Source organism: Thermocatellispora tengchongensis (assembly GCF_014202315.1).
In the GTDB taxonomy this organism is placed as follows: domain Bacteria; phylum Actinomycetota; class Actinomycetes; order Streptosporangiales; family Streptosporangiaceae; genus Thermocatellispora; species Thermocatellispora tengchongensis.
Genome location: NZ_JACHGN010000017.1, coordinates 1 through 57671, shown reverse-complemented (window position 1 = coordinate 57671; position 57671 = coordinate 1). Strand labels below are relative to the sequence as shown.

General features: G+C 69.4%; 42 protein-coding genes and 8 pseudogenes (1 of these 50 running past the window's edge). 26 read left to right on the top strand and 24 right to left on the bottom strand.

Features of this window, described 5'->3' with window-relative positions:
• The 6 genes from pglZ to HNP84_RS34070 all read right to left on the bottom strand — a co-directional run.
• A protein-coding gene (gene pglZ, locus HNP84_RS34095; RefSeq protein WP_185054173.1) for a BREX-2 system phosphatase PglZ crosses the window boundary here: on the bottom strand, positions 1 to 2142 show its 5' portion. 744 nt of this gene lie to the left of the window's left edge; 2142 of the gene's 2886 nt are visible here — the first part of the coding sequence; its start codon is at positions 2140 to 2142; its stop codon lies beyond the left edge, outside the window.
• Complete coding sequence (pglY, locus tag HNP84_RS34090) at positions 2139 to 6038, bottom strand: BREX-2 system ATPase PglY (protein WP_185054172.1); 3900 nt, start codon at positions 6036 to 6038, stop codon at positions 2139 to 2141. Before pglY ends, pglZ begins: the two co-directional genes overlap by 4 nt.
• A 70-nt stretch (positions 6039 to 6108) precedes the next feature.
• On the bottom strand, positions 6109 to 9726 hold the full coding sequence (gene pglX / locus HNP84_RS34085) for a BREX-2 system adenine-specific DNA-methyltransferase PglX (RefSeq protein WP_185054171.1): 3618 nt from the start codon (positions 9724 to 9726) through the stop codon (positions 6109 to 6111).
• A complete protein-coding gene (gene pglW, locus HNP84_RS34080) occupies positions 9723 to 14354 on the bottom strand; it encodes a BREX system serine/threonine kinase PglW (protein ID WP_185054170.1) in 4632 nt (1543 codons plus the stop codon). Before pglW ends, pglX begins: the two co-directional genes overlap by 4 nt.
• A 516-nt stretch (positions 14355 to 14870) precedes the next feature.
• On the bottom strand, positions 14871 to 15281 hold the full coding sequence (locus tag HNP84_RS34075) for a hypothetical protein (protein WP_221337127.1): 411 nt from the start codon (positions 15279 to 15281) through the stop codon (positions 14871 to 14873).
• 274 nt (positions 15282 to 15555) lie between these two features.
• Positions 15556 to 15858 carry a hypothetical protein gene (locus HNP84_RS34070; RefSeq protein ID WP_185054169.1) on the bottom strand — a complete coding sequence of 101 codons (303 nt, stop codon included), beginning with the start codon at positions 15856 to 15858 and terminating at the stop codon, positions 15556 to 15558.
• Positions 15859 to 16326: 468 nt separating this feature from the next.
• Between HNP84_RS34070 and HNP84_RS34065 the strand changes: the two genes are divergently transcribed.
• The 7 genes and pseudogenes from HNP84_RS34065 to HNP84_RS34035 all read left to right on the top strand — a co-directional run bounded on the left by HNP84_RS34065 (position 16327) and on the right by HNP84_RS34035 (position 20988).
• Entirely contained in the window at positions 16327 to 16638 is a 312-nt protein-coding gene (locus tag HNP84_RS34065; RefSeq protein WP_185054168.1) for a polymorphic toxin-type HINT domain-containing protein, read from the top strand.
• A gap of 397 nt (positions 16639 to 17035) precedes the next feature.
• Positions 17036 to 17512, top strand: coding sequence for a hypothetical protein (locus tag HNP84_RS34060; RefSeq protein ID WP_185054167.1), 477 nt, complete (start codon positions 17036 to 17038; stop codon positions 17510 to 17512).
• 759 nt (positions 17513 to 18271) lie between these two features.
• Positions 18272 to 18331, top strand: a pseudogene (locus HNP84_RS56880) (hypothetical protein); the annotation flags it as partial.
• A gap of 164 nt (positions 18332 to 18495) precedes the next feature.
• On the top strand, positions 18496 to 18876 hold the full coding sequence (locus HNP84_RS51485) for a polymorphic toxin-type HINT domain-containing protein (RefSeq protein ID WP_281396374.1): 381 nt from the start codon (positions 18496 to 18498) through the stop codon (positions 18874 to 18876).
• 582 nt (positions 18877 to 19458) lie between these two features.
• Positions 19459 to 19746, top strand: coding sequence for a hypothetical protein (locus tag HNP84_RS34045; RefSeq protein WP_185054165.1), 288 nt, complete (start codon positions 19459 to 19461; stop codon positions 19744 to 19746).
• Positions 19747 to 19963: 217 nt separating this feature from the next.
• Entirely contained in the window at positions 19964 to 20521 is a 558-nt protein-coding gene (locus tag HNP84_RS34040; RefSeq protein ID WP_185054164.1) for a hypothetical protein, read from the top strand.
• On the top strand, positions 20479 to 20988 hold the full coding sequence (locus HNP84_RS34035) for a hypothetical protein (RefSeq protein WP_185054163.1): 510 nt from the start codon (positions 20479 to 20481) through the stop codon (positions 20986 to 20988). Before HNP84_RS34040 ends, HNP84_RS34035 begins: the two co-directional genes overlap by 43 nt.
• An 821-nt stretch (positions 20989 to 21809) precedes the next feature.
• Here HNP84_RS34035 and HNP84_RS34030 read toward each other — a convergent pair.
• The 3 genes and pseudogenes from HNP84_RS34030 to HNP84_RS57130 form a co-directional block, all read right to left on the bottom strand.
• Positions 21810 to 22058, bottom strand: a pseudogene (locus HNP84_RS34030) (ISAzo13-like element transposase-related protein); the annotation flags it as partial.
• 94 nt (positions 22059 to 22152) lie between these two features.
• Positions 22153 to 22524, bottom strand: coding sequence for a helix-turn-helix domain-containing protein (locus HNP84_RS57135; protein WP_512700966.1), 372 nt, complete (start codon positions 22522 to 22524; stop codon positions 22153 to 22155).
• Positions 22525 to 22665: 141 nt separating this feature from the next.
• Positions 22666 to 23121: pseudogene (locus tag HNP84_RS57130) on the bottom strand (hypothetical protein); the annotation flags it as partial.
• A gap of 154 nt (positions 23122 to 23275) precedes the next feature.
• Between HNP84_RS57130 and HNP84_RS55435 the strand changes: the two are divergent.
• From HNP84_RS55435 to HNP84_RS33985, 9 genes and pseudogenes are all read left to right on the top strand, one after another.
• Positions 23276 to 23521: an FAD-dependent monooxygenase gene (locus HNP84_RS55435; RefSeq protein WP_221337125.1), complete on the top strand. Its 246-nt coding sequence runs from the start codon at positions 23276 to 23278 to the stop codon at positions 23519 to 23521.
• Positions 23413 to 24273 (top strand): annotated as a pseudogene (locus tag HNP84_RS56360) (FAD-dependent monooxygenase); the annotation flags it as partial. The gene HNP84_RS55435 and the pseudogene HNP84_RS56360, both read left to right, overlap by 109 nt.
• 184 nt (positions 24274 to 24457) lie before the next feature.
• Positions 24458 to 24910, top strand: a complete 453-nt coding sequence (locus HNP84_RS53850) for an aromatic-ring hydroxylase C-terminal domain-containing protein (protein WP_246519130.1) — start codon at positions 24458 to 24460, stop codon at positions 24908 to 24910.
• A gap of 35 nt (positions 24911 to 24945) precedes the next feature.
• Complete coding sequence (locus HNP84_RS53845) at positions 24946 to 25389, top strand: RidA family protein (protein ID WP_185054161.1); 444 nt, start codon at positions 24946 to 24948, stop codon at positions 25387 to 25389.
• Positions 25383 to 27728 carry an MFS transporter gene (locus HNP84_RS51475; protein ID WP_221337123.1) on the top strand — a complete coding sequence of 782 codons (2346 nt, stop codon included), beginning with the start codon at positions 25383 to 25385 and terminating at the stop codon, positions 27726 to 27728. Before HNP84_RS53845 ends, HNP84_RS51475 begins: the two co-directional genes overlap by 7 nt.
• A 20-nt stretch (positions 27729 to 27748) precedes the next feature.
• Entirely contained in the window at positions 27749 to 28294 is a 546-nt protein-coding gene (locus HNP84_RS34000; protein WP_185054159.1) for a YbhB/YbcL family Raf kinase inhibitor-like protein, read from the top strand.
• Entirely contained in the window at positions 28291 to 28971 is a 681-nt protein-coding gene (locus tag HNP84_RS33995) for a nitroreductase (protein ID WP_185054158.1), read from the top strand. Before HNP84_RS34000 ends, HNP84_RS33995 begins: the two co-directional genes overlap by 4 nt.
• Positions 28972 to 29160: 189 nt before the next feature.
• Positions 29161 to 29463: pseudogene (locus HNP84_RS33990) on the top strand (transposase family protein); the annotation flags it as partial.
• 454 nt (positions 29464 to 29917) lie between these two features.
• Positions 29918 to 30151, top strand: a complete 234-nt coding sequence (locus HNP84_RS33985; protein ID WP_246518833.1) for a Flp family type IVb pilin — start codon at positions 29918 to 29920, stop codon at positions 30149 to 30151.
• A 71-nt stretch (positions 30152 to 30222) separates the two neighbouring features.
• On the opposite strand, the gene HNP84_RS33980 is transcribed toward HNP84_RS33985, so the two are convergent.
• Positions 30223 to 30597, bottom strand: coding sequence for a hypothetical protein (locus HNP84_RS33980; RefSeq protein ID WP_185054157.1), 375 nt, complete (start codon positions 30595 to 30597; stop codon positions 30223 to 30225).
• A gap of 322 nt (positions 30598 to 30919) precedes the next feature.
• On the opposite strand from HNP84_RS33980, the gene HNP84_RS55425 reads away from it, so the two are divergent.
• The gene (locus tag HNP84_RS55425) at positions 30920 to 32419 is read left to right on the top strand and encodes an LLM class flavin-dependent oxidoreductase (protein WP_185054156.1); all 1500 of its coding nucleotides are present in this window, start codon (positions 30920 to 30922) and stop codon (positions 32417 to 32419) included.
• Between the two features lie 185 nt (positions 32420 to 32604).
• Here HNP84_RS55425 and HNP84_RS33970 read toward each other — a convergent pair whose 3' ends face one another.
• The 11 genes and pseudogenes from HNP84_RS33970 to HNP84_RS33920 all read right to left on the bottom strand — a co-directional run bounded on the left by HNP84_RS33970 (position 32605) and on the right by HNP84_RS33920 (position 42638).
• Positions 32605 to 33564 (bottom strand): hypothetical protein, encoded by a 960-nt coding sequence (locus HNP84_RS33970; RefSeq protein ID WP_185054155.1) that lies wholly within the window; start codon positions 33562 to 33564, stop codon positions 32605 to 32607.
• Between the two features lie 334 nt (positions 33565 to 33898).
• Entirely contained in the window at positions 33899 to 35269 is a 1371-nt protein-coding gene (locus tag HNP84_RS33965; protein WP_185054154.1) for an alkaline phosphatase family protein, read from the bottom strand.
• A complete protein-coding gene (eboE, locus tag HNP84_RS33960) occupies positions 35266 to 36393 on the bottom strand; it encodes a metabolite traffic protein EboE (RefSeq protein WP_185054153.1) in 1128 nt (375 codons plus the stop codon). The genes HNP84_RS33965 and eboE overlap by 4 nt, the downstream gene beginning before the upstream one ends.
• Positions 36393 to 37244, bottom strand: coding sequence for a TatD family hydrolase (locus tag HNP84_RS33955; RefSeq protein WP_185054152.1), 852 nt, complete (start codon positions 37242 to 37244; stop codon positions 36393 to 36395). The genes eboE and HNP84_RS33955 overlap by 1 nt, the downstream gene beginning before the upstream one ends.
• Positions 37244 to 37849, bottom strand: a complete 606-nt coding sequence (locus HNP84_RS33950) for an EboA domain-containing protein (protein ID WP_185054151.1) — start codon at positions 37847 to 37849, stop codon at positions 37244 to 37246. The genes HNP84_RS33955 and HNP84_RS33950 overlap by 1 nt, the downstream gene beginning before the upstream one ends.
• Before the next feature lie 18 nt (positions 37850 to 37867).
• The gene (locus tag HNP84_RS33945) at positions 37868 to 38707 is read right to left on the bottom strand and encodes a sugar phosphate isomerase/epimerase family protein (RefSeq protein WP_185054150.1); all 840 of its coding nucleotides are present in this window, start codon (positions 38705 to 38707) and stop codon (positions 37868 to 37870) included.
• The gene (locus HNP84_RS33940) at positions 38704 to 39570 is read right to left on the bottom strand and encodes an SCO3242 family prenyltransferase (protein ID WP_185054149.1); all 867 of its coding nucleotides are present in this window, start codon (positions 39568 to 39570) and stop codon (positions 38704 to 38706) included. The genes HNP84_RS33945 and HNP84_RS33940 overlap by 4 nt, the downstream gene beginning before the upstream one ends.
• Positions 39567 to 40718, bottom strand: a complete 1152-nt coding sequence (locus tag HNP84_RS33935) for an inositol-3-phosphate synthase (RefSeq protein ID WP_185054148.1) — start codon at positions 40716 to 40718, stop codon at positions 39567 to 39569. Before HNP84_RS33935 ends, HNP84_RS33940 begins: the two co-directional genes overlap by 4 nt.
• A 72-nt stretch (positions 40719 to 40790) precedes the next feature.
• Positions 40791 to 40949 (bottom strand): annotated as a pseudogene (locus HNP84_RS33930) (sugar phosphate isomerase/epimerase); the annotation flags it as partial.
• 130 nt (positions 40950 to 41079) lie between these two features.
• Entirely contained in the window at positions 41080 to 41349 is a 270-nt protein-coding gene (locus tag HNP84_RS33925; protein WP_185054380.1) for a hypothetical protein, read from the bottom strand.
• A 131-nt stretch (positions 41350 to 41480) separates the two neighbouring features.
• Positions 41481 to 42638: an ROK family transcriptional regulator gene (locus HNP84_RS33920; protein WP_246519086.1), complete on the bottom strand. Its 1158-nt coding sequence runs from the start codon at positions 42636 to 42638 to the stop codon at positions 41481 to 41483.
• Between the two features lie 219 nt (positions 42639 to 42857).
• Between HNP84_RS33920 and HNP84_RS33915 the strand changes: the two genes are divergently transcribed.
• The 6 genes from HNP84_RS33915 (at position 42858) to HNP84_RS33890 (ending at position 53110) form a co-directional block, all read left to right on the top strand.
• Complete coding sequence (locus HNP84_RS33915) at positions 42858 to 44300, top strand: sugar ABC transporter ATP-binding protein (protein WP_185054146.1); 1443 nt, start codon at positions 42858 to 42860, stop codon at positions 44298 to 44300.
• Positions 44297 to 45289 (top strand): ABC transporter permease, encoded by a 993-nt coding sequence (locus HNP84_RS33910; protein WP_185054145.1) that lies wholly within the window; start codon positions 44297 to 44299, stop codon positions 45287 to 45289. The genes HNP84_RS33915 and HNP84_RS33910 overlap by 4 nt, the downstream gene beginning before the upstream one ends.
• Positions 45286 to 46227 carry an ABC transporter permease gene (locus HNP84_RS33905; protein ID WP_185054144.1) on the top strand — a complete coding sequence of 314 codons (942 nt, stop codon included), beginning with the start codon at positions 45286 to 45288 and terminating at the stop codon, positions 46225 to 46227. The genes HNP84_RS33910 and HNP84_RS33905 overlap by 4 nt, the downstream gene beginning before the upstream one ends.
• On the top strand, positions 46214 to 47425 hold the full coding sequence (locus tag HNP84_RS33900) for an ABC transporter substrate-binding protein (RefSeq protein WP_185054143.1): 1212 nt from the start codon (positions 46214 to 46216) through the stop codon (positions 47423 to 47425). The genes HNP84_RS33905 and HNP84_RS33900 overlap by 14 nt, the downstream gene beginning before the upstream one ends.
• Positions 47422 to 48261, top strand: coding sequence for a sugar phosphate isomerase/epimerase family protein (locus HNP84_RS33895; RefSeq protein WP_185054142.1), 840 nt, complete (start codon positions 47422 to 47424; stop codon positions 48259 to 48261). Before HNP84_RS33900 ends, HNP84_RS33895 begins: the two co-directional genes overlap by 4 nt.
• Positions 48262 to 48517: 256 nt before the next feature.
• Entirely contained in the window at positions 48518 to 53110 is a 4593-nt protein-coding gene (locus tag HNP84_RS33890) for a ThuA domain-containing protein (RefSeq protein ID WP_185054141.1), read from the top strand.
• 399 nt (positions 53111 to 53509) lie between these two features.
• Here the strand turns inward: HNP84_RS33890 and HNP84_RS56875 are convergent.
• Positions 53510 to 53759 (bottom strand): annotated as a pseudogene (locus tag HNP84_RS56875) (IS5/IS1182 family transposase); the annotation flags it as partial.
• 300 nt (positions 53760 to 54059) lie between these two features.
• Here HNP84_RS56875 and HNP84_RS33885 point away from each other — a divergent pair.
• Complete coding sequence (locus HNP84_RS33885) at positions 54060 to 55226, top strand: DUF1684 domain-containing protein (protein WP_185054140.1); 1167 nt, start codon at positions 54060 to 54062, stop codon at positions 55224 to 55226.
• A 93-nt stretch (positions 55227 to 55319) separates the two neighbouring features.
• Positions 55320 to 55739: a hypothetical protein gene (locus HNP84_RS33880; protein ID WP_185054139.1), complete on the top strand. Its 420-nt coding sequence runs from the start codon at positions 55320 to 55322 to the stop codon at positions 55737 to 55739.
• Between the two features lie 71 nt (positions 55740 to 55810).
• Here the strand turns inward: HNP84_RS33880 and HNP84_RS33875 are convergent, their stop codons facing one another.
• Both HNP84_RS33875 and HNP84_RS33870 read right to left on the bottom strand, forming a co-directional pair.
• Complete coding sequence (locus HNP84_RS33875; protein WP_312926394.1) at positions 55811 to 56620, bottom strand: SDR family NAD(P)-dependent oxidoreductase; 810 nt, start codon at positions 56618 to 56620, stop codon at positions 55811 to 55813.
• Positions 56621 to 56720: 100 nt separating this feature from the next.
• Positions 56721 to 56906: a hypothetical protein gene (locus HNP84_RS33870; RefSeq protein WP_185054137.1), complete on the bottom strand. Its 186-nt coding sequence runs from the start codon at positions 56904 to 56906 to the stop codon at positions 56721 to 56723.
• Between the two features lie 581 nt (positions 56907 to 57487).
• Here HNP84_RS33870 and HNP84_RS53830 point away from each other — a divergent pair.
• A pseudogene (locus HNP84_RS53830) lies at positions 57488 to 57671 on the top strand (hypothetical protein); the annotation flags it as partial.

Genomic DNA, 57671 nt, shown 5'->3' with positions numbered 1-57671 from the left:
GGCGATGCCGTCGCCGTCGATCTTCACTCCGTGGCGGTCCACGACGTGCCCGTGGTCGCTGGTGAGGATCACCGCCATGCCCTGGGCCGCGGCCACACGCAGCAGCTCTCGCAGTTTGCCGATCTGGTCGAGCCGCCAGGCGCCGTCGCCGAGCTTCTGCTCCTTGGCGAGCCGGTCGTCGATGGTGTTCAGCACGACCGCTACGTGCGTCCGCTCGTCGGCGAGGGCTTCGCTCAACTCTGGCCCGAACGGGTCGCCGACGCTCTCGCCCCGCAGATCGTCTTTGTGGAAGACAGCGGCCGGGGCCCCGCCCCAGAACCGGTGCGTGGGGAAGAGCCGCTTCTCGTCGACCTGCGTGCCCTTCATCAGCTTCCCGGCGAACAGCGACGTCCGTGAGATCGCGGTCAGCGTCGGCAGGGCGGCCGCCATGGCTCGCCGCCGCGGAGGCCGGTCCGCCAGGTCCACCACCGGGTCGTACTCGGCCCAATGCCGGCGGAGCTCCTCGCCCAGCTCGCCGGCGATCGCCGCACTCATCCCGTCCAGGACCAGCAGCAGCACCCGCCGCCCCGTCTTGGCCGTCACGACGGGCTTCACAACCCGGGTGAGGAAGGACTCCACAGTGAGCATCGAACCCGGGTCGGTGCCCGCCGCCGTCCAGGTGGCGAGCGACCTGGCGAAGGCCCGGTCGATCTCGCGTCGCCGCTTACGTACGCGGGTGCCCAGCATGTCGTAGGCGGCTTTCAGCTCGGGACCGGGGTCGCCTCCTGCCTCGATGTGCTCCAGCGCTTGGTCCACCCAGCCGGTCTCGGCGATGTGGCGCTCGATCGCCGCCGCCACCGTGTCCGTGGACGTGACCGGGTCGGTGGCGAGCCACCGCGCGAGCCGCTGCCCCATGCGGGCCCGCTCGATCCGTACCCGCACGTCCGGATCGCGGGCCATGTGATGCTCGTCCAGGACCCGTATCGCCTGCTCGACGGCGCGCGGCTCATCGGCGGCGAGCGCCCGCCCGACCCGCGCGAAGCGTGCCTCCAGCCCGGCCACCAACACCGGGCTGGCTTCAACGGCGTCCTCGGCCCCGAACTGCCGGGCCAGGGAGGCGGCACGGTCCAGCACTGGGCCGGCGATCCGGCGCGCCTCGCGCGCCGTCTCCTCGTCCCCGCCGGTACGGCCCACCTCCAGCAGCGTGGTCACGAACTCCTCACAGGAGCGCCCGAATGTCGCCACGAGGGTGTCCAGAGCGTCACCGGCCGCGGGCGGTTTCTCTCCGAACCACCGCTCGGCCCGTCCCCGCAACCGGTACGTCTGCGTGTCCGCCTCAGCATGCAGCCACAAGGCCGCGCACACCAGTCCGAATGGCACCGCGTCCGCTCCGTGCTCGGCTTCCACCAGCGCGAGCAGCGCCCGCCCGGCGAGTCCGCCCTGGTCCTCTTCGCCGAGGAATGTCACCAATCCGGCACGCTCCGGGCCGCGCAGTGCCAGCAGTCGCTCCGGCCCACCGGGGGTGAGCGACCACCGCAGGAGAGTGTGGGTGTCGAGGCCGTCACCGCTCTGCGCCAGGCCGGTCGTCGCTTTCCCATCGGTGTCGTAGCGGCCGAGGCGCAGGCGGCGCAGCGCAAGCGCCGACAGGGCGGTACGGCGCGACAGAAGCCCTCCGGCCAGCGGCGGCCAACCCCCCGGCGGGGTGGCGTCGAGGAGCGCTTCAGCGGCCCAACCGTCAGCCCTGAGCCGCGGGTCGACCTGCTCGGCACCGAAGGCCTCCCGCACGACGTTCCAGCCGTCGACGGTCTCGATGCGCTGCTTGTGCGTACGGGCGAGGATCGCCGGGTCGAGTTCGTTCTGCTCCCTGTCGGTCAGCACCACCAGCACCTGGGGGCCCGTCGTCTGCGCCGACAGATGGTCGAGCACCAGTTCGTGCACGGCCAGCGGCGATGGGGCCGCCGCGATCCGGGCGCGCCGTCCCTCGCCCCAGGTCAGTTCCCCAGGTCCGTCCCACTGGGGCGCCGATCTCAGCAGCACGACCCGCCGCCGCCCGGTCCCGGTGAGGGAGTCCTTCAGCGATGACTGGGAGGACAGGAACTGGGTCACGGTCGCGGTGGTCAACCGCATCGCACCCGTGCTTCCGGTGGTGACCGCCGTGCTCATCGATCCACGACCTGCCAAGTGATCTCGATGGCGGCGTTCGGGTCTCGGGCCGCCAGCTCCGCCAGTTCCGCCTCCAATGCAGCGACTGCCTTGGCCGCCGTCGTGCGCCTGCTGCCCGAACGACGCACCCGGGTGCTCGCCCCGCCTTCCTTATCCTCTGGGACGCGCGGATCACTGGTAGGCGTGGTCAGGTCCACGTCCCCCGCACCCCGGACCGGCGTTGGAGAGGGCGAGATGGGCGGCGTCGGGGTCGGCGTGACGGGCCGGGGCTGGTTGCGCTTGATCAGGGCGGTGACCTCGCGGCGGGTGTGTTCCAGGGCGCCGATGAGGTCGGTTGTCATCTGATCGGCCCGGGCCGCACCGCGCAGGGACTGCAGCAGCGCCTGTCCATCGGGCCCCTGCCCCTCGGCCAGTTCCAATGTGTCCCAGGCCGCCACCACCAGCGCCTGCGCGACGTCGTGCGCCCGCTTGATGCAGGTCCCGTACCGTTCGGGGCTCACCTGTCCGAGGTCGAACCGGGCCAGCGTCTCGACGGTCTTCTTCGCCCCGCTCGCACCTGCCGCCCCCTGTGCCATGGGAGCCAGCTTCTGCAGTAGGTCGCGCGAGCGTCGGGCGAGCGCGAGCCGCCCCTTCTCCTCGGTTTCGTCCAGGTCGAGGAACGTGGCGTGCGTCTCCAGTTGCCGGACCAATTCCGCCGTCGGTTCCTGGTAGCTGCGGGCGCTCTCGACGATCTGCCTGGCGAACTGGTTCACCATCCGCCCGCGCCGCAGCATCGGCGGCTTCTTCCCGAAGATGGTCTCGTACCGGAGCCTGGCCTCGTTCCAGTCATCCTCGCCCGGCAGCGGCTGGCTGCGCAGCGCATCGCCCGGCTTGATCTGCGACAGCTCGGGTGCCGGGTCGATCGGGACTCCACCGCGTACCCACACCCGATCGTCCATCTCGGCGAACGCGGCGACCACGAGGGTGGCGAGGAAGGGCTCCAGCCCACGCTTCTCCGGTCTGTCCGTCCAGCCGACGAGGGTGATCAGGCTCAGGTCCCCGGTGACGCCCTCCGTCTGCGCCATCCGCCGGAAATGGTCGGCCCAGCGGGTGGACAGCGCGAAGTACGCCTCCTTCTGCTGCCCAAGGCCGAGCGGCTCGGCAACGCGGAGCATCAGCTTGCGGTCCTTCTCCGGCACCTCGACCCGCCGGTCCCGGGACTCCGCCGCAGTCCGGACGTGCGCCAGGATCGTTCTTGCGTCCGCCGGCTTCACCGCGACGCCCATGCCGCCCGGATCGAGGTCTGGGTGCGCGGGGAACTGGAAGGCGAGCAGCTTGCCGGCGATGTCCCTGATGGCCTCGCGCATCGGCTTGGCGAACGAGATGGTCAGCCCGCCGACGTCGGGCAGCGCCACGAGGTGGTCGTCGAAGCCCAGCTCGACATCGGATGCCTTCTTGTCCGCCAGGCCGTACGCCTGCTTGAAGGCCCCCTTCACCTGCTTGAGCAGGGCTCCACGCTGAGTCTCCAGCAGCCCTTTGGCACGTGCCCGGTTGTCGGCGTTGAGATGGGCCGCGTACTGCGTGGCGAACCGGTTGTCGTCGGCGAGCGCCTTATCGATGACGAGGAGCCTGCGGAAGTCCGCGAACCGCTGGGCGGACAGGTGCGCCGGCACCCACGCCACCGTGAGCGCGGGCTCGCCCTGCCGCTCCCGCAGACCACGCATCCGGTTGACGTCATCGACCGGACCGTACGCGCCCTCGTCGAAGGGCAGGTCGACGACGATCCGCCACCGTCCCTCGATCTGCGGCTGCAACTCGTGGTCGGGCAGATCGTCCTCATCGGCGATGTTGCCGAAGATCACCTCTACCGACCGGTTGGAGCCTCTCCACACCAGGTTCAGGTCGTCCGCGCCGAGCCTGCCGTCGGAGCGGTCCACACCCAGCTCCTCGGCGAGCAACCGCTTGGCGAGCGCCATCCGGTTGCCGGGGTTGTCGTTGACGGCTGCGTTGGCGATAGCGGAGTCGACGTCGACGCCGGTCAACTCCAGCCGTACGCCCGCGTTGGCGCCGGTGCCGGTCTCCTTGATCTCGGGGAAGCGGGCGGCCCACTCCGCGACCTTGTTTTTGATGATGCCGACCTCGCTGCCCGGGATCGGCGCGGTCACCGAGCCGTGATTGAGTGCGCCGAGACGGCGGTTCGTAAGGTCGCTCAGGGCGGGCACGCTCGGCGCGAGCGCCGACAGCAGCAGCGTGCAGATCAGGCGGTTGTCACCGACGAATGACCTGCAACGCTGCGCCAGCCCGGGATCGGTGATGCTTTCACGACGATGCAGGTACCGCTCCACATCGTCCTCGGTAACGTCATAGGAGGTTAGCAGATACGGCCGGAGCTTGGTTTTGTACAGCTTGTCGGCCGCCTCGAACACCACTTTCAGGCTGTCGACGAACGGCTTGTCACCACCGTCGGCGATCACCGGGTACAGATCGCCCAGCGGGACCAGATCCCCAAGCCGCAGGTCATCCCGGTGCGCGGCGAGCAATTGTCCCATCAGCTTCAGACCCGTGCGGGAGCGCTGCAACGCGGAGGAGATGTGCACCAGGGTGTCCATGAAGGCCGGCGAGAAGGGATAGGTGAGCCGGAACGACTCCTCATCCGCCCCGGTCGTCCCCTTGTCGGAGCCGAGCAGCGTGTCCCACACCTGCGGGCCGACCTTCTTTGTGCGCTCGAACGCCGCGTCGATCAGTGCCTGCTTGCCCTCCTTGGGCCTCAGGAGGCGGGCGTTCGCGATCTGCGGGAGGTTGCGGTCCTCCAGCGTGATCTTGTCGAACCGCCCCGAGGCGAGGTTCAGCGTGTCCTGGATGGACGCCTCCGCCGCGCCCGACACCTCCTCGCCGACCAACTCGCGCAGGTCGCGCTGGCGGGCGATGAACGAGACGATGGGGATCGCCCGCCGGGCGTCCCCGCCCTCCACGAAGTTCGTGATTTTACTGGCCTCGCGGGCCACGAACTTCTGGTCGTGGATGAGCGTCGCCAGCCACAGGATCAGCTCGTCCATGAACAGGATCAGGCCGTCGTAGCCCAGCGACTTCGCGTGCTCGGCGATTACCGACAGGCCAGCGTCCAGAGAGATGAAGCCGTGCTCGTCCTCAGCGGCGTTCTTCGCGAACCCGGGCAGCAGATTGGTGCTCGCGTCCTGCACGAGTTTGGCCCGCAGCTCGGTCGGCGTGGTCGGATGGACCAGGTCCAGCGGTACGCCGCTGTCGTGCGTCTCCTCAGCCGAAAGCGCCGTGTCGAGCAGCTCGGAGGTCCAGGCGAACGACTCACCCCACTCGTCGTCCTCGTCGGCCGCCCCGCCCCCAGAGCCGAGCCCCGCGATCACCGCGGCGTCCCCCATCCGCGCCCGCATGGCCCGGATGTCGGTGAACAGCGCATCGGTTCGGTACACCTGGGGCGTCGGCGCGTCCGGGTGCAGCTTCTTGACGTGGCTGACATAGCCGCCCAGTACGCGCTGCTCCAGGGCCTTGGCACCGAGCATGTGGTACGGCACCAGCAGGAACCGCTTGCCGTCGGTGTCCAGCCATTCGTGCTTGGTCAGCACGGGGTCGAACTCACTGCGGGCGCGGGCCGCTGGGTCGCCGCTGAGCAGCGCGTACAGCACCGCCATGAAGTGTGACTTACCGGAACCGAACGAACCGTGCAGGTAAGCGGCCTTCGACGTGTGCCCGTCCAGAGCCGATTTGATCAGCCCGAGCGCCTCGTCGAAGTTCTCCAGCAGCCGCTCCGTGACGACGTAGTCCTTGAGGGCGTGCTCAGCCCCCTCGGGCGTCACCGCCTCGGCAAGGCTCAGCACGAAGTCCGAGGTGGAGATGGACTCCTTGATGTCGATGACATCCTTCAGGAGGGGCTGCTCTGCCATGGACCTTCTCGCTCTCCTTCGCTACCGCCTGTGCCTTGCCTCTGCCTGCCTATGCCGTTCGCCTGCCTGGCTACTCCCTTTTCGCGGCACGGCGTCCGCGCACGGGGGCGGCCGGCCGCCAGTTTCGCAGGGCGTCGTCGGTCAGGCCGTACTCGCCCTGAATCTGCTGGCGGTAGCCGGCGAAGAAGTCGGCCGGGGAACCGCTGTACATGGGGTCGAACTCGTTGTGCCACTGATATAGCCATGGCTGCAGTTCCAGCAGGCCCGCGAGGAACGGGGTGATCTCCTCGGTGGACAGGGCGTGGTTGGTGAAGTACGTGGCCAGCGCCTGAGCCTGTTCGCGATGGTCCCAGCCCGCCCAGCCGTACAGCTCTGGGGTGCCAGAGGTGGTCGAGGGGTAGGAGATGAACCGCTCCTTGGGCACATCGAGCTTGCCGCGTGCCCGCCAGTAGGACGGCTTGATGAAGTCGGCCGATGTGTACTTCGGCGGCACGGGGATCGAGTCGCGGATCTTCCGCTTGCTCGGCTCGTCCGGGGCGGCGTCTTCTTGGCGCTGGAGGTCCCAGACATGCTCCCAGTCGGCGCGCTTCTTCAGGCCGGACGGCTTGTAGCGAAGTACGGCGAGGAACGGAACGTGCTCGTCGGCGAGGAGCTCGGAGACAACGGCCATCAACTCTCGGCGGGGAGCGTAAAGGGCGGCTACAGAGGCGAAGTCCTCGTCGCGGGAGAGGGCGTCGGCAAGGCGTGCGAGCGTGATCATGGCTGGCTGGCCATTTTCGTCGTACCAGTGCTCGCGCGCTTCGATGCGATCCAGGAGCCAGGAGCGGAGTGCCTTCTCCTGGAGGGCGTCCCATCCCTCAGTCGCCCAGCGCCGCTTGTACTCGGGCCGCTCGATCATCCCGATGGCGCGAGAGGATTCGATGGCGTCGATGCGCTTCTGCACGATCTGCTTGTACGACTCAGGCCAGTGCCCCGGGATCTCGATGATCGGCGTAGATCCGTGCCGCTTGAACCACTCGTCCGATGCCTCTCCTCTGGCCAAGCGGCGGGCGAGCACGATTTCGAAGGCGCGCTCCCCAACGGCCAGTTCAGGCACGTCGGCCTCGCTTGGGGTGTGCAGGTCCTCTTGGTAAAGGTCGTAGATCGAATAGACCTTCCAGTCCAGTTCCTCTTGAAGAGCAATCATTCTGGCCCGGATAGCCTGCCAGGCTACCCTGGCCTCACGCAGAGTAGTAGCGGTAGGAGTTCCTGCGGCGGCGATGGCAGAAGGGCTGGTCGTACCAAGCTGTCGAGCGAGGGCATCAAGGGCTGCGCCGAGCTCGGTGGGAAATTTTACAGGAATGGGGAACTTCTCAAGACTGGAACCGGTGAATTCAAATCGGTGCTCCCAAAGCTCATCCGATATGCCGCCACCGATTCCACCATTACCCTTTGACTGACTCATCATCTTGAGCCAGAAGCAGGCAGTGGAGCTGTTGAGCAGTCCAAGCAGCCGCAGATGCTCCTCCTCGCTCGCTCCCTCCCGTAGCTTAATCACTGGGGCAGAACGGTTGAATACCTTCCCTCCCCGATCCAGCACGAAGTGGTTATGTGTCGCAACGAACCCAAATACGATCGACAGCGATGTGCGGTAGACAGAAGAGGTGTACTGCATGTAGTCCCACCACTTGAGACCCGCGTCAGCCATATCCCCTTGGAAGGTGCGTCGCACTTCAAGCACGCGCCGCAATGGCCAGAGGTCAGTCGCAAGATCTCCGGGACGCAGTTCCTTCGCATAGGGGAACCAGATGGCCTCTTCAGGTTCAGCCCTCCAGTCGCGAACGATCTCTCCAACCATCAGAGGGCGCAAGCCTTCGGGATTGGCAACAGTTCTGTAACTCGCACGAAGCGGCCGGATGTATGCTTCATCCGCGCCAGCTCGGATCGCCCGGCCGATAGGTGGATCTATTACCATTTTCATGCGCTGTGCGCTGACAGCGTCAAGCTGCTCGACCATTTCAAGTCCGCCATCAGCAAGCACCCAGGGCTGCTTTGCGAAGTACCGTTCACGGGCGAGGTCAGCAGCAGATACCCACCGGCTGACAGACCCTGGCTTATCAATCTGTTCAACGATCGCGTTCCAGACCAGCCCATTCTCGGCATTCTCCGGCTCGGATGGCTCGCCCTGCACACTCCGAACTGTGCGGACGGTTTCCGCACGGTTCTTCCCCGAACGCCGTGTGCCGATGAGAATCACGGTCGGAGTCCCATGCCCAGGGATGAACGCGCCCGACGTGTCGATGACCTCGGTCAACTCGACCTTATGAGCGAAAAACTCCTCGATGAGCTTGGTACCGAACTCCCGCTTCATAAACGAGTTCGCAGTAATCTGACCGACCAAGCCATAACCCCGTCCGTCAGCATCGCCCCGCTTGGCCAGCTCAAAGAACCGCTGCGCGAATGGCACTGAGAGCGCATACGTACCCGCACAGGCTTTGTACAGCTCTCGGTACAGCTCATTCAGCTTCTTGTCCTTGACAGTGATGTACGGTGGGTTGCCGACCACTACGTGGTAGCGGCCCGGCTCCAAAATGCCCGGATGCTCACCTACGTCCTCCGTAGCGTAAGTGAACTTGGCCAGTTCGTCCTCCTGGTCAGCGACGAGTTCCAACTCTCCCTGACCTGTGGTGCCGCGGACACCGAACTCAAGCTGCCGTTCCTTGATCAGCGAGTCGCCCACGGCCAGGTGGATCGGCCAGTCATACTTGGCCGCCGCCAGCAGAGTCCGGATGTTCGCAGCCGCCATAGCGGCCATCAGCAGACGGAACCGCGCGATGGCCACCGCAAACGGGTTCACGTCCACCCCATGGACCGAGTCCAGCGCGGCGCGCACTCGCTCGTGCCGATCGACGTCTGGCCGGCGCTCGGCCCACAGCCGCACCAGCCGCCGGAACGCGCTCAGCACGAAGTGGCCCGACCCGCAGGTCGGGTCGATCATCTTCAGTTCCTCGAAGCCGAACTCCCGCACGGCCGGGTCCATCGTCCGGTCGAGGATGAACTCCTCCACGAACTCCGGGGTCTGCAGCAGCGCGTACGTCTTCCGCGCCGCCTCCGACAGATCCTGGTACAGGTCGCCGAGGAAGCGGGTGTCCCAGCCCGACGTGCCGTCCTCGCTCAGCGGGTCGGTGAAGTCGTGCACGAGCGTTCCCGTCTCGTCTTGCTCGCGCCAGAACTCAAGCAGTGCCCGCGCCCCGTCGTGCGAGAGCGGGATCTGGAACAGCGGGTTGTGCGCCCGGTCGAACAGCAGCTTGCCCGCCTGCCCCTCCCCCAGCTCTGCGAAGGCACGTTCCAACCAGCCGCGATAGGTCGGGTCGGGGTCCTCCTCGACGTACGCCTCGTACCGCGCCTGCGCCAGGTCCCGCCGCTCGGCCTCCGGAGCCGTCAGGTAGGGCTCGGGGATCAGCCGGTTGTCCTCGCAGAAGCGCACGAAGACCGTGCCCAGCACCCAGGCCACCCCGACCTGCGTAACCCGCTCGTCGAGCCAGGAAGTCCAGGTCGCCGCCGTACGGCCCAGCTTGCGCGCCTGGTCATACTCCGCGCGCAGCCGCGCCTCGGCCTCCGGCAGAGCCTTGACCTGCTTGGCAAGGTCGGCCTCGACCGCCTTGACCTGCTGCTTCAGGTCCTCCAACAGCGCCTTGCGGTCGATCATCTCGCCTCTCCCCACACCTTCTGACTCTTCGCCGCGGCCCGGTGCTCGTTGCTGACCCACGAGTCCGGCAGCACGATCCACTCACCCAGCCCCGCCTGATACGGCACGGCGACCGTGCCCAGCCTCGGCTCACGTTCCGGGTCACCCTGCGGGCACAGCAGCCACAGCCCTCGCATGCCCTGCCGGGCCGCAGCCGCCAACCGGTCGAGCACGCCCATGGCGTCGTAGCGGGCGAACACCATGGCATCGGTCAGCAGCACCGGGCCGGCGCCCGACTCCAGCAGCCCACGTACCCTCGGCTCGATCCGGCCCCAGGCGGTACGCGCATATTCCGCGAACTTCAGCGCCGCCCTGGTGCCGGGCTCGGCGACGTCCGCGCGCAGGATGGTCTCCCAGGTCGGCTTGGTGCCCGGCGGCACCAGCTCGTGCATGACCTCCAGGAACAGCCCGGTCATCGAGACCGCCTCGGCCCCGAACCTGCCGGACCCACCCGCAAGCTCGGCGATCGCCTCCCTGGTCAGCCCCGCACGTACGGTGAGCACCCGGAACCCGTCCCGGCGAGCCGAAGCGGCGAGCCGTTCCTCCGCGCGCACCGCTCCCGCGATCTGGGGGTCGTCGGCATACCGGGTGATGCCGGTGGTGGCGGTGGTGTGCCGCCAGGCGCGCACGGTCAGGTAGCTGGAGACCGTGTCCATGCGCGTCGGCAGATAGCGAGGGGTTCCGGTGTCCTCTCGAGTGGACAAGACAAGGTCGAAACCCGCGTCCCGCAGGGCCTTGGTCAGCGCTCCCCCGGTCGGCAGCTCGCGACCACCCCGGCCGTCCGTCAGCTCGGGGAAACGGGCACGCACCCGCTCGTGGATGTCCTCGGCGGTCAGGCCCGGCTGCCGTCCCTCCGGGACGCCCGGGATGAGCCGTACCAGCCCCGCCTGGGTGAGCCGTAGCGCCCGCACCAGCGGAAGGTCACGCGGGTAGATCTCCAGCCGCGGCGTGGCGGCGGCGTTACGGGATGCGGCGACGGCCAGCTCGACCATGCGGCGCTCGTCCCACTCGATAGCGCCAGGCGGAGGGGTGATCGCCCCCAGCTCGCCCAGCACGGTCGTGGCTGTCGGCAGCGTGTCGAGCTTGGCGAGTCGGTCGGCGACCCGCCCCAGACGGTGGGCGTAGTCGAGCAGACCGGGAGCCGACGGAGTGTCGGGACCGTCGTCCTCACCGACCTCCAGGGCCAGCAGGCCCGCGCCCATTCCCTCGTCCACGGCCTCCCGGTTGGCGGCGTGCCGGAACGCGCTCTCCTCCGGGACGAGCTGTTCCACCTCCACCACCGCCCGTACGGCCGCCAGGGCAAGCGCGCGGCGCTGTTCGCGGCCCTGCAGGCGCGTGCCGCGCCGTACGGCCAGGGCGTCGGCGATCTCGGCGGCGGAGGCGACCCGGCCGAGCCCGGCCAGCAGCGCCAGGATCTCCTCCCGCAATGCCCCTACCGCAGGCAGCTTCTTCCATCGCGTCCGCTGGGTCTTCAGCATCTGCGGGATGCGGCCGGCGCTGAGTTCGAGGGCCGTGGCAACGTCTTTCTGCTTCGGCCAGACCCCGATGCCGGGCAGTTCGCCGTGCTCATCGGGGAGTCGGAGCAGCAGCCGAACCATCTCGACCTCGTTGCGGTTCGACCCGTTGCTCTTCAGCTTCGGCACCAGCAGCGCGGCGATCGTATCCAGGCTGACGGAGCGCAGGACGCGCTGGGAAAGGTCGTCCGCGGCCTCCCCCGCTGCGAGGGTGTCCGCCAGTGCGGACTCCGCTGCGCTCAGCCGCTCCAGCTCCTCTTCCGCGGCGCGGCGGCCCTCCGGGGTGAGCGGCGAGATGGGCGCTTGGCGCAGCCGCTCGCCCCACTCGCGCTGGCGGCGCTGGATCTCGTTACGGGTCTTGGCACCGAGGCCGGGGGCGTTGACGAGGTTGCGCTGGCTGTAGTCCAGCAACTCGCCTACGGTCGTCACGCCCAGGCCGTACAGGAACGACTCGGCGGCCGGGGTCAGACCCGCGGCCGAAAGGTGGGTGTCGCGGGTGACCTCGGCGGCCAGCCGGTCGCGCTGCTGCTCTGCCGACTCCGGCTCGGCTTCGGCGATCGCCGGGGCCGCGCCACCCGTCTCGTCGGAGGCCGGGTGCCGGGAGGTTCGATGACCGGACGGAACCGTCTCCGCCATGTCCAGGAAGATCTTCTTCCAGGCGTCCCGCATCGGCTTGAGATCGCTGAAGCGCCGTGCGACATCACGGTGCAGGGCCTTCTGGAAGAAGGCGACGAGCCCATCCCGGATCGCCGGGTCGAACGCGTCGGCCGCGATCGTCGGGAAGGGCCAGTCGTCCGGATCGGTCTGGCGAGGCGACACCTTGCCGTCGCCCCACTTGGGCAGCTCGCCCGAGGCCATCTCGTGCAGGGTGACGGCGACCGCGTACCGCTCGGCGTGCGCGTCGTACACCGAACGCGTCAGAGTGCCGATGAACGGATCGAGGTAACCGTCGGTGCCGGCGTCCGTCTCCTGCACCGGGTATCCGGCCAGCGAGAAGTCGATCAGCACCAGCTCGCGGGTGCGGTTGGGACGCACACGGATGGCGATGTTGTCCGGCTTGATGTCGCGGTGCCAGACGCCTTCGCCCTCCAGGAAGTCGACCGCGCCGAACAGGTAGTCGCCGTACGCCTCCAACTGGTCGACCTGGAGCCGGCCGCCCTCGCGGAGCTGCCGCGCCACGGTCTCCTCGCGACGACGCGTTCCGCTTGCGGACTCCCCCTGCTCGTCCGGGTCCCGCTCGTCGCCGACGTACTCCAGCACCAGGACCGTGCGGCCACCGATGAGCAAGGGCTCCGGCTCGACCAGCCGGATGATCCGCGAATCGGGACGCAGCCGTCCCATTACCTCGGCCTCGCGGGCCAGGACCTCGCCGCGGCTGTCGGACAGGGCCACCTTCAGCACCGCGAGCGCGCGGGCCCCACGTGCCTGGTCGGCCTGCAGATCCCGGACGAGGAAGGCGCGGCTCGTCGAGCCGGTGCCCAGGCGGCGCCGGACCTCCCAGCGGCCGGCCAGCACGTCGCCCGCGACGGCCTCCAACGGGTCTTTCTCGGGGGTCTGCGCCGACGCACCGGTGTCACCCGAGCCGGAGGCGGGGGCGGTCAGTGAGTCCTCCACGCACTCAAGCATCTCCAGGAACTCATCGACCGTCGCAAGCCGCCGCTCGGGCCGGTAGGCGGTCGCGGCCTGCACCAGCTCGTCGATGTCCTCCGACAGGCCGTCCACGATCGCACTGGGACGCAGGCCCTCCCCCGCCTCCAGCCGGGCCAGCAGTTCTGCCTGGCTCGCCGCCGGAGGCCGCCCCGTTGCCAGCAGATAGGTGAGCACGCCAAGGCCGTACACGTCGAGGGCGATCGGATCGGGACTCACCGCGGTCAGCTCGGGCGCCAGGTACGGGTCCGACCCTTCGGCCAGGTGGATCGCCGACAGGGCGGTCGGCGCGAACCGGGTCATGCCCTGCGACGATCCGCTGCCGCTGCGCTGCGTCGCGATCTGCCAGTCGGAGATCTGTAGGTGCGGTGCGAGCCAGGCCGCCTCCTCCCCGATGGCCTGCCCCTCGCGGCCCCGGTTGCGGGGGATCACCTGCACCGAGCGCGCGGCCAGCGCGCGATGGTGGATCCGGCTGGAGTGCGCGGAGCGCATCGTCTCGGCGAGCTGCCGAACCAGGACCATCCGGCCGAGGATGTCGAGCTTGTCGCCGTACTGAACCAGATACTCGTCCAGGCGCAGAGTCTGCGGGTGGTAGTCGAAGATCAGCGCCGGGCCGGCCGAGTGCCCGGAGGGGTCGTACTGCTTGAGCTGCACGACGCCGGGGTGGCGAAAGCGGCGCAGGATGGCGGCCTCACGCCGGGCGGCGTTCTCGACGGACGCCCGGATCGACTCGTCAGAGCCGCGCTCCCGCAGGTAGATGCGGACCCGCGCCAGCTCGGGCAGCTCGCTGTGGCGGGCTAGGTAATCAGCCCACGTGGGACCGGTGTCGAAGGACTTGCGCTCCAGGAGGTACGGGCCGACCTTGTACTCCGCGTCGCTACGGCGTATGCCCACTCGCTCCAGCGCGGTCTTGACCTGACGGGAGTCGGCCGGGGTGATGCGCCGCCGCTCGTCACGCGCGGGCTGCCGCAGCATCTCGACGAGCCTGTCGATCGTGTAGACGCCGTTCTGGTCGTGGGCGGGCAGGTTCACCCGCAGCGAGGAGTCGGTGAAGCACACCGCCGCGGACACCCACACGCGCTTACCGTTCTGCCCCAGCAGTGTGGCCAGCTCCTTGGCCTTCTTGTTCACCAGGTGCAGCGGATTGCCATGCGGGATGCGGCGTCCGTCGCGGGTGGTCTGCACCCAGGTGCCGTTCTCGGTGGTGAGGCTGCCGCGCCAGTCCTTGAGCTCGACCATGCAGACGCCACCGGGGGTGATGACCAGCAGGTCGACCTCCCGCACATGACCGGCGTGCGCGGTGAAGGTGAAGTTGGACCAGGCCCGCCAGGGTTCGGCGTCGGGGAGCTTCTCGCGGATGGCCTCGAGACCACGGCGCTCGTGGTCGAACTCGGACTCGGTGACGGTGGTCCACCGGCCTTCGAGCATGCGCCCACTCCGCTTTATCGATGTCATGCCTCGTCGGTCACCAGACGAGACGGCCCTTCGGCCGAATCGTATCGGCACGCGACGACGTTCGAGGAATCAAATGAACAGAACGTTGCAGGAAAGACGCCCAGCAAGAGGATGAGAACACTCACTCCCTTCCTCACCGGTCATCGACGGCCCTCTGTGTGAAGCTACTGAGCCGCTCCGTCACCAACCTCCACGCCGGTTCTAACGGGGGCGAGCGCCCGTGACGGGCGAGGTGCCCGTCGTTGGCGAATGATGCCGGGGCGGAGGCGAGGACCACAGACACATGCACAGCCCGACGATCACTATGGCGGCCGGTGTATCAACGCGAGCTTCACCCTGCCGGGCCGAGGATCAATCGACAGCACACGCTGCCCGTCCGCTCCATCATCGGGCCAATGGGCCCACACGACGCCGCTCGGGCCGTTCCACCAGAACAGAACAAGCGGTGATGTTGACACCGGTTCACCCCATATCATGCCTTATCGCGCCTTATCGTGCCGCCCTCCCCTGGGGTGAGTAGTGGGAGTAGAGCCGGTTGAGCTGCCCTACCCAGAATGCCTCCCGCTGCTGCTTTGACGGGTTAGGGGTGAGCAACCCTCGATCAGCCGCCAGCTTGTAGAAGCCACTGCCGGCATCGTTGCCGTCCAAATAGATGACCAAGGCTGAGATCATCAGGCCGGTCCTGGGAAAGTTGCGCTCAACGATCAGGCCCAGCAGGTGACCCATTGCCGAGCGTCCGCTTTGCACCCCGAAGTCAAAGCCGGGAAGGCCGGTGCGACTCTGGAGGACTGCATTAAGTTCCGTATAGCTCGTCGTCCGGCGTAAGCGCGCCCGCTCGATCAGGAAAGTTTCGCCCGCCTCAGCCAGCCGGTCCCACTCGCCGTCATCCCTGCCGTACATTGTAATGTAATCACCTCCATCTGGAGCGTAACCATCACTCGGCCCGAGCGGAGGACCAACAGCCTCTATACCGATACTTGCGCGCTGTCTTCATCGAACACCGGACCCGGGGCATCGTCATCGGCCGAAGCTCCACTGGCGGTGATGCAGGCAGTCGTTGGATCGTTCGCTCCATCACCAAGAAGATCTCCCTAACGCCACGCATCGTCGCCAGCGCTCACCATGGCTACACACTCACCATCTCGGCGCAGGTCCTGGGTATGCCGATTTTCGCCTAGCTATTGATGCTCGCCCAGACGAAGAACGACCCGACACTGCCAATGATCGCAATAGGGCCGAGAACGATTGCCGTGATCGCCAAGCCTTGCCCCTTGCCCACTTTGTTGGCCCGGCTCATTCCGAGCCCTCCGAAGATGCAGGCCATGACGCCGAGCACAAAGCCTAGGACCGGAACGAGCAAGGCGCAGACAAGCCCAAAGATACTCTGAATGAAGGCTGCGACCGCGAAGTTGTTACTGACGGGAACCGCCCCATGGACGCTCGAGTACGCAGGTATTTGGCCAACGTGCGACTGCATCCCTGGAAGGTGATGGCTAGAGTGGTACGACGCCTGAGGACCATAGGGCCCCTAAGTGTATGGGGCGACTGCGGACCCGGGTGCCCATATCCCGGCTTCTCGAGAGAATTCTCGGGATTCTTGGATCGAACGGAGATCGGGATTGTCTATACATAAATTCAATGGGAGGTCGATCAAAGTGACCGACTTCGATGATATTACTTCCGGCGAAAGCGCCATCGAACTTCGAGACCCGCAATTCTCCGTAAGTGGCGCGGCGGAACTGATAGCTTGGGCTATCGGGACCGCCAAGAAAGTGGTCCGAGGGATTCAATAGGAAAGCCTCTGCTAATGTGGCGGCGGTGTGCGCCCGCATCCGGCAACGGTGCCAATGCAGGTGATCCTCGACCGCTACGGCCGATCTGCTATTTCCCCTCTGCAATACGGTCCCGCTGATCCGGCGGCAAGTCTTGGCAATGGAACCTCCTCATGGCGACGGCACCAGAAGATGTCCAGGTCGGTGACAAGGTGCTGGCCGCTGATCCTGAAACCGGTGCGACCATGGCCAAACCGGTCACCGCACTGATCGCCGGCGAGGACTTCAAGAACCTCGTTCAGGCCACCGTTGACACCGATGGTCGCAAGAGCAACCAAACCGGCCTCGTCATCGCCACGGAGATCCACCCCTTCTGGGTGTTCGAGCTGCACGCGTGGGTCAACGCCAAAGATCTCAAGCCCGGCATGTGGTGGTTGCGGACCTCTGCCGGCACATACGTCCAGGTCAAAGCGATCAAGAAATGAACGGCCTACCAGCAGGTTCACAACCTGACCGTCGCTGACATCCACACCTACCATGTGCTGGCAGGCGACCAAGCGATCCTGGTTCAAAACTCTGATGGAAACGATCCAGAATCCAATATTGCTGGAAAATGCACCGGAAGGATCGATTGTTTCACCTATCACGGTCAGGCACACTTTGAGGTGCACGTTTACTGCTGGAAAGAGGTTGGAAACTACGGCAGTAATGGCTGGATCGGCAAACACGGACACTGCGCAGACATGAGACTCGATGACGTCGTGGAGAATCGTCTCAAGGGTGTGGCCGTTGACGAGATACGGCGAGCTAAACGTCTGGGTGCGGATGATACGATCAAGGGTGACTCCCGGAAGAGGCCACACGTCGGAGATGTCTGCTAGCATGCAATTCATCAAGATAGAGAATATCCATGGAGGCTTCTCCTTGAATCCCGAGCCCTACCTAGATATCCTGCCGTCACTGCAGGCTAGCCTGCCCGAAGGCGCTGCACGCTTCGCCTCGGACCCCGATCACTACAACTTCTTCGGAAGTCGCTGCATCAAGGACCTTCAACTTGGTTCGATCAGCCTTAGCGACAAGGTTGGGTTGCTGGCCGTTGTGATTGTCTTGGCTCCAAGCCAATTTAAGCATGAGCAAGCGCTTGAGATTTCATATTCCGATGTAGTTCAATTCGATGTGAGCGCTAAGGAATGGCGCGGAGTCGGCGAGATCTGGCCGGAAACGAGACGGCTGGGCGATGTTCAACTTGATGAAATCCTCCCGCATGAGCACGGATGCAGCCATGAACTACAATGCACCCGGGGGTGTTTGCGTATCATCGCGAGAGATCTGTCGGCAACCTGGTTCAGTCCAGAATAGCAGTTCCCCTTCTCCTTTGCTCGGAGGAAAAGGGGAACTGCTGTGACGGCTATGTTAACGCTGACCTTGAAAGGCCGGTGTTACAGCCCTATGGGGTAGTGACGGTCGTCCGCAGGTCGGCTATGCCCGATGCATGAGGTACGGCGAGGGCGGCGGGCTGACCGCCGGTGAGCGCGCCAGGCGGGCGGGCTCTTGACGAAGACCCGCATGCTCGTCCTCCAACAGGCCGCCCACGGACACGCTCTGGCTGGGGAGCGGCGCGCCTGCGATGCGTTCCTCGACGAATCGGCCGCGCTCGTCCTAGCATAGCCGCCCGGCGAAGTCGGCGTAGCCGGCCGAGAGCCGGAGCAGTTCGCGACGTAGCGGCCCTTCTGCTTGGCCGGCCAGCTCGCCGAGGGACTGGTACTGGCAGGTGACCAGTCCGATGAGGTGCCGGGGGCCCAGGAAAGCGTCGGCTGCGTAGTGGGATTGGAGCTGGGAACAATGGCAACAACAACGGCCCCAAGTCACCGCCTCGGCCTGCCCCTCCCACGCCGCAACCACCAAAAAACCCGCCAAGACAAGCCGGAGGAGCCGCCGCAGCCGACTCAGAAGCAGAGAGAACGACGATAATAACGCCAACGAAGAACCTCCCAAGTCCAAGCAAGAGCAGACCGACTGGGACTGCAAGATGGGCCCGTGCACCGGCAGCTACACAGGTCACACGGGAACCGTGGTGGCGTTGGCTGCCAGAGCTTCGTACCCGGCACCCACGTACTCATGGCGGATGGCACAAGCAAGCCCATCGAAGATGTCCAGATCGGCGATGAGGTGTTTGCCACCGATCCTGAAAACGATACGACCGAGGCCAAGCCCGTCATCGCGCTGATCCTCGGCCAGGACGACAAGAACCTTGTTCAGATCACGGTCGACACCGACGGGCGCAAGGGCGACCAGGCCGGCCTCATTATCGCTACGGACATCCACCCCATTGGGTTCCTCAACTGCACAAGTGGGTCGACGCAGAGGATCTCTCGCCCGGGATGTGGCTCCGCACCGCCGTGGGCACACGCGTTCAGATCAAATCGATCAAGAAGTGGACGGCGTATCAGCGAGTCCACAACTTCACTGTCCGGGACACGCACACGTACTATGTGCTGGCGGGCAAGACGCCGGTTCTCGTTCACAATGCGACACCATGTGATGAGGAGCTTGCCCGCGTCTGGACGTCTCCTAACAAGACCCTTTCTGACAGCTTCAATGAGCACTACAAAAAACGTGGCAGTCCTCTCGGAAAGACGGAAGCAGAATATCAGGACGACGCCAAGGCGTGGCTCGATTCAAACCCCGCCAGAGCAAGAATGAACTCCAAGCGGGTAGATTAGGGCGATGGGACAATGGCGGTCAAGTATACGAGCCCGAATGGCGGTCCGGGAGGAATCGTCCAGAATGGTAGGCTTGTTAGCTTCTGGTATGACGCCAATCACTAGAAAGAGGTGGCGGAGATGGAATTCATGGATTCCTACTGCATATGGAGACAGCTCATGCGTCCCCCAAGGGGGGTGGACGGAGAAACCGTTGACCTTCGAACCGACCTACTGGTCTCAGACGAGTACTTGCTGTCAGTGACGAACTTGGTGGAATATGGAATCTTCTCCCCTCCGGTGGTCGACGTATTGTCCTATCTGGACAAGCTCATGCTCCGTGCAGAGGGGATGATCGCGAAGGGGAGCCCTGGGGTTCAGGAATCCGCCCGTAACCTGCGCGCATACGCGGCACTTTCTCGCCAACTGTACCAGCAATACCTTGAAGTCGGTTCTCGCGAGGAATGATGATCCCTTCACATCGCATCCGGTGACCGCTTAGGCGATTAAGGTGGCCTTACGAGTTTCCGTAGGCCGCCTGCGCGCGGCCCCTGCGACGCTCTCGGCCACACAACTCGACCGCTCCCCGACTTCTCGGCCGGTATGAACCACCTCATCTCCAAGCGGATCATGACCGAGGCTGAACGGATGTTGCGCGGCATCGCGCTGGAAGACCTGGGGGAATCCGGCGGACAAGACGTCAGCGAGGCGGGCCGCATGGTGAATCTCTTTCATCTTCTGGCCGCCAAGAGCCGAGGTGAGAACTGGCATGCGTTCACCAGCATCGAGTTGGTGGTGGCCAGACAGGTCACCGTCGCTCTCACGGCGCGCCTGTGTGCGCAGCCGTTCCTGGGACGACCTAGCCGCCCGTCCAGACGGACGACATCTTAGATGATGCTCCCCCGTCAAACCGGCCGAACTTGGAGAATGAGGCGAACGATAATTCAGGAGCATAAGTACCCTATTGACACGCGCCGGGGTCTGCCGGAATGATCTCGCGGGCCACAGCTATGGACCGTGCCACCCCGCCCCTGCTGCAGCGGAAGCAACATCGCCCACGCAACCGCACTGCACGCACCCCTCTCCTGCTGCCGAAGGAGGACGCTTCATGAGCGAGGCATCGCGAGCCCGCGATCCGCGGCTGATCGACTCCACGACCCGCTTGGTGGAGTTCCTTCGCAATCTGGCCTCCGCCCGGCGCACGCCCGTCTTGGACGTGGACCGGCATGGGCAGGTGTTATGGCTGGCGAATCTCCCTGAGGCGATAACGCCCCACGCCGAGGCAGGTCTCGGCGAGGTCCTCCTCTCCTTCGATCACGTCCGTCCCACCTCGCCGCCGCCCCCGCCCACGGAACTGGACGGATGGCTGGACCATCGAGAGGTGGCCGATCCCGAGCAGGCGGCTCCGGAGCTCTCCGAGACCGGACCTGGGCGGATCGAGGAGATCCACGAGGACGGCACGACGTCCTGGCGACCGGAGACCGTCGACGATCGGCCGGAGGTCGTCAAGGCGTACGGCGAGTGGCTGCCCACCTGGCAGGCGTGGGCCGAGCAGGAGCGGAACGCGCCCGGCAACGGCGCTGGCACCGTGACCTCTACTCCATCGCCAACCACCTGTCCCAGATGGATGACGAATGGGAGTTGGTGCTGGCCACCAGGCTGCTGACCTGGATGGCGCCCGGCGGCACGCGGGTGCGCAACCACCTGCTCGTCACCCGCGCTCACCTGCATGTCGATGCCGATACCGAGCGCGTGGACGTGGTGCTGGGCGAGACGTCCCCCATGCTGCAGGATCGGGAGATCCTGGCGAATCTGCCCCTGTTCACCCCGCAGCGGACCGACCGGTTGCGCCAACGCGCCCGGGAGGGCGAGGGCGTCGCGCTGCAGGGCTCCGCGGCCGAACTGCTGCAGACGTGGTGCGACCGGGGACTGGACACCCCGATCACCTACCTGCCCAAGTGGACGCCCGCCGACAAGGCCGGGAAACTCGCGGAGGTACGGCTCGCGCCCAACAGGGTTGAGGAGTACCGGGGGACGTCTCATTCGTCCAGGAGTTCAGGAAGAAGCCGTCCACATGGTGCTAAACGACTCGCAGCCGATCGCACGCGCACCAAAGGAAATCAGCATTCATGAACACTTAGAAAACCGGATGAGCCCCTGACCCGATAGTCCACTTTAGATTCGATCAGCTGCGAGACGTCCCGGAGCAGCCCCAGGTCCAGGATGGTGAACTCGTAGTCCATCTCCGCCGCCGCGGAGCGGGTTTATCTGGACAGGCCGCCAGCGGCGAGCGCGGCGGCGACTTCCTCGCGGCTACGGCCCGTCGTCTTGCGAATCCGGGTCTACGCCGCCCCCTCGCCGACGCGTGCCGACTCCTCCCGAGCATGGGCGTCGGCGTGGCTTGCCTCTGCACGGATGGCAGCAGCAGGAGGGGCAATATGGCTACGATCGCTGGGCTTCCAACAACACTGCAGCTTTCAACCGCCCCGGCGCCGGGGCATGTGGCGTGGCCGCTCCACAGCTTCGACTCATCGAAGGACGCCTTCGCCGCGCCCTCCAACCTGGTGGAGCACCCCGGCCCCGGCTCCGCAGCGGAACCCCGGGCGGCAGCCATGCCCCGCAGGCCAGAACCAGCACGAACACGCGCCGCCTCGCCTCACGCGCAGATGGAAGGGGAAAATCCCAGATCCTCACCGCGCCCTCGCAACACACCCACGGGCAAACGATCACACTTGGCTATCACGTGCCACCCACTCGATGGGATCGGGCCCCGCAATCAGGCAAATCTTTTATCGCAGAATCACTGCCCTGGACCCGCCGGCTCATGCCAGACTCTCGGCTACGCCGGGTTTGCGAAATCAGGCTCCGCGGTGCCGCGGCGCGCGGGGCCGGACGCGCCGGGAAGGCCGCCACGGCCATTCCGGCCTGCCCCGACACCCGCCGCACCCGTACTCCCCTTCCAAGGTCTTGGCGTTGCCCTGCAGGCTGAATCCCTCCTGGTGCAGCAGATCGGCGACGGTATCGGCGCTGACCTTGTGCCCTTGGCGGGTGAGCTCGGCGGCGAGTTTGCGGATGGAGGTGGTCGTCCATCGCAACGGGGACATCGGATCGCCGCGCGTGTCCGGCTCGACCAGAGCCGGCAGTGCCGGCCGTGATCCCGGATCGATGTCGACCCCGCGCTTGCGCGCGCCACCAGGGCGCCGGGCCGGCTCCTCCTCGTCGTTGCGACCCCTCTCAGGGGCGATGAGGACGAGGTGCTGGAGAGCCTCAGGAGACGACCAACGGGCGGTGCGGTGATCAGGCGAGGTGGTAGCGGCGCAGGCGCTGGTAGAGCGTGCCACGGGAGATGCCGAGGCGGGCCGCCGCCTCGGACTTGTTGCCGCCGCACTCGGCGAGCACCTGGATGATCACCTTGAGCTCCGCCCGCTCCAGCGGGCCGAGCCTGCACCGGGGCCGGGCCGCGTGCGAGGCTGCCTGCCCGCCGGGGAGGCCGCGGCGGATGACCAGCACGACGCCGTCGTCGAGGCGTCCCGGGGCGACCGGGTAGAGGCGGGCGTACAGGCCCTGGCCCAGCGCGACCTCGCTCGCGGACGGTCCCGCCTCCTCCAGGATCGCCCTCAGCTCGGCGCGGTCCAGGCCGAACTCCGCGGCGTCGTCTTCGATGATCATGGTTCTGCGGTCGAGGGTGACCACCGGGCCCGCGCCCGCCGCACGGAAGGACAGGTGCGCGTCGAGCATCCGACGCTGGCGCGCGGTCGCGGCGTCGCGGAGGGCGGCGGTGATCCCGTCGACCAGCGCGCGGACGGCGACCTGGAGCATGTGGTTGGCATCCTCGGCTCGGCAGGCCACATTGACCGTGCCGGCGAGGCGGCGGGTGATCGGGTGCACCACGGGGGCGGCGATGCAGGCCCACTTGTGCCACGGCGCCTTGTAGTGCTCGGCGCCGATGACGAGCGAGGGGCGCCTGTTGGCCGTGGCCACCCCGATTCCGTTGGTCCCGGCCGACGGCTCGCAGACCTGCGTGCCCGGCTCGAACTCGGCCCGGTCGAGTTCCCTGGCGAGGGTGCGTTCTGACTCCCAGCGCCAGGTCAGAGTCCCGTCGGCGTCGGCCAGCGCCAGCGAGGTCGAGGTGCCCGTCAGCAGGTCCGCCATTCCGAGCAGGACCGGTGCGCCCGTGCGTACGAACGGGGACTCGACGTCGATCTCGGCGTGCGCGAGCTCAAGCCGGTCCGGATCGACGCCGCTGCTACGCGAGCGGTGCCAGGAGGTGAGGACACGTCTCCTACAACCGCAGCCGCAGGGTCGAGGCGAGGTTCGTCACCGCGCGCACCGACGCCCTGGAACAGGAACGCGTCATGCTCCTGCCCGAACTGGACGACGACCGGTGCCTGAGCCGCGTCAAGTACGTGGACTGAGCGTCATGATCGACGTACCTGTCCTCGTCGTGGGCGGCGGGCCGGCGGGGATGAGCCTGTCACTGCTCCTGGACCGCTTCGGGATACCCAGCCTGCTCGCCGAGCGCCGCGCGTCCACCACGACCCACCCCAAGGCCCGGGGGTGTCACGCGCGCACGATGGAGCAGTTCCGCGTGTGGGGCATCGAGGACCGCGTCCGCCGGGCAGGCCTGCCCCAGGAGCCGACGTGGCCTGCTGGTGCGAGAGCCTGAACGGGCCGCTGGTCGCCTACACGCAGCCCGCCCCGAGCCTGAACACCCCGGCGCCCAGGTCGATCGTGCCGCAGGACGCGGTGGAAGAGGCCCTCGACGACGAACTGTCCAGGCGGCCACGGGTCCAGGTGCGCCGCTCCACCGAGCTGACGTCATTCGTCCAGGACGCCGAAGGCGTGACGGCCCGGCTGCGGCGGGTCGCCGACGGCGCCGAGTTCGAGGTGCGCGCCAGGTACCTGGTCGGCTGTGACGGCGCCTCCAGTACGGTGCGCGGCCTGGCCGGGATCGAGATGGACGGCCCGGAGACGCTGGCGCTCATGGCCAACCACTACTACCGGGCCGACCTCGGCCACCTGCCGCACGTGCGCAGTGCCATCGGGTTCCTCGTCCGCCCCCGCGACCCCGGGCGGCCACCGGTCAACGTGCTCGCGACCGGCCCGGACGGCGACCGCTGGCTGTGCGTGCAGAAGCTGCGCGATGGGGAGGAGCCGTTCGGCGAGGAGCGGCTGGTGGAACTGGTGCGCCGGCAGTGGGAGATGCCCGATCTCGCCGTGGAGCGGATCAACGTCATGACCTGGCGGATGAGCGCGCAGGTGGCCAGGCGGTTCCGCGAGGGGCGGGTGTTCCTGGCCGGGGACGCCGCGCACCGGTTCCCCACCGCGGGCGGCAACGGGCTCAACTCCGGAGTGCAGGACGTGCACAACCTCGCCTGGAAGCTCGCCGCGGTCCTGTCCGCGCAGGCGCGGGACGCGCTGCTGGACACCTACGAGTCCGAGCGCCGCCCGGTCGCGCGGTCCAACACCGACTTCGCCGTGCACAACCAGGCGCGCATGGACGAGATGGACGAGGCGTTCCGCCGCCGCGAGGAGGAGCCGCACGAGTGGCGCCCGCCTGCTCGCCGAGCAGGACCTGCAACTGCACAGCGAGGGCCAGACGATGGGCTACGTCTACACCGACGGCGCGATCGTGGACGACGGCTCGCCCGTGCCGCCGTACGACTCGCGCCGCTACTGGCCGACCGACCGGCCCGGCGCCCGCTTCCCGCACTTCTGGATGGACGTGGAGAAGACGGAGTCGAGCATCGACTGGTTCGACACCTCTTTCGTACTGGTCTGCGGGCCCGAAGCCGAGGGCTGGCACCGGGCCGGCGAGGACCTGGCCGCGGCGGGCCCGGCGACCGGCGGGGTGCCGCTGCGGGTCAGGCGGCTGCCGCACCTGCTGGGGCCGCTGACGATCGGGCGCGAGGGCGCCGTGCTCGTACGCCCCGACGGCCACGTCGCCTGGCGGGCCAGGGAGGCGGGCGACGGCACGCGAGTTGCCGAGGCGCTCGCCCGCGTGCTCGCGGGCGGCACGCTCGCCCGTACGCCGCCAGCGGGCGTCGCTGCCTGACCCCGACCATTCCACTCCCGGAAAGGCACACCGCCATGTTCACCTCGCCGGAAACACAGCCGAAACCCCTGCCGGAAACACCGCCGAAGTACGACAATCCGCCGGGGCTGGGCAGGCCGCTGAGCGCGTACTCCCATCTGGCCCGGGCGGGAGACCTGCTCTTCGTCGCCGGCCAGTGCGGGCTCACCGAGGACAATTCCGTCGCCGGGTCCGACGTGACGAGCCAGACGGTGCGCGCCTACGACAACGTGCGGGCGATCCTCGCCTCCCAGGGGGCGTCGCTGCGCGACGTCGTGCGCTTCGTCACCTACCTGACCTCGGCGGACGACATCCCCGCATTGTACACCGCCCGCGATGGGTACTTCGCCGAGCACTACCCGGGCGGGGAGTACCCGCCGAACACCCTGCTGGTCGTCGCGAGGCTGGTCCGGCCGGACCTGCTGGTCGAGATCGACGCCACGGCGTACCGGCCATGTTGATCCAGGACCTGATCGACCGCGCGGGGATGAGCCGGTTCCAGGTCGCGGTCGTGGGGATCTGCCTCGTCATCAACCTCGTCGACGGCTTCGACGTCCTGGTGATGGGGTTCGCGGCCTCGGGCGTCGCCGTGGAGTGGTCGCTGACCGAGTCGCAGGTCGGGCTGCTGCTGAGCAGCGGGCTCGTCGGCATGGCGCTCGGGTCGGCCCTCGTCGCCCCGCTCGCCGACCGCATCGGCCGGCGCCCGCTCACCCTGGTCTGCCTGGCGGCGTGCGCGGCGGGGATGGCGCTGGCGGCGGTGGGCACCGGCCCCGCCGTCCTCGCCCTGTGCCGGCTGCTGACCGGGCTGGGGATCGGCGGCATGGTCGCCGGACTACCAGTGATCAACTCCGAGTACACGCCGCGGCGCCTGCGGGGCACGATGATCGCCCTGTACGCGACCGGCCTGCTGCTCGGCGGCGCCGTGGCCGCGCTGCTGATCTCACAGTACGGCTGGCGCGCCACCTTCGCCGTCGGCGCCGCGCTCACCCTCGCCATGCTCCTGGTCACGGCCCTGGCGCTGCCGGAGTCCCTGGACTACCTGGCCCACCGGCGGCCGGCGGGGGCCCTCGCGAGGATCAACGGGCTGCTCGGCCGGATGCGGCTGGCCCCGGTCGAGGCGCTGCCTCCCCTCCCGCCTCGGGAGCGCAGCGGCGTACGCGCGGCCGTCCTGCGCGGTCAGGGGGCCGTCCGCTTGGCGCTGCTGTGGACCGCGTACTTCATCATGATGGCCGGGTTCTACCTCGCGGCGAGCTGGACCCCCAGGCTGCTGGAGCAGAGCGGGTACTCCGCCGGGCAGGGCGTGAGCGGCGGGGTCCTGCTGAACCTCGGCGGGATCGCGGGGACGCTGCTGTTCGGCGCGCTGGCACTGCGGGCGCCCGGACGCGTCCTCACGATGCTCGCGTTCCTGGCGGCCGGGGCCGCGTTCCTGACGATGGGCCTCGTCCTCGGCACGACGGCCGCCGCCCTGGCCGCGGCCGTCGCCGTCGGGATATCGGTCAACGCCGCCGGCGCCGGCCTCAACGCGGGCGCGCCCGGCCTGTACCCGGCGGGCGTACGCGCCACCGGCGCGGGGTGGGCCATGGCGTTCGGCCGGCTCGGCGCCCTGACCGCCCCCCGCCCTGGCGGGGCTGCTCCTGGACCGCTCCCGGGCCCCGGAGACGCTGTTCAGCATGTTCGCGCTGCCGCTGGCCGCGGCCGGGCTCGCGGTCGCCGTCATCACCTCGTCCGCCGGGCCGGCCTCTGTGCCCGTGCCCATGATCAAGGAGAACCGATGAAGGCCGTGCGACTGCACGACTACCACAAGCACCCGGTCGTGGATGAGGTCCCTGAGCCGGAGCCGTCCGGCCCGCTGGACGTGATCGTGCGGATCGGCGGCGCCGGCGTCTGCCGTACCGACCTGCACATCATCGAGGGGCAGTGGGCCGAGGCGATGGCGCCGCGGCTGCCCTACACGATCGGCCACGAGAACGCCGGCTGGGTGCACGCGGTCGGCGAGGGCGTCACCAACGTCAGGGTCGGCGACACGGTGATCCTGCACCCCCAGCCGTCCTGCGGCCTGTGCCCGGCCTGCCGTGCCGGACGGGACATGCAGTGCGCCGACGCGTTCTTCCCCGGCGTGTCCGGCCACGACGGCGGCATGGCGGAGTACCTGCGCACCACCGCGCGGGCCTGCGTACGGCTCGACCCGGACACCGACCCCGCCGACGTGGCCGCGCTGGCCGATGCGGGCATCACCGCCTACCACGCGGTGCGCAAGGCCCTGCCGCTGCTCCACCCGGGCACCTCCGCGGTGGTGCTGGGCGCGGGCGGCCTGGGCCACATCGGCGTCCAGGCCCTGGCCGCGCTCACCGCCGCCAGGATCATCGTGGTGGACCGCAACCCCGGCGCGCTCCATCTGGCCGCAAGCATCGGCGCGGACGCGACCGTGCCGGCCGACGGCGACCACGTCGAGGCCGTGCGGGCCCTGACCGGAGGCCGGGGCGCGGACGTGGTGTTCGACTTCGTCGCCGAGCAGGGCGCGGAACAGGACGCGTGGGAGATGACCGCCCCCGCCGGCTCCCTGTTCGTCGTCGGCTATGGCGGCGAGCTGTGGATCCCCACCATGGCGCTGGTGGCGGAGGAGAAGAATGTAATCGGCAACATGGTGGGCACCTACACCGACCTCGCCGAGCTGATGGTGCTCGCCCAGGCGGGCAAGGTCACCCTGCACACCGTGCGGTACCCGCTGGAGGAGGCGCCGCGAGCGCTCGACGACCTCGCCCTCGGCCGCATCCGAGGCCGCGCCATCCTGGTCCCCTAGTTCTGGAAAAGAGAGATCGCATGTCGGAGAACGACCCGTTCGCCCGCCTGCCCGAGGTCCCGGGCTTCACGCTGACCAGCAGGGACCTCGCCGACGGCGAGCCGCTGCCCCTCGTCCACTGGTCGGGGATCTTCGGCGTACCCGGCGGAGAGGACATCTCCCCGCACCTGTCCTGGTCCGGCGCCCCCGAGGGCACCAGGAGCTACGCGGTCACGATGTACGACCCGGACGCCCCGACCGGCTCCGGATTCTGGCACTGGGCGGTGGCCGACATCCCCGCCTCCGTGACCGAGCTGGCCACCGGCGCGGGCGACGACACCGGCGCGCTGCTGCCGCCCGGAGCGGTGCGCATCCCCAACGACGTACGCGCCGCCCGGTACATCGGCGCCGCCCCGCCGGCCGGCCACGGACGGCACCGGTACTTCATCGTGGTCCACGCGCTGGACGTGGAGAAGATCGGGGTGGACCGCGACACCACGCCCGCCTTCCTGGGCTTCACCATGAGCGGCCACATCCTGGGCCGCGCCGTCCTGACCGCGACCGCGGAGGCGGGAGGAGCCCGATGATCGCGGATTTCCCGCCCGAGCACGCCGAGAGGCTCATCCGCGGCAGACGCGCCGTCCGCGCCTTCCGCCCGGAGCCTGTGCCCGAACGGACGCTGCGGGCGGTCTTCTCCCTGGCCACGGCGGCTCCGTCCAACTCCAACACCCAGCCCTGGCAGGTCGAGGTCGTCAGCGGAGGGGCGCGCGACCGGCTGAGCAAGGACCTGCTCGCCGCCCACGGACAGGGGCGCATGACGCTGGACTTCCCCTACGACGACGAGTGGTACGGCGAGGTCCACCGGCGGCGGCGCGCGCAGTTCGGCGCGGCGATGTACGGCGCGCTCGGCATCGCCCCCGGCGACCACGAGGCGCGCGCCGCGTACGACGCCGAGAGCCTGCGCTTCTACGGTGCGCCACACGTCGCGCTGATCTTCCTGCCGCCCACCGCCGAGGTGCGCATGGCGGCCGACGCCGGCATGTACGCCCAGACGCTGCTCCTGGCGCTGACCGCGTACGGCATCGCGAGCTGCCCCCAGGGACTGCTGGGCTTCTACGCCGACACCATCCGCGAGTCACTCGGCATCCGCACCGGGAAGATCCTGTTCGGCGTCTCCTTCGGCTACGCCGACACCTCCGCCCCGGTGAACAACTTCCCCCTGCCACGGGCCGGCCTGGGCGAGACCACCAGGTTCCACGCCTGAGCGGTGACCGCGGGCCTATGTGACCAACGGCGCCAACCTGGTCGGGAACGACTCGAACCTGCTGGTCGCGAAGCTGCAGCGGCGCTGACGGCCATCCGCCCCCGAGGTACGGACACTGTGAGGAAGAACGGCCCCTTGAGATTGGTGGCGACGAGCCTGTCGAATGCCTCCTCGGTCCACCCCGCCACCGGCCTGATCGACGCGCTGACCGCCGCAGGGGCGAAGACCTTCGCCGACAAGGAATATCAAAGCGCGGGTGCCAGCATCCGCACGCCGTTCAAAGGCCATCGGCTGCGACCGCCGCTGTCGCGCCATCAGCGCTCGGTCAACCGCCCGCACGCTCGCATCCGCGCCTGCGGAGAACGCGCCGTTGCCACCGGGAAGACCTGGAAGGTCCTGCCCCGGCTGCCCTGCTGCCTGCACCGCGCCACCACGATGGTGCAGGCCATCCTCGTCCTGCAGCTCATCGAAGAAGGCCGCCATTCAGGATGAAAAGTGCTCACTGATCAAACAGTAACCCGACGCCACAACCCCCGCCATCGACGCCTTCCCTCCTTCGCCCCCCATCGCCCTGCCGGACACCCAGAACTTCCTCTACCTCGCCCTCCGTCCCCCACAGCACCGACAGCGGTGCCGCCACGAACGGGCACCTCGACCACGGCCTCCATGGCAAGGACCGGCCGACCGCATCACTGACATAGAACGTCGAACTCCACGCGCCCCGCCACCGCCCCTGACGGACGATCCCGGCCAGTTCCTCCTCCGCCGACCACCCATGCCCCGGCAGCGCGATGGTCATAACCGGGACGCCTCGGGCACCCCCGGCACACACGCGGTGGAGTTCCAGATTCCGCCCCGGTTTCACGATCTCCTCACGGCCAGGTGGATCACAATTTGCTGATCGAACATCGCCATCAGTGATCACACCGTCGTGCGAGGACGTGAAATGCGGAAGCCGATCATGCTGGAGCACCCATGGATCATCTACCTGCGGGCCTGCCTGGCCGTGCGCACGCATCGCGCCCGCACGGCCCCGACACGCGGCGCCTCCGCCGTGGAGTGGGCGATCATCACCGCGATCATCGCCGGTGTCGCGCTGGGCCTGGCCACGCTGATCAGCACACTCGTCGAGCAGAAGCAGGCCGACATCCAAAGCCGGCTCGGCGGCACCGAACCCTGACCATCGTCGCATCGGCGACCTCCCGGTAACACGGGAGGCCGCCAGTGGAGTGATCGTCGCCGGAGTGCAGGTCAGCGGCCACCGGGCCAGACCGCGGCTTTGCAACCGGTCCAGTTGACACGGTTCCCGCTAACGCGCCCGTGACAGAGCTTGAAGACCTTGACCGAACCGAAGAGGGAGGTGTCGGTGGCGCATCCGCCCTGGGGCGCCACCACCTCGAAGGAGTCGCGGGCGTCCAGAGAGTTGTCGTTGTGCCAGACCGCCTTGTACGCGAGGTCGTCCTTCCGCCCGTCGCACACTTTGATCATCGACCGATCGGCCGGCACCGTCACACTGCCGTGCCCGTGAGTATCGCTCCAGCCGGCGCCTTTCGTCGGCGCCGTCGCCGCGAAGACCAGGTTCAGGCCCGTGGCCACCATCGCGATCACTCCGCCGGCTCGGGTCACGCGTCCCCCTAATTCGTTTCACGCCGTCACACACTCAGAACGTATAGTAATCAATCAGTGACGGTTCGCACACAGGGCGGGAGATTTCTTCTTGGCAGCCCCGCAAGCCCTGACCCTTATGGCTGCTCGTGTCGCAGAGATCACGAGTGACGCTTCCACGGCATCCCTCGCTCGTGAGCGGGCCACTAAACGCCAACGCCTTTACGTTGTAGATTCATAGAGACGTTCAGAGGGCAGGGTTATATGGCCTGGCCTGGGAGTGAGCCGGCATACGGTCGTTGCGGTGACAGCTCCGGTGCCGAGGTATCCCGATGGTGGTGGCGTGACCGCCGAGCAGCGATTACGCCGCGAGCAGGTGCGGATGCGGGCGGGCGGCCGCTTCGCCGAAGCCGCCGGTGATGCCCAGGTCGCGCGGGAGTTCCGGGTGTCACGCATACCGGCCAACCGGTGTCGGCGGGCGCTGGAGACCGTCTGTTCCCTGCTGCACCGGCTCGGCTGGAGCCGGCAGGCCCCCTCCCGCCGGGCCGCCGAACGCGACGAGCTGGCCATCGCCGCCTGGAAGGATCACCCCGAAATTCCACCCCAAGGCCGCCGCTTCCTCATCAAGGACTACCCCAAGGACAAGGAGTACCGGCGGCTCAAGCTCACCTTCCACCTCGCCCTCAAGATCCAAGCCCACATCACCGAACGCAACCTGGCCACCGACGACCTGCTCTTCACCCACAACCAAGAGCCCGCTCCCTACGCGTGGCCCCCAACTCGGACAAGCTCGGCTTCACCGAACCCAACGCCGCCGGACGCACCTACCGCCACGGCACCATCAGCGGCTACTCCACCGGCAAATCCAAATGCCGCCACCGCAAGGACGCCTACGCCATCTACCGCGCCGAACGCCACGCCGCCGGCAAGGACTCCCCCAGAACTCCGCACACCCGCGACACCGACGGCCACATCCCCCGCGACCGGTTCAGAAAGCAGATCTGGCTCCCCGCCCTCACCGCCGCCGGCCTCCACATCCACGTCCGCATGCACGGCCTGCGCCACGCCCACGCCTCCTGGCTCCTCGCCGACGGCGCCGACCTTCAAGTCGTCAAGGAACGCCTGGGCCAGCATCGCCACCACCGAGAAGTACCTGCACACCCTCCCAGACGCCGACGACACCGCGCTCGATGCCTTCACCAGGATCCGCACCCGAGCCTTCAACGCGGTCCTGTTCCTGCTCGCCGTGTTCGTCGCCTGGAGCACTTCGGCCCCTACGCCCTCCGAGAAACCTCTGGGACCGGTCATGACCTTCGAACTCGGCCTCTACTCCTTCGGCAACACCCCGCTGCTGGCAGACGGCGGCCGCGGTCCCACCGCGCAGGCCGTCCGCGACGTGCTGGAGGCCATCAAGCTCGCCGACGAGGTCGGGCTGGACTTCTTCGGCGTGGGTGAGCACCACATGCGCACGATGCCGCTGTCCTCACCGACCGCCGTCGTCAACGCCGCCGCCGCGTCCACCAGCCGGATCAAGCTCAGCACCGCGGTCACGGTCTTGTCGACCGATGACCCGATCCGGGTGTTCCAGCAGCTCGCGACGGCCGCCTCGATACGCCCCGAGATCGACATCGAGTTCCACCGCATAATCGCCATGAACAGCGGTAACCCGGTCCTGGCCGGACTTCTCGACGCGTTCGCCAGCCGCACAGTACGCGCACCCTGTGGCGCAGCCTCCACGAGAAGCGCGCGGACCGGCGTACCCACGGAGAACATCTCGCGATCTGGAAGGCGCTCGCGGCACGCGATCCGGAGCGGGCCTGGATCAGAAGGGCGAACCATCTGATGGGAGTGGAGGAGTCCTTGTACGGGCTGACCGACGACATGCCGCCCTCGACGTGAGCTCCCGACACGCCGGGTCACCGGGCGCCCGGGAAGGCGCGGCGAGCCGGCCGGCCCCGAGTCCGCGTATCAGGCACGTTGATTCGCGGCATCCGTGTTCTCGACTGCCGTCACCCTGCTCGGCGCCGCTCACCGGAGGTGGATCGCCATAGCGTGCCAGCGTCCCCCTCCTATGACATCACCACGACCCGCAGCACGGTGTGGTCTTCGGATCGGACCTCGCCATGTGTGATCTCCTGGGTCAGCTCGCCGAACGTCTTGCCTTCGCGCGAAGTGGCGGCCGGAGTGAGCCGAATGGTGAACGTCTTCTTGACGGCGGGGATTAGCGGAAGGGATGGGTAGCGCGCAGATCACGTTGACCGGCTGCTCATCGAGGTTCGCCGGGCGGCGCAGGCCCACCCCGTACAAGGCCACGGTTCCGGGATTCTGGGGGGCGGTGATGGTGGCGGCGGCGACATCACCGAGGCAGTCGGCCACCGGGGCGTGCTCCGGGCGGTCGGCCAGCGACCGCTCGCCCCCGAGCACGGCCGTGATCGGCTCGGGAACCGGTGCCGTGGCGACCGTGGAGTCGGTGACGACGATCTGGTTGAACTGGTTGTGCACACCGGTCACCGGGACGGGGAGCTTGGCCAAGTCCACATCGGTGCCGGGGGCGAAGGACAGGCCGTCGTGATCGCCGATGCGGCGTGGCTTGGCCCCCAGCCCCTCCAGCTTGGCCCGCACGGCCTTCGCCTCGAAACCGCCATCGAAGCGGAAGGCGAGGTTCGGGGGCACGCCGATCGCGATCATCCGGTCCGCGGCGTAGGGGGCCACCCCTGTCACCTGCGGCAGTTCGACTCCGGCGCGGGCCGGCTCACCGGAATCGGAGCCGGTCGCGGGAAGCCGGCGCCGCCCCGGCTCGGTGCCGGAAGCGGGCTGTTCGCCCGAACCGATGGTCACACCGAGTGCGCGCCACCACGCCGGCTCGCCGTACTCGAAGTACGCGGCCGCGGGACCGTCGCCCGCAGCCTCGCCCATCGCCTCCAGCGGAGGGGTCGTGACGGGCTGTTCGGCACAGCCGGTCAGGATCAGGACCGCCGCGAACCCCATACCGATCTTCCGCGTTGCGCGATGGAGGAGATCCCGCTTGGAGATTACTGGCCGCTCAGTGCAACCGCCGTTCGAGTCGGTGGACAACTGACCGTCTCCGCTGAGAACCGCCGGCACTTCAGCGGCTAACGTCTCCTGCGGGCCCTCAGCGCCCAGTCCTCCTCAGGCAGGTACGCGAAGGTGGCGACGGTGTGCAGGCGCCGCGGCAGGTTGTCCGGGCCGATCCAGGTGCGCCAGACGATCGTGCTGCCGCCACGTCGCCCTCGCGGCCGAAGCAAGTTCCGGCCGCCCGGGTGCGGTGCCCCGTACGTCACCGAGCCGGGGGCGGTCACCGTCACAAGAGGCGTAGCAGCAGGTCCTTGATGTCCGTGGCTTCGAATCGTTCCCCAGCGGCCGACGGGTCGGAGCAGAGGAGCACCGGAGCGTCGGCGGGATCGCGGGGAAGCAGGCCGTGCGAGCCGCGTACGGCGCGGGCGCCGTGGTCGAGGCCGACCACGCTCATGAGGTAGCGCAGGCCGAGCTTCTTGCGCAGCAGCGCCAGGCCGGCCCTGCGCTTGGCGGCGCCGGGGTCGGCGGGGTCGAAGAAGAGCTCGGCGGGGTCGTAGCCGGGCTTGCGGTGGATCTCGACGAGGCGGGCGAAGTCGGGCGCGCGGGCGTCGTCGAGCCAGTAGTAGTAGGTGAACCAGGCCTCGGGCTCGGCGAGCAGGACCAGCTCTCCTGAGCGGGGATGGTCCAGGCCGTGTGCCCGCTTTCCGCCCTCGTCCAGCACGTCGCCGACGCCGGGCAGGGCCGCGCAGAGCTTGGCGACGGCCGGCACGTCGGCGCGGTCGGCGACGTAGACGTGCGCCACCTGGTGATCGGCGACGGCGAACGCGCGCGAGGTCCACGGATCGAGGTACTCCATGCCGGCCTGGGTGTAGACCTGGAGCAGTCCTTCTGCACGGAGCATCCGGTTGACGTCGACCGGGCGGGAGACGTCGGTGATGCCGTACTCCGACAGCACGACGACGGTCCTGCCCTGTGCCTCGGCGGCGTCCAGCAGGGGCGCCAGCTCGGTGTCGAGTTCGGCCGCCGCGGCGGCGGCACGCGGGTCGGACGGGCCGTACCGTTGCAGGTCGTAGTCGAGATGGGGGACGTAGGCCAGCGTGAGATCGGGGTCGTGCGTGGCCATGACCTGCTGGGTGGCGCGGCAGATCCAGGCCGAGGAGGCGATGCCCGCTCCCGGGCCCCAATAGCTGAACAGAGGGAAGGCACCCAGCGTCGAGGTGATTTCGTCGTGCAGTTCGGGCGGCCAGGTGTAGCAGTCGGGCTCCTTGCGCCCGTCGGCGTGGTAGATCGGGCGGGGGGTGATCGTCCAGTCGACGTCGGCGCCCATGGCGTACCACCAGCACACGTTGGCCACCGTGAGGTTCGGCCGCTCGCGGCGGGCGGCCTGCCACACCTTCTCCCCGCCGACGAGCGCGTTGTGCTGGCGCCACAGGAGCACCTCTCCGAGGTCGCGGAAGTACCAGCCGTTGCCGACGATGCCGTGCCCGGCCGGCGGGAGGCCGGTGAGGAACGTCGACTGTACCGGGCAGGTGACGGCGGGCAGGACGGTGCCCAGCTCGGCCTGGAAGCCGGCCGCGGCGACGGCGCGCAGCCGCGGCATGTGCGCCAGCAGCCGAGGGGTCAGCCCCACCACGTCCAGGACCAGCAACGATGTCATGATGTCACTCCCAGATGGTGGAGTTCGGCACGGGCGAAGTCCAGTTCGGCGGCGATGCCCGCGGCGAGCTGCGCGGGGGTCGCAGGGCGCAGCGCGGGCGGCAGCACCCCCCAGGTGTAGGTCTCCACGTCGAAGTGGTCGCAGAGCGGTCGCGGCCCGCCGACCAGCTCCGCGAGCGCCGCGCGCAGCACGGGGACGGTCGTGGCCAGCGGCGCGGGCGGCGTGACGTGCACAGGCACGTGGTAGTGGACCCGCCACGGCCCGGGCAGCCGTCGCCCGAACGCCTCGTCGAGGTCGTCGGCGGCCTCGCCCGCGGCGTTGCGGGTCTGGTGCAGGAAGCGCGGCTCGGCGTACTCGCGCAGGGCGTCCGGGTCCGCGCTCTCCAGGGCCGCGGAGAGCTGGACCTTGACGACGGACAGGCCGGCCAGGCTCAGCTCCTTCAGCGCGGCGGCCGGCTCCTGCCAGGCGCAGGCCAGGTGGGCCAGGTCCAGGCAGATGCCGAGCCTGTCGCGATCGACGTCGGCGAGCCGTGTCACCGCCTGGCCCGTCGTCTCCACCACGCAGCCGGGTTCGGGTTCGAACCCCACCCGTATCACCCGCCCGGTGGCGGATTCGACGGCGGCGAGGCCGGCGGCCAGCCGGTCGAGCCGGCGTGCGGCGAGGTCGGCCATCCCGCCGTTCCAGGGGTCGCGCCAGGCGAGCGGCAGCGTCGAGACCGATCCTCTGGCCACGTCGTCGGGGAGCAGGTCCGCGAGGACGAGCGCCAGGTCGAGGGTGTACGTCAGGCGGTCGTCGGTGGTCCAGTCGGGATGGTAGACGGCGTGCTTGACGACCGGGTCCTGGAAGGAACGGTAGGGGAAGCCGTTGAGCGTGACCACCTCAAGGCCCCGTACGGACAGCTCGCGGCGCAGGCGGGCGCGCAGGGCGGGGTCGGCTGCCAGAGCGGCGGCGACGGGCGCGGCCAGCCAGAGCCCGAGCCCGAGGACGCCGGTGCCGAGGCGGGCGCGGATGGGTGTCGCGTACGTGTCGAGCTGGGCGATGATGCCGTCGAGATCCTCGGCCGCGTGCACGTTGGTGCAGTAGCTGAGATGCAGCGGGGCTCCTGCCGGGTGGCGTAGCCGCATCAGCTGCCGCCGCGCTTGATGGAGCTGCCGGCGAAGGTGGGTTCGCCCGTGACGGCGGGAGTCAGGTCCAGGCGCCCGGACTGGCCGTAGAACTCGACGGGGTTGCGCCACAGGACCCGGTCCACGTCGTCGTCGGTGAATCCGGCGGCCAGCATGGCGGTGCCGGTCTCCAGCGTGAGCAGCGGGTCCGAGACGCCCCAGTCGGCGGCGGAGTTGACCAGCATCCGGTCCAGGCCGTACTGCTTGAGGATCTGCACCATGCGCGGCGGCGACATCTTCGTCTCGGGGTAGATGGAAAAGCCCATCCAGCATCCGGAGTCGCGTACCAGGCCGACGGTGACCTCGTTGAGGTGGTCGACGGCGACCCGCTCGGGCGCGATGCCGGAGGCGGCGACGACCTCCAGCGTGCGGCGGGTGCCGCGGGCCTTGTCACGGTGCGGGGTGTGCACGAGCGCCGGCAGGTCGTGCTCGACGGCCAGGGCGAGCTGCCGCTCGAAGGCGTCGTCCTCCTCCGGGGTCATCGAGTCGTAGCCGATCTCGCCGACCGCGACGACCCGGTCCTTGTCCAGGTAACGCGGCAGCAGATCGAGAACGGGGCGGCAGCGCGGGTCGTTCGCCTCCTTGGGGTTCAGCGCGATCGTCGCGTGGTGGACGATGCCGAACTGGGCCGCCCGGTACGGCTCCCAGCCGATCAGCGAGTCGAAGTAGTCGGTGAAGGAGCCGGGGTTGGTGCGGGGCTGCCCCAGCCAGAAGGCCGGCTCGACGACGGCCCGCACGCCGGCGGCGGCCATCCGCGTGTAGTCGTCGGTGGTGCGGGACGTCATGTGGATGTGCGGGTCGAAGATGCGCATCAGGACTCCTCGCGGGTCAGACGGTCGAGCAGGGTGGCGGCGTCGGCGGGCATGGGGCGTCCCGCCGCCGCGCGCTCGTCGGCGAAGGCGGCCAGCATGGCCGCCAGCTCGCGGTCGGCCCGCTCCCCCAGCCCGTCGACCACGCTCAGCGGCACGCCCATGAACACGCACTTGAGCACCGCCTGCCGCCAGGCGGCCTGGTCGAGATGGCGGGCGTAGGGCCCGAGCGCGGCGGCCAGCAAGCGGGCGTCGTTCGTACGGATCGCGTCGTGCAGCAGGGGCAGCCCGGCGGCACCGACGGCGAGCATCGGCAGTGCCTTGAGCACGGCCCGCTTCTCGTCGGCGTCGCCGTAGCGGTAGAGGTCGCCGATCTCCGTCTCCGCCCGGTCCGCCGGCAGTGCGGCCAGCAGCAGCGCGCGGGCGGCCTCGTCCGCCGTCCAGCCGGGCACGCCGGGCAGCGGCCCGCGCCCGGCCCGCCGGCCCGCCTGGGCGAAGAACCGGCCGATCGTCTCGGGCCGCTCACCGACCGCGGCGATGGCGCCGTCCAGCCATTCCCCTCGTGGCGCCTCCCGCAGCGCGGCGTCCAACCGCTCTGGTCGCCTCATCCGGACCTCCCTTCACCCTCACGCCTGGACGGGCTGCTCGGCCCGGCGCAGGAACTCGATCGAGCGCGCGGCCACGGCGGGCGCGGCGTGGCTGTGGCGGGGCAGTTCCACCGAGACCAGGCCGCGGTAGCCGCAGTCGTCGAGCGCGCGCAGCACCGGCGGGAAGTCGATCTCCCCTTCGCCGAACTCCAGATGTTCGTGCACGCCCCGCCGCATGTCGTCGATCTGCACGTTGACCAGGTGCCCGGCGACATCCGCGACACAGGCGGGCACCGGATCGGGTTCGTTGCACCGGCAGTGTCCGATGTCCAGGGTGATGCCGAAGCCGTCCGGAGACCCGAGCGCCTCGTGCAGCGTGCGCCAGCCGGCGATCGTCTCGACGAGCATGCCGGGCTCGGGCTCGAACCCCAGCGGCACGCCCGCGCGCCGCGCGGCGTCGAGAACCTGCTCGCAGCCGTCCACCAGCCGGTTCCAGGCCGTGGCCCGATCGAGCCCGGCCGGAGGTATGCCGGACCAGAACGACACCGCCTCCGCCCCCAGGTCGGCGCCGATCGCGACCGCCCGGTGCAGGAAGTCCACCCGCCGGTGCCGGTCGTCGTCCAGCAGGGTCGGGGCGTGCTTGCGCCGCGGATCGAGCAGGTAACGCGCACCGGTCTCGACGACCACCGCCAGATCGAGGTCGCGCAGCCGGTCGGCGGCCTGCGCCACCCGCCGTCCCAGACCGTCGGCGTACGGGTCGAGGTGGCAGTGGTCGAGTGTCAGCGCCACTCCCTCGTAGCCGAGGCCGGCGATGACGTCGAGGGCGTCCGTCAGCCGGTGATTGGCGAAGCCGTTGGTGCCGTAGCCGAATCGCGTCATGTCGCTGAGATCTTTCTGACCAGGCGCCGCGCCAGCGGGACCGCCGCCGCGAGGGCGAGCGCGACGCGGGGCGCGCCGCCGCGTGCGGTGAGTGCCGCCTGGAGGGCAGGCAGGCTGACGATGCCCGCGCTGACCGCGTCACGTACGCGGCCCGCGCGGGGGTCGGCGACGGCGCGGGCCTGACAGAGCCCGAACTGCGCGGCGTACCAGGCGGCGAGGGCCGGTTGCGTGGGGCCGGCACCGCCGCGGGCGGTGACGGCGGCGAGCGCGACGGTGCCGGCCAGGGTGGCCGCGGGCAGTCGCGGGCCGGTCCCCGTAACCTCCGCCCGGGACAGCGCGGTCAGCAGGTAGGTGTGCGCGCCGATCGTGACCGCGGCGGGCAGCGCGGCCATGAGGGAGGCGCCGGACGTGGCGGAGGGGCCCGGCGTGGCGCCCAGCAGCACGTCGAGGGTGCGGCAGAGCGCCATGGTCAGGGGACCGGCGCGGGTGCCCTTGGCGGCCACGTCGTAGGTCCAGACGGAGGCGGCCAGCGGGGCGGCGATCGCCAGCGCACGCCGGCCGCCCGCGAGCCAGGCCGCGGCGAGCCCGGCGATGGTGAGCCCCACCGCGGTGCCGAGGGCCGCGCCGGCCGGCACGCGCCCCGAGGGGATGGGGCGCTCCGGGCGCTCGACCGCGTCAAGATGCCGGTCTGCCCAGTCGTTGGCGGCCATCCCCGCCCAGTACAGGCAGACCGAAGAGCAGGCCAGCCCGGCGGTGCGGCGGCCGAGCGCCCCGGTGGCCGCCGCCCCGGCGATCACGTCGCCGGGGACCGACAGCGCGGCCGGGGCGCGAACCAGGTCCAGCAGGTCGCGTGGCGCCGTCATCGCGGCGTGCTCGCCGTTCCGTACGCCTCGACGGCGGCACGCAACGCCCGCCACTGCTCGGCCAGCGCGTGCGGGACCGAGCCGAGGGGATCTTTGAAGAAGAAGGCCAGCTCGGTGAGCGGTCCCGTGCGCCCGGCCCGGTGCGCGGCCGCGGTCAGCCGCGCCAGGTCCAGGATCAACGGCGCGGCCAGGGCGGAGTCGCAGCCGTGCCAGGTGAACTCCACGCGCATGCGGGTGCCGAGGAAGCCGTCGAAGGTGACCAGGTCCCATGCGGTCTTGAAGTCGCCGAGGTCCGCCACGAAGTCGATGCGCGTGTCACCCTGCGGGACGTAGCCGAGCGTCTCGGGCAGCACGCGCTGCTTGCTGGCGGCCTTGGCCGCGTTGGCGGCGGGCTCGGCCAGGTTCGCGCCGTCGCCGCCGCCCAGCAGGTTGATCCCCGACCAGGTGCGCACCTTCAGGTTGCGCTGGGCGAACATCGGCGCGAGCACCGACTTGACCAGGGTCTCGCCGGTCTTGCCGTCGTGGCCGCCGTACGGGAGCCCCCGCTCGCGGGCAAGGGTGTCGAGGGCGGGCAGGCGGGCGCCGGTGGAAGGCGTGAAGTCGACGTACGGGCAGCCGGCGGACAGGGCCGCGTAGGCGGCCAGCGCGCTGGGCGGCAGAACCGGCTCCTGGCCCTCCAGCGCGGCCCGCAGCGCGGCGAGGTCGGCGTGCGCCGGATGCGGCGGCGGTGCCGGTTCCGTGGTCGAAACGTTGATCACGACGATCCGATCCAGGCGGTGCCTGCTGCGGAAACGGCCCAGGTCGGCGCCGATGGCGCGGGCGGTCTCGCCCTGTGTCGCGGCGACCGGCAGCGGCCGCACGTCGTGCTCGATGCCGAGCAGCACGTCCTGGACGGCCGTCGCGAGCCGTCCCGGGACGATTCCCGCCTCGGCCAGCGTGGCCGCCTTCTTCTCCAGAGGGGTCGAGACGATGTCGTGGCCGCCGAAGACCAGGTCCCCGATGCCGGGCAGGGCATCGCTGCGGAGCTCGGGTGACTCCAGGACGCATCCGGTCGGCTCGGCCAGGCCCGCCCGGATCGCCAGTGCGCCGATCATGCTGGTGACCGCGACCGATCCTCGTGCCCCGATCAGCCATAATCCGGTTTTCATTGCTTTCCTCCGCTGCTTTCCTCTCGCGATCGGTTCGCCGGGACGGCGGCACCGCCGTCCCGGCGAGATGCGCTACTCGGCGGAGAACGCGGCGTCGAAGGCGGCGGTGGGCGGGGTGATGGCGTTGAGCGTGCGGATCAGCGCCAGCGCGTCCGGCGCCCCGGCCAGCCGGTCCATGCCGGCGTCCTCCCAGTCGATGGAGATCGGACCGTCGTAACCGATCGCGTTCAGCGCCCCACGCGGGCCGGTGCCCGATGGCCTCCAGCGTGCGCACGGTGGTGTGGCAGTCGTAGGCGACCCGCCATGGTGTCGCCGGGCACCGGCAGCGCGGCCGGCGCGCGGACCGGTTCCAGGAGCGCCCTCACGCCGGCTCCCCGGCGAACGCGTACTGCGCGGCGAGCGCGTGCTCGCCGCAGCCGAGCGGGTCCTTGAAGAAGTAGCCCGGCTCGGCCGGCACGCCGAAGCGCCCCCCGCTCGTGGGCCCGCGCCACGAGCCGGGCCAGAAGCCGGGCGCTTCGGTGACGCAGCCCTGGGCGGGCGGCGGTCCCGACCGGATGGCGGCGGCGCCGACGGCTGCCGTCGTCGCCACGGCCCCTCGCGCGCCGATGAGCCAGACACCGATCTCAGCCATGGCACCTCCGAGCATTTGCTGATATTCGGTGTATAGATCGGGGGACTTCTCCTGTAAAGGCTTGATTTCGTCGAATCTGGTGGGAAGATATGCCGATGCCCGGCGAAAGAAGGGCGGAGTGGCGGCGGGCGTCAGCCCTGCACGGACTGGTCGACCGACTCCGGCGCGAGAACGTGTTCGACGATCATCATGGCCGCGCCCATGACGCCCGCGTGGACGCCCAGTTCGCTGGCCCGGATGTGGAGCCGCTGGGTGGCCAGCGGCAGCGAGCGGCCGTAGATCACCTCTCGGATCCCGGCGATCAGGTGCTCGCCCGCCTCGGCCAGGTCGCCCCCGATCACGATCTGGGCCGGGTTGAAGAAGTTGACGATCGACGCCAGCACCAGGCCGAGGTCCCTGCCGCTCTGCCGTACCAGCCGGATGGCCCAGGTGTTGCCCGCCCGCACCAGCCGGACGACGTCACGGGCGCCGGCGGCCTCCAGCCCCTCCTCGCGCAGCCGCGCCGCCAGGGCGCCGCCCCCGGCGACCGCCTCCAGGCAGCCGGTGTTGCCGCAGTGGCACACCACATCCGAGGCCGGCACACGGATGTGCCCGATGTCGCCGGCCGCGCCCCGGGCCCCCCGATGCAGGCGTCCGCCGGCGATGATGCCGCACCCGATTCCGGTGCCGACCTTGGCGAACAGGAGGTCATCGGTGGTGGGGTCCGTGGCCGAGTGCTCGCCGAGCGCCATGATGTTCACGTCGTTGTCGACCAGCACCGGAACGCCGATCCGGGAGCGGAGCCGGTCGGCCACCGGGAAGCCGTCCCAGCCCGGCATCAGGGGCGGATTCACCGGCCGGCCGCTCTCGTGCTCCACCGGACCGGGCAGGCCGACGCCGACGCCGCAGACGTCGGACATCCGATGGCCGCACTCGGCCAGCAGCTCGTCGAAGGTCTCCAGCACCCAGGTCAGGCAGACCTCCGGGCCCTGGGCGACCGCCATGTCGGCGGCGCGCTCGGCAAGGATGACCCCGCGCAGGTCGGTGACGGCCAGCCTGGCGCGCGTCACGCCGATGTCGGCGGCGAGGGCGATCCTGGCGCGGGGATTGAAGGTGAACGCGGTGGAGGGCCGGCCGCCCGAGGAGATCGCCTGGTCCGCGGGGACGATCCAGTGATGGAGGAGCAGCGCGTCGAGCCGCTGCGAGACCGTCGACCGGGCCAGGCCGGTGAGCTGGACCAGCTCCGCCCGGGTGCGGGGCTGACCGTCACGAAGGATGGAGAGCAGCGCGCCGGGCGTGTCCTGTACCAACTCCGACCTCTTTCGGTGATCAACTGGCATGCTTATGCCGTATCCTACCTGACTTATGCTTGACCGTCGTCATAGCACCGCTTTACGATCCCGAAACATGGAGGACATTAGCCGATACTCGGCTGATTACCGACGGACCGGTACAACTGCCGTCCGCCGCACCCCCCACCTCCGCAGTCATCCCGTCCCCGGCTCCGCGTCGGCAGGGAAGGGGACGAGATGCTGAACATGCGTGGCATCGGCAAGCGATTCCTGGGCGTCCAGGTGCTCACCGGAGTGGACCTCGCCGCCGGGCCGGGCGAGGTGCACGCGGTGGTGGGGGAGAACGGTGCGGGCAAGTCCACACTGATGAAGATCCTCGCCGGAGTCCACACCCCCGACGAGGGCACGATCGAGATCGACGGCCACCGCGTGGCGTTCGGCCATCCCCTGGAGGCACAACGCGCCGGCGTGGCGATCATCTATCAGGAGTTCAACCTGCTGCCCGAGCGCAGTGTGGCCGAGAACGTCTTCCTGGGCCGCGAGCCCGTACGCCGCGGCATGGTGGACCGTGCGGCCATGGACGCCGCGACCGCCCGGCTCCTCACCGAGCTGGGAGTGGACTCCTTCGGCCCCCGGCAGCCGGTCAAGCGCCTGTCGGTGGCTCAGCAGCAGGTCGTCGAGATCGTCAAGGCGCTCTCGCTCGACGCCCGGATCGTGGTGATGGACGAGCCCACGGCCGCGCTCGCCGGTCACGAGGTCGAGCTGCTGTACCGGCTGGTGCGCCGATTACAGGAGCGGGGCATCGCCGTGCTGTACATCTCCCACCGGCTGCGCGAGGTGTTCGACCTGGCCGACCGGGTGACCGTGCTGAAGGACGGCAGGCTCGTCACCACCGTCCCCACCGCCGACGTCACACCCGGCGATCTGGTCCGCCTCATGGTCGGGCGCGACCTCGGCAGCTACTTCCCGCCCCGCGCCTCCTCCACGGGCGAGACGCGGCTGCGGGTCACCGGCGCGGGCAACGACCGCCTGCATGACATCGACCTGGAGCTTCGCGCCGGTGAGATCCTCGGCGTGGCGGGCCTGCAGGGGTCGGGCCGGTCGGAGCTGGCCAAGGCCCTCTTCGGCGCGGAGCCGTTCACCAGGGGCGAGATGATGCCGGTACGCCCGCGTTCGGTCCGCGAGAGCATCCGGGCCGGGATCGGCCTGGTCACCGAGGACCGCAAGGCCGAGGGCCTGGCGTTGCGCCAGTCCGTGCGTGACAACGCCCTCCTCGTCGCCCGCGCCACCGGCCGGGGACGGAACGGCGGCGTGCGCGAGCTGCTGGAACGGGTCCGGCTTCGCCCGCCCCGGCAGGAGCAGGAGGTCCGCTACCTCTCCGGCGGCAACCAGCAGAAGGTGGTGCTGGCCAAGTGGATGACCGTCGCCCCCAAGGTGCTGCTGTTCGACGAGCCGACCCGCGGCGTCGATGTGGGCGCCAAGGCGGCCATCCACGACCTGATGCGCGAGCTGGCCGGCGAGGGCGCCGCGATCATGATGATCTCCTCCGAGCTGCCCGAGCTGATCGGCATGAGCGACCGCATCGTGGTGCTGCGCGATGGCCGCATCGCGGGCACCCTGCCCGCCGGCTCCTCCGAGGAGGCCGTGATGAGCCTGGCCACCGGCGAGGTGACCACGTGACCGCGCTCCCCGGGCACCGCGCCGGGCTGGCGGCCATCGCCGACCCGACCCGGGTGGTGTTCGTGGCCCTGGCCGTGGTGATCCTGGCCGGCTGGGGACTGGTCGCCCTGGACGGCGGCCAGTTCCTCACCCTGGAGAACATCGTCGGCGTGCAGCAGCGCTCGGCCGCGCTCGGCATAGTCGCGGTCGGCCAGACGCTGGCCATCCTGGCCGGGTCGCTCGACCTGTCGGTCGCGTACCTGATCAGCCTGACCTCGCTGGTCGCGGCGGAGATCATGGCCGGGCAGGACGCCGGGATCGTGCCCGCGGTGGCGGCGGTCGCGGGGGTCAGCGTCCTGGTCGGACTGGTCAACGGACTGGTCATCACCAAGCTGCGGGTGCACGCGTTCATCGCCACCCTGGGCGTCGCACTGATCATCAAGGGAGTCGTGGACCACCTCTACGACGGCCCCGCCGGGCGCGTGCCGGAGTCGTTCCAGCACCTCGGCTACGACCGGATCGGGCCCGTGCCGGTCTCGGCCATGCTCTGGGCCGTGGTGGCGCTCATCGCCTGGTTCCTGCTCAGCCGTACCCGCTATGGCTACCGCGTGTACGCCGTGGGCGGCGACCCCGAGGTCGCCCGGCTCTCCGGGGTCCGCACCGACCGTGTGGTGATCGTCACCCATGTGCTGTGCTCGCTGTGCGCCGGCATCGCGGGCCTGCTGCTCGCCTCGCGGCTCGGCGCCGGAGCCCCGACCGTGGGCACCGACGGAGGCTACGACCTGGAGTCCATCGCCGCCGTCGTCCTCGGCGGCACCGCGCTGGCCGGAGGCAGGGGCGGTGTCGCGGGCACGGTCGGCGGCGTGCTGCTGCTGGCCGTCCTGGACAGCGTCTTCAACCAACTGGAGGTCAACTCCTTCTTCAAGGACGTCGTGCGCGGCGTGGTCATCGTGGCCGCGGTCGCCGTCTACGCCCGGCGTACCGGGATGCTCGGAAGGAGGAGGGCGTGAGACGCGCGCTGCCGATCCTCGCGGTGCTGGCCGTGCTGCTGGCCGCCATCGCGATCGCCAACCCGTTCTTCCTCGAACCCGCCGGCTTCCTCGCCTTCGTCCGCCGCGCGGCGCCGCTGGTGATCCTCGCCGCGGGCCAGTACTTTGTGATCGTCTCCGGTGAGTTCGACCTTTCGGTCGGCTCGCTGGTCACGGTCGAGGTCGTGGTCGCCGCCCGCCTCATCGACGGGAACGAGGGCGCCACGTGGCCGGTGCTGGCCCTGCTGATCGTCATCGGGCTGCTGGTCGGCCTGGTCAACGGGGTGGTGACCACCATCCTGCGGGTGCCGTCCTTCATCACCACGCTGGGCATGATGCTCGTGCTGTCGGGCGCGGTGTTCCTGTGGACCGGCGGCGCACCGCGCGGCGCCCTGTCCGAGACCTTCCGGGTGTTCGGCAGGGAGACCGGCTGGGCCGTCCTGGTGCTGGCCGTCATGGCGGTGGCCGCCGCGCTGATCATGCGCGCCGACTTCGGCAGGACCCTGGTCGCGACCGGCGACAACGAGCGGGCCGCCGCGCTGTCGGGAGTGCGCGTCGCCCGAGCCAGGACCCTGGCCTTCGTCCTGTCCGGCCTCGCCGCCGCCGTCGCCGCGATCCTGCTCGGCGGGTTCGCCGGGGTCTCCGCCCAGGTGGGCCAAGGGCTGGAGTTCCAGGCGATCACCGCGGTCGTGCTCGGCGGCGTCGTGCTGGGCGGCGGGCGCGGCACGGTCATCGCCGCGATGGCCGGCGCCTTCACCCTGGAAGCGCTGTTCACCCTGCTCAACCTGTACGGCATCTCGGGGGCCCTGGAGTTCACCGTGCAGGGGGTCATCATCATCGCCGCCGTGGCGGCGGGAGCGCTGAGACTGCCCTTCCTCACCCCCCAGAGAGTCAAAGGAGACGCACATGCCGCGTCATAGCCCCCTCGTCCTCGCCGCGGTGGCGCTGGCACTGCTCGCCGCGGGATGCACCTCCGACAAGCCCGCGGCCACCACCGCGAGCCAGGCCCCCGACGCCCCCGCCTCGTCCGCGCAGGCCGCCGGCACCGGCGCCCAGTCCAAGTTCTTCGTCCAGGCCGACTACGACGCCCAGCTCGCCATGCGCTCGCAGGCGCCGCAGGGCCCCGCGGACAAGCCCTGGGAGCAGGCCATCGCGCCGCAGATGGTCTCCACCGCCGACCACAAGAAGGAGGGCCCGTACGAGATCTGCTTCTCCAACGCCGCGGTCAACAACCCATGGCGCCAGGTCGGCTGGAAGACCATGCAGGCCGAGGTCGCCCTGCACAAGGAGATCGCCGAGTTCACCGCGCTCGACGCCGAGGGGAAGGACGACAAGCAGATCTCCGACATCGCCGAGCTGCAGGCCAAGGGCTGTGACGCGCTGATCATCTCGCCGAACACCACCGCCACGCTCACCCCGGCCGTGAAGGGCGCCTGCGCCGAGGTTCCGGTCATCGTCTTCGACCGCGGCGTGGAGACCGACTGCCCGGTGACCTTCATCAAGCCGATCGGCGGCTACGCCTTCGGCGCCGACGCGGCGGAGTTCCTGGTGCAGAAGGTGCCCGCGGGCGGCAAGATCCTCGCGCTGCGGATCAGCCCCGGCGTGGACGTGCTGGAGACCCGCTGGTCGGCCGCGAAGGTGGCCTTCGACGCCAGTGACCTGGAGGTCGTCGGCGTGGAGTTCACCGACGGCGACGCCGCCAAGAGCAAGAGCATCGTCAGTGACTACATCCAGCGTCATGGCAAGATCGATGGCGTGTGGATGGACTCGGGCGCCACCTCGGTGGCCGTCGCCGAGGCGTTCGAGGACGCCGGGCTGCCGGTGCCGCCGATGACCGGAGAGGACCAGCAGGACTTCCTGCGCAAGTGGAAGGACGACGGCCTGACCGCGATCGCCCCGACCTACCCCACCTACCAGTGGCGCACCCCGATCATCGCCGCCCTGAAGATCCTCAAGGGCGAGGAGGTGCCGAAGGTGTGGAACCTGCCCCAGCCGAAGATCACCCAGGAGAACCTGGACACCTACCTCCAGCCCAACATGCCGCCGCTGCACTACGCCCTGTGCGGCTGCGAGAGCCTGCCCGGCTTCCCCGAGAACTGGGGCGGGAAGAAGGAATGAGCGGCTTCCGCGTCGGAGTGAACACCTGGGTGTGGACCTCGCCGCTCACCGACGGCGACCTCGCCCGCCTCGTTCCCCGGGTCGCCGGGTGGGGGTTCGACGTCATCGAGCTGCCGATCGAGCAGCCCGGCGACTGGGACCCCCACCGGGCGGCGGGCCTGCTGGCCCGGCACGGTCTGGCGGCCTCGGTGGTGCTGGTCATGCCACCGGGCCGGGAACTCGTGGCCGCGCCCGACGGCACCGTCAAGGAGACCCAGGACTACCTGCGGCACTGCGTGGACGCGGCGGTCGCCGTGGGCTCGCCGGTGATCGGCGGCCCCGCGTACGCCTCGGTGGGGCGGACCTGGCGCATGTCCGCCGAGGAGCGGCGCGCGGCGTACGCCGAGTTGCGGCGCAACCTGCGGCCGGTCGCCGAGTACGCCGCCGAGCGCGGCGTGCGGATCGCGGTGGAGCCGCTCAACCGTTACGAGACCAGCCTCATCAACACCGTCGAGCAGGCGCTCGACGCCCTGCCCGAGGGCTGCGACCTGGCCCTGGACGTCTACCACCTGAACATCGAGGAGAAGGACCCCGCCCAGGCCGTACGCGCGGCAGCGGGGCGGGTCGCCCACGTGCAGGTCTGCGGGACCGACCGCGGCACCCCCGGCGAGGACCGGTTCGACTGGCCCGGCTTCACCGCCGCCCTGCGCGAAACCGGCTACGCCGGACCCCTCGTCATCGAGTCGTTCACCGCCCACAACCAGTCGATCGCGACCGCGGCCTCCATCTGGCGGCCCCTGGCCCCCACCCAGGACGACCTCGCCACACGCGGGCTGGCGTTCCTCCGCACACTCTGACTTCCCTCACCTGCTTCACACCCTCACGGTGAACCCTGTTCAACCGCCCCACACCCACAGGCGGGAACGCCGCCGGGCAACGACCATGATCCGGGTGACCTGGCACGACACCCGCCGATCCCTGGGATCTCGGCCCGCTTCCCGCCTGTGAGCAGGCGGGATGAGGGTGAAAAAGGTTCGGTCACAGCGTCCACAGCTCCCACATCTGTCCCACGTCACATACTCCGCACCCCCCACATTCGCCTGGAGATGCGACATGCGCCGATTGTTGGCTGCCCTGATCCTCCCGATCCTGATACTCACCTCACTGGTCGGCACCGCACGAGCCGGCACCGCCCACCATGAGCCCTTCCGGGCCCTGCTGTTCACCAAGGCCGTCGGGTACGTACACGGCTCGATCCCCGCGGGCATCCAGATGATGAAGGACCTGGCGGCCGAGCACGGGTTCGAAGTCGTGCAGACCGCCGACTCCGCCGCCTTCGAGGATGCCAACCTCGCCGGGTTCGACGTGCTGATCATGCTGCAGAACTCCGGCATGGTCTGGGAGAACGACGCCCAGCGCCAGGCCGTGCAGAAGTTCGTGCGCTCCGGCAAGGGCGTCGTGGCCGTCCACAACGCCCTGGACATGGGCATCGAGAACGAGTTCCCCTGGTGGGACGACCTCGTCAACGGCGGCGCCCACATGCCGGCCCACTCCCCCGGCGTGCTTCAGGGCACGGCCAAGGTCGTCGACCGCGTCCACCCGTCCACCAAGAACCTCCCGCTGCGCTGGCAGCGCCCGGAGGAGTGGTACAACTTCTCGCCCAACCCCCGCGGCAACGTGCACGTCCTGGTGACCGCGGACGAGACGACCTACAACCCCGGCAGCGCCGCCATGGGGCCCGACCACCCGATCTCCTGGTGCCGCAACGCCGAGGGCGGCAAGGTCTGGGCCACCGCCATGGGCCACGACACCGCCGCCTACGCCGAGCCGCTGTTCCGCGAGCACGTGCTCGGCGGCATCGCCTGGGCCGCGGGCGTCGAGGAAGGCGACTGCGGCGGCACCGTCCACAGCAGCTTCGAGAAGATCACGCTGGACGACAACACCGCCGACCCCATGGAACTGGACGTCGCCGCCGACGGCCGCGTCTTCTACATCCAGCGGCGCGGTGAGATCAAGATCTTCAAGCCCGACACGCACACCACCGTCACCGCCGCCACCCTGAACGTCTACAACGGCGGCGAGGACGGCCTGGTCGGCATGGAACTCGACCCCGACTTCGCCGACAACGGCTGGATCTACGTCTACTGGTCCCCGGCCGACAGCTCACAGGACGTCAACCGGCTCTCCCGCTTCACCGTGAGCGGAGACGCCATCGACCTCGCCACCGAGAAGAAGATCCTTGAGGTGCCCGCCTACCGGTCCAGGACCTTCCCCGAGCCCGGCCACACCGGCGGCGCGGTGGAGTTCGGCCCTGACGGCACGCTCTACCTGAGCACCGGCGACGACGTGCCGCCGAACCTCTCGCCGGACTGGCAGGGCTACGCCCCGATCGACTGGCGGCCCGGCCAGGAGATGCTGGACGCCGCCCGCACCGCCGGCAACACCAACGACCTGCGCGGCAAGATCCTGCGGATCAAGCCCAAGGCCGACGGCGGATACGACATCCCCGACGGCAACCTGTTCCCGCCGGGCACGGCCAAGACCAAGCCCGAGATCTTCGCCATGGGCTTCCGCAACCCGTTCCGGTTCACGGTGGACCAGAAGACCGGGTACGTGCACGTGGCCGACTACGGCCCCGACCGCGGCGGCCCCACCACCGACCGCGGGCCGGAGGGACTGGTCGAGTACAACGTCATCCGCGAGGCCGGGAACTTCGGCTGGCCGTTCTGCCACGGCGACAACCAGGCGTACGCGCCGTACAACCCGGACACCAAGGTCGTGGGGCCCAAGTTCGACTGCGCCAACCCCGTCAACGACTCGCCGAACAACACCGGCCTGACCGAGCTGCCGCCGATCCAGGCGCCCGTCATGTGGTACGGCTACGGCACCTCGCCGGTCTTCCCCGAACTCGGCTCCGGCGGCGCCGCCCCGATGATGGGCCCGGTCTACCGCTACGACGCCGCCAACCCGTCCACCACCAAGTTCCCCGCCTACTTCGACGGCGTCGGATTCTTCTACGAGTGGGCACGGAACCACATCAAGGAGATCCACCGCGATGACGACGACAAGGTCCTGAAGATCAACGATTTCCTGGCCAAGACGTCCTTCGTCAAGCCGATGGACATGACCTTCGGCCCCGACGGCTCGATGTACCTGCTGGAGTGGGGCAGCTCCTTCGGCGGCGGGAACAACGACTCGGGCCTGTACCGGATCGACTACTCGGCAGGCGCCCGCACCCCGGTCGCCAGAGCAGCCGCCTCGCGAACCAACGGCCCCGCGCCGCTCACGGTGGACTTCGACAGCGCCGGCAGCTACGACCCCGATGGCGACCCGATCACCTTCGCCTGGGACTTCGACGGCGACGGGACCTTCGACTCCGGCCAGCCCAAGGCCACCCACGTCTACCAGCAGGCCGGGCGGTTCACCGCCCAGCTCAAGGTGACCGACTCCACGGGCAAGGAGGGCTTCGCCAACATCGAGGTGACGGCGGGCAACACCGCGCCCACGGTCACCCTGGACACGCCGGTCAACGGCACCCTGATCGAGTTCGGCACCGACGTGCCGTACAAGGTGACCGTGACCGACCCCGAAGACGGCACCATCGACTGCGAGAAGGTGTTCGTCAACCCGGCCCTGGGCCACGACGACCACGAACACGAGACCACCGAGATCCCCGGCTGCCAGGGCACCATCTCCACCAGCGACCTCGGGGGACACCCGGCGGGCGCCAACCTCTACTACGTCATCAACGCCCACTACACCGACCAGGGCGACAACCCGCTCACCGGCTACGCCAAGGTGGTGCTGCAGCCGAAGCGCAAGCAGGCGGAGTACTTCACCTCGATGTCCGGCGTGCGGGTGATCGACCAGAGCGGCGCCGAGAGCGGCAAGCGCATCGGCGACATCAGCAACAACGACTGGATCGCCTTCACGCCGATGGACCTCAACGGCATCGACTCGGTGGCCTACCGCCTGTCCTCCCCGTCGGGCGGCGGCTCGATCGAGCTGCGCGCCGACTCCCCGGCGGGAACCCTGCTCGCCACCACGGCGGTGCCGGCCACCGGCGGCTGGGACACCTACCAGATGACCCCGTCGGTGCCGGTGCGCTCCGACGTGCGCACCCGGACGCTGTACGTCGTGTTCAAGAACAGCGCCAACAACGCCTTCGACCTGGACGCCGTCCAGTTCGCCGGCGAGGGTGCCGGCGGCGGCCCCGAGCCCGGCGTCTATACGCTCACCGCGCAGCACAGCGGCAAGAACGTCGCCGTCAAGGACGCCTCCACGGCCGACGACGCGCTCATCGTGCAGATGGGCGCGAACGGCGGCCCCGAGCAGCAGTGGCAGGCGATCCCGCTGAGCGGGGGCGGCTACCAGTTCAAGAACGTCAAGAGCGGCAAGTGCCTGGACGTGCCCGGCGGCTCCACCACGCCCGGCACCCAGCTCGTCCAGTGGACCTGCCACCCCGACGGTCAGGCCCACCAGGTCCACCAGAGGTTCCACCCGGTCGCGTCCGGGGAGACGTACAAGATCACCTCGGCGGTCAGCGGCCTGTGCCTGGACGTCAACGGCGTCTCCCAGGCCGACGGCGCCGCGGTGATCCAGTGGAACTGCACCGAGTCCGACAACCAGCGCTTCCGCCTCACCACCGCCCAGGCCGACAGGACCGCGCCGGTGACCACGGTCAAGGTGGCCGACCCCAACGGCGAGGACGGCTGGTACACCACCGGCCCCGTCGAGGTCACCCTGACCGCGACCGACGACGACTCCGGCGTGGCCGCGACGGAGTACCGCCTTGACGAGGGCGCCTGGACCACCTACACCGAGCCGGTCCTGGTCAGCGGTGACGGCAGCCGCAAGCTGGAGTACCGCTCCCGCGACGGGGCCGGCAACGTGGAGGAGCCCGGTTCGCGCACGCTCAAGCTCGACACCCTTGCGCCGCAGACCACCGCCGAGTTCGCCGCCCCCAACGACGCGGGCTGGAACAACGGCGACGTCCCGGTGCGCCTCACCGCGCAGGACGCCACCTCCGGGGTCGCCCGGGTGGAGTACTCCCTGGACCAGGCGGAGTGGAAGCCGTACTCCGGCGAGCCGGTGATCGTCAGCGGTGACGGCTCGCACGAGCTGCGCTACCGCGCCCGCGACGCCGCCGGTTCGACCGAGCAGGAGAAGGCGGCCGTCCTCAAGATCGACGGCACCCGCCCCACCCTGATGGTCTCGGGCGTGTCCGACGGCGAGACCTACGGCGACGCGCAGGACCTGCGCATCACCTGGGAGGCCGTGGACGTCACCTCCGGTGTGAAGACCACCTCGGGCACGCTGGAAGGCTCCCAGTTGCAGCCCGACACGGTCGTGCCGCTGTTCACCCGCCCGCTGGCGCAGCAGACGGTGTCGGTGACCGCGGGCGACAACGCCGGCAACAGCGTGACCACGAACGTCAGGTTCACGGTCACCACCTCACTGCGGGACATGCAGAACCTGCTGGACCGCTTCCGCGCCACCGGCTGGCTGTCGCTGAACGTTCACACGAACCTCACCAAGGAGCTGACCAAGGCGCGGACGGCGGAGGCGAAGGGCAACGACGCCAAGGCACTGCGCCACCTCCGGGCTTTCAAGGCCCTGGCCGCCGACCAGACACTGGTCCCGCGCGCCGACGTCAGGCAGGTCCTCACCCGCGACGCCGACAAGATGATCGGAGTGATCGGCTGACACCTCACCGAAACGGGCCCGCGGTGCCGGCGCACGCCCCGGCACCGCGGCTCGATTCGCGGTGAAGTCGATGACCGGACGGAACGTTGCGCACCGATGAGTGCGGAGCCGAACGCGACCGCGATCAGCTCGACGGTGTTGGCGCCGGCAGCGGCCTTACCGGCTTCGGTCGTGTCCGCTGAGCCGCCCATCGCGGCGACCAGAAGGTGCGGGAAGGCGATCCCGATGCCCGTGCCTGCGAGGTCAGCCCGGCGAGCCACACGGCGACCGTGACCGGGCCGGTCGGCCGTCCTGGCCGGGGCAATGGCCCCGCTTGTGCCATGCGGGCCGGCAAGTTCCGGGCGACGCCCCGAGCCGACCGAAGTGGCGGCGATCGCCGCTCGGCACTAAGGCGGTGACTCATTTGGTGAGTCGGCGGTAGCAGATGAGAGCGGCGAAGGCGACGAAGGACGCGAAGGTGGTCGGCCCGGCGCTCGTACCGCCGGTGTGAGCGGCGGCAGCCGGTCAGCCAGGAGGACGGTTCTCGCCATCGCCCAGCGGTGGCGTCCCAGCCGCCGGCTGGACTCGATCCCGGACGCGCGATACGCGGGACAATGCCCCGGCCGCGTAGGAAGGTCCGCAGGTGGGGATGGTCGCAGCCCTTGTCCGCCGAAACCGCGACCACCGACGAACCCGAAGACCCGGACATGATCCGGCCGACCCAACGAGATCCGCCGGCTCATCAACGCCTTCCTGATCCGGCCCCCCGCAGCATCGCCTACCATCTGCGCTGGTCACACTGGCGACGCCACCACCAGGCACGAGCGAAACGAGCACACTACACCCACCGTCTCAGCCTCGGACTCCAGCCATAATCACGAACCGCGGCTCTCGTACCAACGACGATGCTGTTTTGCCAATTGGCAACTTGGTTTGACGCTCTGCTGAGGTGAGCGGTTAGTGTCGAATCATGATCGAAGAACGTGTGGAAGTGGACTATGAGGCGTGGCGGCGTGGCCGCTGGGACGAGATCGCCGGACATCTCGGAAAGGCCGGGGTGGTCCAGCTCGCGACGATCACCGAGTCGGCTCAGACGGTCGAGGGCGTGCCCGGACGGTGGGACGCGAGCGGCTCGGACGGGCTGAAGTTGACCGCGGCCGGTGCGGACGGGGTATCGCTGGACGGCCGTCCGGTGAATGGCACAGTCACGTTGACCGGGGGCAGCAGTCTGCGGTTGTCGGATGAGCGCACCGTGGCCATCTCCGGGGGCGAGGGGATCTACGGGCTGACCGTATGGGACCCCGCCGTCCCCTCGCTGGCGCGGTTGCGGGAGATCGCGGTGTTCCCGGTGGATCCGACATATGTGGTCGATGCGGAGTACCGGAGGACGCCGGGACGGGAAGTGGAGATCGAGCGACTGACCGATCCGCCCACCAAGCACATTCTCCCGGCACCCGCCGATCTGGTGTTCGACCTGGCGGGGCAGCAGCATTCTCTGACGGTGATCGAGACGTTCCCCGGCAACCCGCTGGTGGTGTTCACCGATTCCACCAGTGGAGCTGAGACACCGGGCATCGGCAGATGGGTGGTGTTACCGCCAGTGGAGGGCGACACCGTCCGGGTCGATTTCAACCAGGCCGTGCTCCCCCTGCACGTCTTCTCCCGCGCTTTTCCGTGCCCGCTGGCGCCGGAGGGCAACCACTTGCCCGTGCCCGTACCGGCGGGTGAGCGCGCACCTGTTTACGACGAATCCGAAGGAATAAGGCAGGCCATGAGCACCGATATCAAAGACGCCGCTATCCGCTACCTGCGACGGCTGGAAGCAGGTGACTACGCCGGGATGCGCGCGCTGTGCACGGACACCGCGACCGTCTGGCACAACGACGGCAAGGGACAGCAGACCATCGACGAGAACCTCGCGATGCTCAAGGACGGTCCTGCGGCGGAGGTGTCGCTGCGGTACGACATTATCCGCCAGTTCACCGAAGCGGACGAGGTACTCCAGCAGCACGTCCTGCGTATCACCAACGCCGACGGGCCCGTCGGCGAAGTGCAGGCGGCGATGTACTTCCGCTTCAAGGACGGACTGATTGACCGGATCGAGGAGTACGCCAACTTCATCCCCGCCGTCGGCTGACGCCGGGATGGAAGTGGTGATGGCGGGTGGCGTGGCCGGTGGAATGTCAGCAACCACCGCCTGCGCAGACTCGACGAGAAGGCCGAGATCGTCGTGCTCGAGAAAGGCGAGTACGTTTCGTTCGCCAACTGTTGGCTGCCCTACTACATCGGCGGCGTGATCGGTGAACGGTCGGCGCTGCTGCCGCAGAGTCCGGACGGGCTGAGGGAGAGGTTCGCGCTCGACGTGCGAGCGGGCCAGGAGGTACTGGCGATCGACCGAACCCAGCCGCCCTCCGGCCCCACCACGGTCCCGCTCGGGGTCGCGCAGTTCCCCGGCGACCTGCCCTCGGTACGCGCCTTCGCCGAGCACGCCCACTCGAACATCCTCACCTGGAACCGCTACGACCGCGGGCGGTCACTACGCCTCCCACGAGCGCCCGACCTGCTGGTGGCGGACATCCGCGGGTTCTTCGCCAAGGTGGTTCACGACCGGCTCGCGTCCGGGGGCGGCGAACGTACGCTCAAGATGTGATCATCCCGGTTCGCGGCGTAAGGCGCGGCCTCGCGCCGTACGCCGCGCGGCGGCCGGAAGGGGCGGTGCTGTCACTCGGGCAGCGCGGCCGGGTTGCGGGCCAGCAGGCCGCCGTCCACGCGATGCTCCGCGCCGGTGATGAAGGACGCGCGGGGCCCGGCGAGGAAGGCGACCAGCTCGGCCACCTCCTCCGGCCGGGCGACGCGCCCGAGGGGGTGGGCGCGTCCCCACTCGGCCACCTGCTCGCCGGCCGGCCGGTCGCCGCGGAACAGGTCGGCGGCCCAGCGCAGCATCGGCGTGTCCACCGAACCCGGGCAGACGACGTTTACCCTGATGCCGTCGGGGGCGTGGTCGAGCGCCATCGCGCGGGTGAGCCCGTTGAGCGCCGCCTTGCTCGCCGTGTAGGCCGCGACCCGGGTTTGCGAGGCGAACGCCTGCACCGAGGAGAGCACCACGATCGCGCCGCCGCCTCTGGCCCGAAGGTGCGGGATGGCGGCCTGGCAGGTCAGGTACACGCCCTTGAGGTTGATGTCGAGCACTTCGTCCCAGGTCTCCTCCGGGGTGTCCGCCACGGTGCCGTAACGCTGCACCCCGGCGCAGGTGACCACCACGTCCAGCCCGCCGTGCATGGAGACGGCCAGCTCGGCCAGGGCGCGCATCTGGGCCCCGTCGCGCACGTCGGCCTCCACACCGGTCACCCGCTCACGCTCGTCCGGGCGCACAACGCCCTCTCCCACCCCGCAGTAGACGACGCGGGCCCCGGCGTCGGCCAGGCGATCCACCACCGCACGCCCGATGCCCATCGAGCCACCCGTGACCAGGGCCACCTTGCCCTCGAACTCCCCCCTGCCCGCGAACTCGCCGTGCTGCCACCCGCTCACCTGACCACCTTCCCGCACAGGGCTCTCGGCGCCCGCGTCTCGTACGGCTCCGATTCCACCAGGGCCGCTCTCGCGGTCGTGCCCCGGCGGCTCGCCGCCATCACCACCCACCGTCTGGAGGCCCCAGCGACAGCAGGGTGCGGGCATGCGCGGCGAGGGTGTCGTCGGCGTGCGGCGTGAGGTCCCGCTGGTAGTCGTGGATCACGCGCTCGCGCGAAAAGGCCAGGTGCCGCAGGACACCGGTCAGCCGGCGCGGCGCCGTACCCCACTCGGCCAGCGCGCCCACCGCCGCCGGGATCCCCTCCGCGTCGTCCTCGATCGCGCTGGAGACGATCCGTACCGCCGGCCCGCGCTCCCCGTACGGCCCGGACCACGCCGGGGTCAGCGGTGCCGACGCCGAGCGCGGGCCTGGCCATCAGGTACAGCAGGCCCTGCCGCTCACAGGCGTCCGACGCCGCCGGGAGCATGGCGGCCAGCACGGCCACGACCTCCGCCTCACGCCCCCGCCACATCTGGTGGACCCACCGGATCCGCATTCCGATCTCCGTGCCAGGACGGCCCCGCGCGGCCAGCCGGAGCGCCATGGTCAACGCTGCGTCGGGGTCGCCGAAGGCCAGTTCGCCGAGAGTGTCCATCTCGGCGTCGCCTTCCTCCGTCTCGCCCATAGGGAGATCATGGCCCAACCGGGCGGGCGGCGGACACGGGGCGCGGAAATGTCGGCCGGAATGGGCAGAATCGGCGGCATGGATCTCGGTGTGAACGGCGCCCCGCGATCCGGGGGCGGGCGACGAGGTGCCCGGCCGGTCTCGCCACGACCGGCCGCCTGATGCGACGCGACCCGCACGTACGTCCCCATCCTCGCGCACCTTGCCGGGAGGCGCCAGCTTCCGCGGGCCGACCTCGCGCCCGCCCCGCGTCATCGCCTCGCACGGCCCCGGACCCCCGCGCCGTCCGCGCCGCCTGTACGCCGAACGCTGCTGGGAGCGGGTGGTGGAGATGCACCAGCCCCTGGTACGCGAGATCGCCCGCCGCTACCGCTACCGGGGCGAGC

Coding starts and splice junctions, on each gene's coding strand:
- HNP84_RS51475 (WP_221337123.1), top strand. CDS start 25,383: ATGTTGATCCAGGACCTGATCGACCGCGCGGGGATGAGCCGGTTCCAG.
- HNP84_RS33895 (WP_185054142.1), top strand. CDS start 47,422: ATGAGCGGCTTCCGCGTCGGAGTGAACACCTGGGTGTGGACCTCGCCG.
- HNP84_RS53850 (WP_246519130.1), top strand. CDS start 24,458: ATGGGCTACGTCTACACCGACGGCGCGATCGTGGACGACGGCTCGCCC.
- HNP84_RS33970 (WP_185054155.1), bottom strand. CDS start 33,564: ATGGGGTTCGCGGCGGTCCTGATCCTGACCGGCTGTGCCGAACAGCCC.
- HNP84_RS55435 (WP_221337125.1), top strand. CDS start 23,276: ATGATCGACGTACCTGTCCTCGTCGTGGGCGGCGGGCCGGCGGGGATG.
- HNP84_RS33900 (WP_185054143.1), top strand. CDS start 46,214: ATGCCGCGTCATAGCCCCCTCGTCCTCGCCGCGGTGGCGCTGGCACTG.
- HNP84_RS34065 (WP_185054168.1), top strand. CDS start 16,327: ATGGCGACGGCACCAGAAGATGTCCAGGTCGGTGACAAGGTGCTGGCC.
- HNP84_RS34040 (WP_185054164.1), top strand. CDS start 19,964: ATGAGCGAGGCATCGCGAGCCCGCGATCCGCGGCTGATCGACTCCACG.
- HNP84_RS34000 (WP_185054159.1), top strand. CDS start 27,749: ATGTCGGAGAACGACCCGTTCGCCCGCCTGCCCGAGGTCCCGGGCTTC.
- HNP84_RS33885 (WP_185054140.1), top strand. CDS start 54,060: ATGATCGAAGAACGTGTGGAAGTGGACTATGAGGCGTGGCGGCGTGGC.
- HNP84_RS33995 (WP_185054158.1), top strand. CDS start 28,291: ATGATCGCGGATTTCCCGCCCGAGCACGCCGAGAGGCTCATCCGCGGC.
- eboE (WP_185054153.1), bottom strand. CDS start 36,393: ATGCGGCTACGCCACCCGGCAGGAGCCCCGCTGCATCTCAGCTACTGC.
- HNP84_RS34075 (WP_221337127.1), bottom strand. CDS start 15,281: ATGTACGGCAGGGATGACGGCGAGTGGGACCGGCTGGCTGAGGCGGGC.
- pglX (WP_185054171.1), bottom strand. CDS start 9,726: ATGATCGACCGCAAGGCGCTGTTGGAGGACCTGAAGCAGCAGGTCAAG.
- HNP84_RS33950 (WP_185054151.1), bottom strand. CDS start 37,849: ATGAGGCGACCAGAGCGGTTGGACGCCGCGCTGCGGGAGGCGCCACGA.
- HNP84_RS33985 (WP_246518833.1), top strand. CDS start 29,918: ATGCGGAAGCCGATCATGCTGGAGCACCCATGGATCATCTACCTGCGG.
- HNP84_RS33955 (WP_185054152.1), bottom strand. CDS start 37,244: ATGCGCATCTTCGACCCGCACATCCACATGACGTCCCGCACCACCGAC.
- HNP84_RS33940 (WP_185054149.1), bottom strand. CDS start 39,570: ATGACGGCGCCACGCGACCTGCTGGACCTGGTTCGCGCCCCGGCCGCG.
- HNP84_RS33915 (WP_185054146.1), top strand. CDS start 42,858: ATGCTGAACATGCGTGGCATCGGCAAGCGATTCCTGGGCGTCCAGGTG.
- HNP84_RS33935 (WP_185054148.1), bottom strand. CDS start 40,718: ATGAAAACCGGATTATGGCTGATCGGGGCACGAGGATCGGTCGCGGTC.
- HNP84_RS33925 (WP_185054380.1), bottom strand. CDS start 41,349: ATGGCTGAGATCGGTGTCTGGCTCATCGGCGCGCGAGGGGCCGTGGCG.
- HNP84_RS33890 (WP_185054141.1), top strand. CDS start 48,518: ATGCGCCGATTGTTGGCTGCCCTGATCCTCCCGATCCTGATACTCACC.
- HNP84_RS34035 (WP_185054163.1), top strand. CDS start 20,479: ATGGATGACGAATGGGAGTTGGTGCTGGCCACCAGGCTGCTGACCTGG.
- pglY (WP_185054172.1), bottom strand. CDS start 6,038: ATGGCAGAGCAGCCCCTCCTGAAGGATGTCATCGACATCAAGGAGTCC.
- HNP84_RS34070 (WP_185054169.1), bottom strand. CDS start 15,858: ATGCAGTCGCACGTTGGCCAAATACCTGCGTACTCGAGCGTCCATGGG.
- HNP84_RS33945 (WP_185054150.1), bottom strand. CDS start 38,707: ATGACGCGATTCGGCTACGGCACCAACGGCTTCGCCAATCACCGGCTG.
- HNP84_RS33965 (WP_185054154.1), bottom strand. CDS start 35,269: ATGACATCGTTGCTGGTCCTGGACGTGGTGGGGCTGACCCCTCGGCTG.
- HNP84_RS53845 (WP_185054161.1), top strand. CDS start 24,946: ATGTTCACCTCGCCGGAAACACAGCCGAAACCCCTGCCGGAAACACCG.
- HNP84_RS34060 (WP_185054167.1), top strand. CDS start 17,036: ATGCAATTCATCAAGATAGAGAATATCCATGGAGGCTTCTCCTTGAAT.
- HNP84_RS34045 (WP_185054165.1), top strand. CDS start 19,459: ATGAACCACCTCATCTCCAAGCGGATCATGACCGAGGCTGAACGGATG.
- pglW (WP_185054170.1), bottom strand. CDS start 14,354: ATGCTCGAAGGCCGGTGGACCACCGTCACCGAGTCCGAGTTCGACCAC.
- HNP84_RS57135 (WP_512700966.1), bottom strand. CDS start 22,524: ATGATCATCGAAGACGACGCCGCGGAGTTCGGCCTGGACCGCGCCGAG.